The following is a 56,818-nucleotide window of genomic DNA, read 5'->3' on the forward strand; positions in this document are numbered from 1 at the left end:
CGATAGGTTTCCTTCAGATCGCCTTGGCTCATGCTCAGGAGATTTTCTTCGGCGAATACCCCTGTGCTTAGCTTGCCTACATTGCCTTCAGGCGGATTGGCACCGCCCATAACCGAAATGAGCATTTCCGGGAACGTGCGATTAACGGAATTGTTGCTTTTGAACCCGGGCGTATTAATATTCGCGATATTGTTCGTGATCGTGTCATGTCGCCGTTGCTGAGCCAGCATCCCCGATGCAGCCGTGTATAAACCTCTTAACATGAAGCCATCCTCCTAGTACGCAATTATCAACCTAGTTTACGGGTCATTTTGTCGAGATGGTCAAGCATGATTCCGGTTCCTTTAACGACGCAATGCATCGGATCCTCGGCTATGAGGACCGGCACCTTGATTTCGTCGGCCAAGAGCGCGTCCAGTCCGTCGAGAAGCGCCCCGCCCCCGGTAAGAATGACGCCGCGGTCGATAATATCCGCGGACAATTCCGGAGGCGTGCGCTCTAATACGGATTTCGCGGAAGCTACGATGGACATGACGGGCTCCCATAACGCCTCGCGCACTTCGTCGGAATGAATCGTCACCGTGAGCGGAAGTCCGGTTACCATATCGCGGCCCCGAATATCCATTTCCTCTCTGCGCCCGTTAAGGTAAACGGTTCCGATTTTGATCTTGATGTCCTCGCTCGTGCGTTCGCCGATTAGAAGTTTATATTTGTTCTTTATGTATCTCATGATCGCGGCGTCGAACTTGTCCCCTGCGATTTTAAGAGAAGAGGCGGTTACGACGTCGCCCATGGATAGAACGGCAACATCCGTCGTACCTCCGCCTATATCGACAACCATGTTTCCGCTCGGCTGGAAAATGTCCATGCCCGCTCCGATCGCCGCCGCCTTCGCTTCTTCCTCCAGGAAGACTTCCTTGGCGCCGCTTCTCTCGGCCGCTTCGCGGATTGCTTTTTGTTCCACTGATGTAATGTTCGTAGGTGCACAGATCAGAATACGCGGGCGGCTATACCAATTCCGGCCTCCGACACGTTGGATGAATGCTTTCAGCATCATATCCGTCACTTCAAAGTCGGCAATAACGCCGTCCCTCAGGGGACGAATCGCGATAATATTGCCAGGTGTACGCCCCACCATCCGATGGGCTTCCTCACCAACCGCCAGCACCTTGCGAGTGTCGCTTTCGATAGCGACAACGGAGGGCTCGTCGAGTACGACTCCCTTGCCTTTTACGTGAATAGATACGTTGGCCGTACCCAGATCGATTCCGATGTCTTTGCTAAACATGCGCCTATTATCCCTCACCAAATATGAAGTGTCTGATATTGTAATAGTATAATATTCGCTGCTTATACGGCAAATCCTTCTTTTCTTGTCGACATTAACGGTAAAAATTATGCTTTACCCGCTGTCATAACCTCCCGCTTTTTGATTGTCGTCTTCTTGTATTTGATTTTGGTCGCTTCTCCTCCCCTTAGGTGCCGGATCGACTTATGATACTCGAGTATGTGCTTTACCTGATCCGCCAAGTCCGGATTGATCTCCGGCAGCCGTTCAGTTAGGTCTTTATGCACCGTGCTTTTGGAGACGCCGAATTCTTTGGCAATCGTACGCACCGTATTGCGCGTCTCCACTATGCTTCGGCCAATCTTAATCGTACGTTCCTTGATGTAATCGTGCACGCTCCCGCCTCCCTGCTGAAATAGATTGGTACAGTATATGAGGGGCGCGGTCACTTATTCTATGTAGCCAAGCCTGACAGGCTAGGAAAGTCCCTTTTTTGACTCCGTGACTAGGTCCAAAAGGCTTCGGAGTGCATCTTAAGCCCTAAGAAAAAAGACGGAAGGGGATTCCCCCTCCGTCTTGTGGACGTTTCGATTTGGTTTAATTATCGGCTTTCCCGATGATTACAACGTTCGTATGCCGCTGCAATTCAAGCGAATACGGAATTTTTACGACCGTTCCGTCAGGTTCGGATAAAACCTGTACAAGCGGTCGCTGGATCGGACGACTCTCCGTCTCCATCACCGCCGCCGTTTGACCGCTGCTGAGCTTGACCAGCGTTGAAACCGGGTAAATGATGACGTGATTCAGGAAAGCTTTGATCAGTCCCCAATCAAAATCGTAATTTCCCGATGCCAATAAATACTCGATCGCTTCCGCCGGACGGTAAGCGTTCCGATGATGGCGGGGAGACCCCAAAGCGTTATACACATCGGCGATTCCTACGATTTGCGCGAACTCCGGAATGTTATCGTTCGTCATTCCGAGAGGGTAGCCGGATCCTCTGTAGCGCTCGTGGTGCAGCAAAGCGCATTGCGCCGATACGAGGGGAATTTCCTTGATCCCCTTCAGCACGCGATACCCTTCGTTCGTATGTTGCCTGAGAAGGGTAAGCTCCGACTCGTTCAACTCGCGGTTGACTTTGGTAAGATCCAGCGGCAGCCGGGTCATGCCGATATCGCAGAACAGAGCCCCTAGCGCTAGTTCATAGAGCTTGGAGCTGTCGAAATTTTGCGCGGTTCCTATAACGCTGGAGCACAAGGTCACGTTCAGCGCATGTTCGAATAAAATACGATCCGTCTGCATCATGACGCTAAGCTCATCCGCCAATGCCGGTTGAGAGGTAATCTCCATAAGCATGTCCCGGAATTGCTGGCGGAAGTTCCCTGCCGGGAACGGCAGCACGATCTGTTCGAGCATCAAGCTTCTGTCCACGAACTCCGTGACCAGCTTGATCGCATCCTTGCGTCCGTTCTCGTTGTCTTTCATCTGATCTATATCCGGTCGAATCCAAGAATCGGAAGCGGAACGCTTCGACTTGGAAGATGAATCCGTTCCGAACTCCGGGGAGTCGCTTAAATGAACGAATTTAATCCTGAGCGTTTTGAGCCTATTAATATACTTCTCCGTTAGTACCGTGCCCGCTTCTAGCATAACCACGCCGTTGTTGCCTTGCACCGATTTTTCTAGCACATCCCCGACCTCTAATTCCGACACCGCAACAATCCTCATGGCTATCTACCTTTCCATCGGAATCTGATGAGCAATACCAGTTGTTGGTAAGAATTATGACACATGGGTCGTTCCGTTGTCGAGATTTGTCTAGCAAAAAATAGAAATAGGGCGACTATATCGCACTATATGCGATATAGTCGCCCCGCATCCTCTAACTCTTTTACTTCGCCGCTTTGATCAGACTATTCGGATTCACCGAAAGACCGTTGTTGCGAACCTCGAAGTGTACGTGCGCGCCTTCGGCAGACTCCAGTTCGCTTTGTCCCGCAGATGCGATGACATCGCCTTGCTCCACTTCGTCGCCGACTTGAACTTTCAGATCCGTCAAGCTTTGGTAGACGGTGACCAAACCGTCCGGGTGCTCGATTTGCACTTCGTAACCGTTAGTCGGAGATTGACTTGCGACTGTCACTTTACCGCTTAATGCTGCCAATACTTCGAACGGCTGTGCATCCTTGCGCGCTAAGTCGGTAGCCATGTGGGGCGAGAACGTGTTGTTGTACTCGACCGTAGCCGCTTCGCGCTCTTCCACGGACGCCGTCGCATCATAGAACGGCACGATCGTGTCCATGTCTTCGATCTTGTCTACCGGCCAACGAAGGGTTTCTCCGTTGGAGATTACCGCGGTTGCTTCCGGGCTGGATTGCCCGTTGGCATTCGCTTCGTTCTCGACACCTGTCAGACTGGGAACGGAATTCTGCGGATCTTTAGGATCCGTTCCCGAGTTCAGCCAGAGAATCGTAACGATGATTGCTGCCGCGGCCATGTAAGCTGCAGGGAATACCCAGCGCTTGGAAAGGAACTTTTTCCATCCGGTAGGCCTGACAGCGGGAGACGAACCCGCAACTGACTTGTGAGACTCTTCGATTTTTCTTGGAGTTTTGTTGTTTCCTTCATTCATGATTATCATCACCTCAGTAAGCCATTGTTACCAGGTGACGGGGTTTTATACCTGTTTGCTTTGAAAGATTGCAATTTTTATAGTGACAACCTACTTACGAACCATAATTCAGCCCATTCGCAAGCTTCGAAACTTCCTCGACGGCAGCTCCCGAATAATAGTATTCGACAATCTCGCGAGCCGTTTTACCCGCCTTCGCCATACCTTGCGCCCCCCATTGGCTCATGCCGACTCCGTGGCCGCTCCCGTAAGTCGTTAAAATAATCTTATCGTTATCGATTATCCAATCGAAGGCGGCGGAGCGTAACCCAAGCCGGTGGCGCACTTCCTCTCCGGTCCATTTCCTCTCTCCCGCCAGCATTTCCTTAACCCTTTTCCCCGCCGTCCATTCCAGTATGCGCAGAGCCTTACTATCTTTCCGGCTAACATTAGCCGTAATCGACCCTGCATCCAATTTACGATAGAAATCGGCCAACTCCATCTCTATCGTTTCACGCGCTCTGGGCGACCCCTCTTTGTCCCAGGGACTTGCTACGGAACGTAGATAGGGAAGCTTATTAGCGAACACCTCTTCGGAATTTTCCGTATAGCCGTTACTAGTGGAAAAAAACAGCGCTTCGATCGGTTCGCCGCGATAGACGATAATTTCCCCCGCGGTCCTCGCAACCGCGCTTTTTACTTTACCCCAGCCTTCCGCGTCATCCTTCCGAAGCCGTTTCATCTCGGCGAGCGAACGATACACCTGATGGGTTTGCGTGTTCGTCACGTCCGCTTCGGACGTGTTCATGCCGGTCCGGTCTTTTAACAAGAGCCTCCGCACAATATAAGTACGGGCAGCAAGCGCCTGGGCTTCCAGCGCAGCCGGTTCAAAGTTTATAGGCATCTCCGCCGCCACTACCCCTTGTACGTAGGTTTCTAACGGAACCGCCTCGACGCTATTTGATTCCGACAACAACACTCGTACCTCCGGCTGTTTCTCCCATTCCTCTTTTTCCCCAACACTCTTAGGCTCGTTTTTGGTAACTAACCTATCTGCAACCTTCTTTTGAACGAAGGTCGACTTCTCGCTCCCTATCTCGATTGAACTAGAGTTTCCGCCCCCATGCAAAGCAACCCATATCATGGTGGACGCGATCAGTCCGCTAACGAAAGCAAACCATAGATGAAGGCTTGCCCGTTGCCTCTTGCCTACTCTCGAACTCACGTGTCCACCTCGTCTATTGAATTTCGGCGGCAGTTCATTCGCGTCGCGGACAAAGCTGGACAACCGATGCTTTCAAAATATGCGAGATTCGGATTAGGTAGAACTATCTTCGCTAGACTCTTTCCGTTCGGTTCCCGCCTATGCGCTCATACGTTGTCTTTCGTTCCTTTTTCACGCTATCCCCTTCGATCAGGAATCCGTTTTCCCGATCGCTTCTCACCCCGTACCATTCAATCTTCTATCCCCTTTGACGCTATCCCTCTCGCTCAGGAGCTCCGAAAATCTACTCCGCGGATCTTTGCGTTATCCCGATAAATCAGGAAAATAATAGAATTTTTATCTTTAAATCAGAACGCATGTTTGGTAAAATGAAATGAGAACAAGTGTTCCAGGAAGCCGGCGAGGGGAGGCGCGGAAATGAGTTCGAGACTTGACGCAGCCGCATTCGATGCATTTTGTAGGCAATACGATAACGAATCAGATTGCATTAGTGCCTTATTTAAAGCCAAATGGCCGAATGGATTTCGCTGTCCTGGCTGCCAGAGCCCTCACGCCTATTTAATTTCGACGCGCAGGCTCCCCCTCTATGAATGCTATTCTTGCAAAAAACAGACCTCTTTAATAACAGGAACAGTCATGGAAGGTAGCCGCACGCCATTGCGCTTATGGTTCCAAGCTATTCATCTCCATGCCCGAGCCAAGAGCGTAAACGCACTTCAACTCTCGCATCTCCTTAAAGTTACTTACAAAACCGCCTGGCTGATCTGCCATAAAATTCGCTTTGCCATGCGCCAAGCGGATTCTGCGATTTTACTGAAGGGGATTGTACGGGTTACCGACGCTATATGTTATAAGAGATTGACGAGTACATTCGAACTACACAAGCAAGAGCAGCCTATACTCATTGGCGCATCCGACGCTGAAGACGGAAACATAGGTTACTTGAAAATAGAACATCAATCCAAGTCATCGCTTCGCGACAAGTACGATCGTCCCGATCCCCAACCATTCATTTCTAAGCATGTTGACCCTAGATCTCTGGAAAATGTCATCATCACCCGACGATACGGCAGAACGATGAACAAAACTTTAGTATGGGAAAGCCTCTACCTTTCCTCATGGTTGGGAAAATTGTTTCGCGGCATTGGTCCGAAGCATTTGCAAGCGTATATCCATCAATATTGTTACTACTCTAACAACCTTCTGGAGGGCAGATTCACCAAACTCCTCTTGGATTGCTCCGTCTCTCATGCGATAACTTATCCGGCGCTAATCGGTCGTTCCGCCACTCTCCGATCTTTAAAACGCACGCGGTTCGTTCGAAAATCACAAGAAGCGATGTGATCGCGGTCTGGTTACTGAGCCATGGGGATAGCGTGAAATAGAGAGGGAAGGAAGTGGTATACGAGGTCAAAAAAATAGGGGGGGCCGAGATTTTAAAAATAAAAAAATCCCCGGCCTAATAGGCGAGGGGATCGATTATAAGCATTATTAGCTAAGTATAAGAACATGCCAATCAGCGAGATTAGTTGCTACTTATGTGTGTATGTGTCTAGCTCATATGCTTCATTAGTCGGCTGTCTGTTGTTAACGAATACGACGATTATGCAAGCGTCGGCTGAATGTTGCGGATAACGACTTCAGACGTTACCGCAGCACGCTGCTCTATCTGCTGCATAAGTTTCTCCGGCTGCAAAGAGGCTTGCTCGGATTCCTGAATAATGTCTTCCGGCGATGGAGCACGATAAATATCCGCCCCCAGTTCAGCCAGTTTATTGACGATGTTCATGTAGCCGCGTTCAATGTGATGAATCCCGCTTACTTCCGTGCTTCCGTCCGCGACAAGCGCAGCGCAAATCAGTGCCGCACCCGCTCTTAGATCGGTTGCACACACATTTGCTCCGGATAGCTTGGTGCCGCCCGTAACAATTGCCGTACGTCCATCGACTTTAATTTCAGCGCCCATCTTAATCAGCTCATCGACGTGCATGAACCGATTCTCGAATACGGTTTCCGTTACGATGCTCGTGCCATCGGCAACCAGCAGAAGCGTCATCATCTGAGCTTGCATGTCGGTAGGGAAACCTGGATATGGCAATGTTTTGACATCGACGGCACGAAGCGGATTCGTGGCTTTAACCCGAATGCCATTCTCATCGCAAACGACGACGGCGCCCATCTCCTCAAGCTTGGCAACGATTGGACCTAGATGGTCGCGAATCGCGCCTTCAACATAAACGTCGCCGCCCGTAATCGCTGCAGCGATCATATACGTTCCCGCTTCAACACGATCGGGAATAACATGATGTTCTGCCGCATGAAGCCTTTCGACGCCTTCAATACGAATGACACCCGTTCCAGCTCCGCGGACCTTGGCCCCCATTGCATTAAGGAAGTTGGCTAAATCAACGATTTCCGGCTCTTTAGCCGCATTTTCAATAATTGTCGTTCCAATTGCAGTCGTGGCAGCCATCATAATATTCTCCGTAGCCCCAACGCTTGCAATGTCCAAATAAATTCTCGCCCCGCGTAATTTGCCATCCACGCTGGCTTCAATGGAGCCTTGACCGAAACCGATCTCCGCACCCATTGCTTCAAACCCTTTCAAATGCTGGTCAATGGGACGCGTACCGATCGCGCAACCGCCCGGAAGAGAAATTCTTACTTTTCCAAGACGAGCCAATAGCGGCCCCATAACCAAGAACGACGCTCGCATTTTTCTAACCAATTCATAAGGTGCTTCAAACGAAGTTAACGATTCAGCATGTAGCCGGACAGTTCCGTCTTCTTGCTGCGCGTAAACCCCCAAAGCCGCGAGCACTTGAAGAATGTTCTTAACATCGTCCAGGGCGGGAACGTCATGAATGACGCTGGACCCTTCTTCCGCTAATAAAGCAGCGGCAAGGATCGGAAGGACGGAATTTTTAGCGCCGTGCACGCGGACTGTTCCTGTTAAGGTACGTCCGCCGCGGACGATGATTTTGCTCATGGGTGGTTCCCTCCGCGCGTTATAGATTCATTCCGAAGCCTTAATGGCCAGAAGCCCGACCCCGAAAAACCCAAATTTTATCATACCACTAGCCCTACCAATGACACAAGCGGCATTTTCTGGGGTAAAACTGTTCATTTCGACCGAATTCGACCAACTATCGACCGATATTCAACCGAATACGATGGTTTAAATATTATTACCCAATCTTGATTTTCCGTCCCATCGATTTGTAAAATTCGATCATCCCGAACGGAAAAGCCACTTCAACGTCCCTACCCACGACCAATAGTCGAGAACAAAACGCGCGACTAAATGGCCAAGTCCTACCGCTAGCAGCAGTTGCAGTACTCTGGCCCGGGGACTTCGAGGCTGGCGCAAGATTTTATCGAAATTTATTTCTTGCAAAACGATCCAAGCGACAACCACGCAACCTAAAGTAACGAAGATCGAGAAGAGACCATTCCATCCTGCTAAAGCGAATAACCCTGCTTCGTTATCCATTTGACGAACCTCCCTCCCACGACCGGCTTCGCTGTGCTTCAGGCATATTCGGATCTAATCGTTAGCAAGACGTAATTGAAGTCCATAATATTGATTGCGGTTATACTTGTCTGCCGTAACTTTGACATAATAAGTTCCAGGCAGCAGTTCCTTCTCGCCAAGCAATGATTTCTGTCCTTCGCCATTGCTCCATTTCTCTAGGCTTTGCAGCTTTTTATTCCGTAATTCAACGCGAATTGCCATTGTATCAGGGATATTGCCGATCGACAGTTTTACTTTCTGCTTTTTAGTAAGAGTAAAACGATACCAATCTTGATCTTTAGTCGTATGGATCAACCCATTGTAAACTTTATCGGGCGAGAGCGGTGTGGAAGTTAGAGGATTTTCATTCGGTTCATACAAATCCTCTTTCTCGGTAATATATTCCAATGATGCGGTATACGTCCCGATTACTGCCATCGGGTTCGAAGAAACCGCATTGGAAATTCGTATGTAATAGGTTCCGGCCTTCGCATCGCTCATTGTCCATTGCTCGTTGCCGCCGTCTCCACGTTCATCGACGATGATTTCCGTTCCGCGCGACGACTGGATTTTGATTTGAGGATCAATCCGTGTCGTGTCTGGCGTAATCGATAACTTAATCATCCCCGGCTTGGGCAGTTTCACGACAAACCAATCTACATCTCCGCGGGTATGAAAAGTTCCCGTCCATTTCTGGCTTCGCGAAGGGAGAGTGCTCGCTGCTGCCGCGCTATTGTTAGGCTCTCTGGCATCAGGATTCATGCTGAACGCGGATTCCAGCCTATAACCGTTCGTAGACTGAAAAGCAGACGCCGAACTGCTTACTTGAAGCCAATAACGTCCTTTATTCAACGTCCAACTCATCGTTTCATCCGCAACGGCGCGTCGAGGCTCGACAGTCCCTTGTTCATCATAAAGAGACAAGCGAACCCCATCTCCCTCAACGTCGTATAAGCCGCTATAAGGCGCTTCAAACGTATACCAATCGGTATCCGAGCCGTTTTTCCAGTTTCCGGTCACTTCTTTCCCTAGCGGGAACTCGCTTGCCTGTGCCTTCGTATTGTTAGGCTCCCGCCAATCGATCGTCGAATCCGCCTGAAGAGCTCTTATGGCGGAGACAAGTCCATACCCCATGCTAGGATTCCAAATTTCGGTGCCGCTATGTTGCGCTGTTCTTCTCAATGTCTCGCGCAAACGAAGCGGTGTCCACTCCGGATGAACCGCTTTTAGCATGGCCGCCGTTGCCGCAACCTGCGGAGCACCCATCGAAGTCCCTTCCATCTCGATGCCGCCGCCGTTGATCGTTAAGGTTTGCACCCTCCACATCGCGCTAACGTCATTCTCAGGACCGGAAGTCGACTGGTCGGTCGGTTCTGTCCCTTCCGACCCCGCAACCGCCAGAACGGTGGAATAAGCCGCAGGATACTGCACGGCTGCTTTGGCACCGAATACCGCCGCGTCGTTTCCGCTTGCAGCGACGAGTAGAACTCCCTTTTCTTCAGCATAAGCTACCGCTTCCCGCAAACCCGGCGCATCTCTTCTAAGCCCAAGTGAGAGCACGATTATGTCCGCTCCTTGGTCCACCGCATATCGGATTCCCTCGGTCAGCTTCTCCTCGTTGCCCGAGCCGAACTGATCCAGTGCTTTAATCGGCAATAGACTCCCTTTCCACCTGCCGAGCCCGGGCGACAATTCGCCGGCTTTAGCAACCGCCGCAATGATTCCGGCTACCGCCGTACCGTGACCGTTATCGTCCTGAGCCGTTTTCCGCCCATTAACCAAGTTCTTACCCTCTAGGAGATAAGGCTTTAGGTCAGGATGATTAAAATCGACCCCCGTATCCACGATAGCTATAGTCGACGTAACATCTCTGCTTAAATAAGCCCATGCTTCCGGAATCCCGATCGCCTTCAAGAAAGCGGGAGTAGGAGGGGCCGCCAGAGGAACCACAAGCTTAGACGGGGACGGTTGTATAGCCTGGGCAATAACCGGAGATTTCTTCTCAATGGCGACAACAGAAATTCGTATCACCGACCGGTTATCTGTCGATAGTAACATCACGGAACAACAAACAAGAGTTGTAGACGCCAGCGCAATAAAAAACCGCAAGTTGAATTTACGTGAAATTGAACTTAATCCCGAACGGTTACGCAGCTTAACCAACACCTTTGTTCCTTTCGTGTAAAACGGTTTCGTCGTTGTCTATTATTCATTTCGATTTTCGACAGCGATTCCCTTCTTTCCCTTTGAAAATCGGGTCTAAGGTCGCAATTTGTCGCAATAAAAGGGCAATCTCCAAGCCTCGCGACTTGAAGACTGCCCTTTTTATCCTTATTCTGTTAACCTCGCAGTATGAGTAAATCCGTTGGAATGGAAAACACTTCGCCTATCCATTCCAGAATAGGTACGGGTAAAAATCCTAGAACCAACGTCACTATCACACATATCCATATCGTAATGACGGCTGGGAACGACAAGGTCAATCCGTTATCCACCGTACCGCTTCTCATGTACATTTGACGAATGAACGAAAAATATACAGCGTAAGAAACGACAGTAGTCACTAGTAAAATGGCGCCAAGCCAGTACGTATGCGTCTGTGCAGTTCCGAACAGGATGAACAGCTTACCCATAAAACCGCCCGTAACCGGAAGACCGGCCAACGAACAGAGCAGGATCGTCATCGCGGCAGCCGTCCATGGCGCACGGTGGTACAGACCCGCGAACCCCGATATCGTCTCATTGCCGGTATCTCTGGCCACGATCGTCAGCACGGAGAACGCGCCGATGTTCATGAAAGCGTAAGCTACGAAGAAATAAATAAACTCGGAAAATAAGGAAGCGTGCATCTCCGTTAAACTAATGGCTAAAGGGACAAGCAAAATCCCCGCATTCGCTACTCCCGAGAGAGCAAGCAACCGTTTCACGTTTTTTTGTCTCAATGCCCCTACCGTACCGACGATCATCGCCGCAGCGGCTAGAACGGATAAACCCAAGAAAACATCCTTCTTAAGCAAGGTGTCTGCCGCCGGAGCCATAAAAGCCGTATTCATGAAAATGCGGTATAACATGGCGAATGCCGCACCCTTGGCGACAACCGCCAAGAATGCCGTTACCGGCGTCGGAGCGCCTTGGTATACGTCTGCCGCCCAAGCATGAAACGGCGCCAGCGCTAATTTGACGGCGAAGCCAGCGATCATCAGGAAGAAACTGATGTACAGCAAAGCTTCGAAGTTTTCGACCGCCGAGCCTAGACCCTGCATGATTACAGCAAAGTTCGTTCCGCCCGTAAGGCCGTAAAGGAATGACATCCCGTATAAAATAAACGCGGAAGCTACACCGCCAGTCACGACATACTTAAACGCGGCTTCGCTGGACAGCCTGCTTCTCTTACGAGTCGCTACGAGCACATAAGTCGTGATGCTTAAAAGCTCCAATCCTACGAACAACGTAATCAGATCACCGGACGAGGACATGACCATCGCGCCTAGAGCCGCCGGGAGTATAAGATAATAAAGTTCTCCTTTGACGGGGACATCCTCATCCCGAACCGTACCGAGCGACGAGAAAACGATGAATGCCGAAGCGCCCAAAAACACTAGCTTCAACAAGTTGCCGAAATCGTCTATCCGGTAGCTGCCGTTCAGCAGGGAATAGTATCCCGGAGCGCTGTCCGACGGATCGACGCCCTTTCCCAATGAGAGCATTAGGACTACTACGAATCCAGCGGATACGACGATTCCCGCAAGCGTCAGCCAACCAATGACATCCCGACTGACCCTCTTAGGAAGCACGAGATCGAGGATGACGAGCAAGATAGCAAAACCCGACAACACGAGCTCGGGGGCTAAGTACCACGTATCGCTCCACGACAAAGTCTGCAAAGCTTCCATGTTATCCCCCCACCCTCGTCTGAATTTGTTCCAGTAGTCCCGTAAATCCGTGTTGCATGAGGTCCGTTAATATGGATGGGTAGACGCCTAGCAAGACAATAAGCGCCGCGAGCGTAATCATCGGCAACGCTTCAATGAACCGCGCATCCTTCATGCCTGCGAATCGTTCGGGCATCGGACCGTACGTGATGCTAAGAATGCTGCGCAGCACGTAGATAGCCGCGAACAATATCCCCAGCACGCCAATGGCGGTTATGATTTTCATCGATCCGAACAATCCGAGGAACGATAAAAATTCGCCCACGAAGCCGGATAGTCCGGGCAATCCCAACGAAGCCAGACCGGCGATCAGCAATATTCCCGACATGAACGGAACGGCTTTGGCCAGTCCGCCCAAATCGCTCAGTTGCGTAGAATTCGTCCGTTCGTAAATACTGCCTACGATGAGGAACAGCAACGCGGAGATGAGTCCGTGCGACACCGATTGATAGATCGCGCCTTGCAAGCCGACTTCCTCAAGAGATGCGATCCCCAGCAGCACGATGCCCATGTGGCTTATGCTTGAATACGCGAGTACCAGCTTGAACTCTTTCTGCACGCATGCCAGTACTGCGCCGTACAAAATATTGATGACCCCGAGAACGGCCAACGTCGTCGTCCACGACTGCAACTGCTCGGGAAATAAGAATACCGCGAAGCGGATCAATCCGTATACGCCCATCTTCAGCAAGATGCCGGAGTGGATCATTACGATCGCCGGAGGCGCCTCCGTATGCACCTTTAACATCCATGTGTGGAACGGGAAGATCGGAACCTTGATGCCGATCGCGATCAGCAGCAGCACGAATGCTCCCCATCTCGCGCCGTCGGTCAGGAATATTCCGAAATATCTCGAATTTTCCACATCCATGTTCGCTACGGCATTCGGATCGGCGACGTTGGCAAGCAGTACGTCATAATTTCCGCTATACAGGAAATTCGTCTCTCCGGTTACGCTAAATCCTAACGTAACGATCAGAATGAGAAAGGATAGCAGCATCGCCGCAGATCCAAGCCCATTATAGATGAGAAACCGCGTAGCCGCCTTCTCTCGCCCGTAATAACCCCAGATCCCGATTAGGAAGAACATCGGAATAAGCGTCACTTCAAAGAAAATAAAGAACAAAATTAAATCGCGCGCCAGGAACACGCCATAAATTCCGGTAAGCAAGAGAAGAAACAATACATAATAGGTTTTCCATCGTTTGCGAATATGTACCGAAGCGAGAACGGACATCGTAGACACGACACCCGTCAGCAGCAGCAACGGCATCGATATTCCGTCGACCGCCATATGGTAGTCGAAAGCCACTTTTAACGAAGCTACTCCGCCCTGCAACGTCATATTCAGAACTTCGTTGTTCAGCGGGATGGACAACCAGGTCGAATGTTCCGTGTACGCTCCGCCACCCATGGCTGGCTCATAAGCGGCGAACAACCATAGAGTCAATGCTAGAGGAATTAACGTAAAAATAATTGCCGTGGTTCTAAGCCAATTGCTTCTGGCGCTCGGAAGCATCAGAACGATCAGCGCGCCGACTAACGGCGCAAATGCGATAAACGAAAGTACCGGCAAGTCATCCAGCATTACCAGAACCTCCTTCCGGCGATCGCGACAATCAGAATAACGATTCCGATGACTGCCGTAAGGGCATAGGCTTGAACTTGGCCGCTCTGCAGCCTAGTATTTAACCGGCCTAGAGCGGACACGGAATACCCCGACAAGCGGACGATTCCGTCCACCACGTATTCATCGAACAGCTCTAGCGCTTTACCGATCCCTTGCAAAGGCTTGACGAACAACCATTGATAGAGCTCATCGATATAATACTTGCGTTCGAGCACGGTAACCAGCCAAGGGACTTGCGAAGTCACCGCATCGCGCCGGATTGTTCCTTTGACGTAAGTCAGCCATCCGATATAGAGCCCTAACAACCCTACGGCCGCGGACACGACCATGACCAAACCGCTGACATGGTGCTCTGCTTCATCGCCCATTAACCAATGGCCGAACCAACCGTTGAACGGCGTCTCGACAAAACCGGCTACCGTAGCCAGGACGGCGAGCACGATGAGCGGAATCGTCATAACCGATGGGGATTCCTTGGCATGTTGGCCTTCCCGCGGTTTGCCGACGAACACTAAGAAAAATAATCTTGCCATGTATAACGCCGTAAAGAACGCAGCTATGACGGCTACGACGAACAAGATCGGCTGTTTATCCAGCGCCACGGTCAAGATCGCGTCTTTGGACCAGAATCCCGAAAACGGCGGTATCCCGGACAGGGCAAGCGCGCCGATACCGAACGTCCAGGCCGTTACCTTCATTTTGCTTCCAAGACCGCCCATTTCGCGTATGTCTTGTGTATGCACGCTGTGGATGACGCTGCCAGCTCCCAGGAACAGCAACGCTTTGAAGAAAGCATGCGTGAACAGATGGAACATCGCTCCCGTTACGGAGCCGACCCCAAGGGCCAACATCATGTAGCCTAGTTGGCTGACGGTCGAATAAGCTAGAATTCGCTTGATATCGTTCTGAGCGAGACCGATCGTCGCGGCGAAAATCGCCGTAAACGCGCCGATAATGGCGACCGTCGTCATCGCAACCTGCGAAGCATCGAAAATATCGAACGTCCGGGCGACGAGGAACACGCCGGCCGCAACCATCGTTGCCGCATGAATCAATGCGCTAATTGGCGTCGGGCCTTCCATGGCATCCGGTAACCAGACATGCAACGGGAATTGGCCCGACTTCCCAACCGCTCCGAGGAAAATGAGCAAAGCGATGAGCGTCGTAATTCCCGTGGAGATGGCGCCTCCGCCTTGCGAGTCGAATACGTTGTGGATAGTCGTGAAATCCAGCGCATGGCCCGGCATGTACCAGAACAGCAGGAGCAGCGCGATCAGCAAGCCCAAATCCCCGATCCGGGTGACGATGAACGCTTTCTTCGCCGCTGCCTTCGCCTCCGGCTTCTGATACCAGAAGCCGACGAGCAAGAACGAGCAGACGCCGACAAGCTCCCAGAAAATATAAAAGGTGAGCAAATTGTCTGCCAACACTAATGCAAGCATGGAGCTTGTAAACAAAGCAACGTAAGCGTAGAAGGTAGAGATTCTCTCGTCTTTCTTCATGTATCCTTGAGAATACAGATTCACGAGAAAACCGACCAACGTTACGACGACCAGCATTAACGTCGAGAGATTCGTTACCTCGAAGCCCGCGTTAAGCTTTAATGTTCCGATTTCAATCCAAGTAAATTGATTGCTGTAATCTTCGGCATTCCCGGAAAGGCGCTCGGTCGCGATACAGATCGACAGAACTAGAGAAGCGAAGGTGGCGACCGTCCCGATCCATGCTCCGGATTTTTTCAACCCTTTGCCCATCGCCGTCAGAATCGCGAATGCGGCGAACGGAAACACCGGGACGAGCCAGGCGTATTGTGCAAAGAAGGTGCTCATGAAAGTTACCTCCTCAACTCGTCGAATTCGTCCACGTTCACCGTTGCGCGGCTGCGGTAGAACACGATCAATACCGCAATGCCTACCGCAGCTTCGGCAGCTGCGACCGTAATGGTAAACAAGGAGAAGATATGACCCGCTAACGATGGGTTGACCCCGTACTTGGAAAAGGCGATCAGGTTGAGGTTAACCGCATTGAGCATCAGTTCGATCGACAAGAGTACGATAATGGCGTTTCTTTTCGTAAGCACGCCGTATAACCCAATACAAAACAATACGGCGGCAAGCGTTAAGTAGGAGGACAGCATGCTCATTGCGAGCTCTCCTCCTCTCTCTTGGCAAGCGCGATCGCGCCGATGAAAGCAACGGTTAGCAGCACGGATACAAGTTCAAACGGGATCGCGTATTGCGTGAATAGCAACTTCCCGATTTCGCGAGTATTGTCCTCTACGAAAGGAGCCGAATCCGTAGGGAAGTCGGCGTTGCGTATACCGTAAAAGATAATTCCGAACAGGCAAAGGCAACCGATCGCGGCCAGCGTCTCTAACAGCGGCCGTCCCGGTTCCTTGCCTTCTCCGTCGTGCTTGGTCATCATAATTCCGAAGATCATAAGAATGGTTATGGCTCCGACGTACAATAACACTTGCACGAAGGCAATAAATTCGGCTTCAAGAAGGACGTACAATCCCGCTATGGATACGAACGTAAAAGCAATCGAGAGCGCCGTATGAACGACCTTCGTGAAGTTGATCGCCAATACCGCTCCGACGATCGCGCATACCGACAATAAGAAGAAAGCGACGAATTCGCCCGTAAACTCGATATCGAAGTTAAACACCGTTTATTTGGCGCCTCCTTTCGGAGACCCGATATTGTTGTTGTCCTCGCGAATGTTCCGATTGTTCTCGTACAGCCATTGTTTATCTTTGTATAAATCATCGCGGCTGTATGCGGCGAGCTCGAAATTGTTCGTCATGACGATCGCTTCCGTCGGACAAACCTCCGTGCACAGATCGCATAGAATGCAAATTTCGAAGTTCACGTCGAAAGTGTCGATGACCTTGCCCTTTTTCTCCGGATCCGGATTGGCTTTGCCCGTCAGCGTAATACAGTCCGTCGGACAGATGCGCGCGCATTGATTGCATACGATACATTTATCCGGCTCGAAGTACTGGATACCGCGAAACCGGTCCGGCATCTGGATCGGAACGTCAGGATACGCTAACGTCACCTTCTTGGTACCCATCGTTTTCAGTGTAACGCCGAGACCTTTGAGCATTCCCTTCATGACTTCAGCCTCCTTATCCTAACAATTCTATTCCGAGCGCCGTTAAGAAAATATTGAGTATCGCGAGCGGGAGCAGCACCTTCCACGCCATTCCCATCAACTGATCGACCCGAAGCCTCGGGAAAGTCGCGCGAATCCAGAACAAGGAGAACACGATTACCGCAAACTTAAGGAAAAACCATAGGATCCCCGGCACGAAATCGAGCTGCGGGATCGGCGGATTCCATCCTCCAAGGAACAGAATCGTCGTTAAGCTGGCAATCGCGTATACGTAGATGTACTCCGTCAGCATGAAGAAAGCGAATCGGAATCCGCTATATTCGACGTGATAACCCGCGACCAATTCCGATTCCGCTTCCGGCAAATCGAACGGCGTCCGGTTCAACTCCGATACCGCCGCGATCAGGAATATCCCGAACCCGAGTATTTGCGGCAGGAAGTTCCACTCCCAGAAGTAACCGCTTTGGGCAATGACGATATCCCTCAGGTTCAAGCTTCCGGTCATCATCACGACGCCGACTACGGACATGACCAGCGGCACTTCGTAGCTAATCATCTGAGCAGCGGAACGCATGCCGCCTAGCAGCGAGTATTTGTTGTTGGAAGCCCATCCCGCCACGACGATAGCAATCGTCGTAATCCCGGAGAGCGCGATGTAATATAAGAAACCAACGTTCAAATCCGCGAATTGCAAATCCATTGTATAAGGGATGAATGCCAATACGGCGAAAGAAGGCACAAAAGCTAGCGCTGGCGCAAGGATGAACAACCCTTTGTCGGCTTTCTTAGGAATCGTGTCTTCCTTGAGCAGCAGCTTGGATACGTCCGCGACGGTTTGCAGCAAACCTAACGGTCCCGTACGGTTCGGACCTTTACGATATTGCATCCACCCGATGAATTTGCGTTCGAAATAAATAGCGTATGTAACGAAAATTATGACGACGGCCAACACCCCGATTGCAGCTGCAACGAATATCCCGGCAATACCCCAACTTAACGGTTCATCCCAGAAACGCTGCATTAGCAGTCAACCTCCCCGAGCACGATATCGATGCCCCCGAGAATCGTAACCAAATTCGTCATGCTTTCCCCGACGAGCAGCTTGGGCAAAATCTGAAGGTTAACAAAGGACGGTCGACGGAATTTCAGACGATAGGGTTCGGCTTTGCCGTTGGATACGATGTGGCAACCGATCTCTCCGCGCGGCGATTCTATCCGCACGTATATTTCTCCGGCCGGCGGCCGAATGACGCGCGGGACCTTGCCCATCGTCTCGCCTTCTCCCGGAAATTGTTCGAGCGCTTGCTCAAGTATGCGCAAGCTTTGGGTAATTTCCGCCATCCTGATTTCATACCGGTCGAAGCAATCCCCGTTTTTGCCAACAGGCACGTCGAATTCGAAACGGTCGTATAGGCTGTAGGGCTCTGCTTTGCGCAGATCCCATTGGACGCCCGTGCAGCGCAGGTTCGCTCCGGACAAGCCGTATTCGATCGCCGTTTGGGCATCGTACTTGCCGATGCCTTTAATCCGGTACAGAAAGATTTCATTGCCGCTTACCAAGTTATGATATTCGTCCAGGCGGTTGTACATATCTTTGACCAATGTTTTGACCTTGTCGATCCAGCCCTCCGGCGCATCCCACTTCACTCCGCCGACGCGCATGTAGTTGTACGTGAGCCTCGCGCCGCAAAGCTCGTTGAACAGGCCGAGTATTCGCTCGCGATCGCTAAAAGCGTACAAGAACGGGCTTAGCGCGCCGATATCGAGCAAGTAAGTTCCCCACCATACCAAATGGCTCGCAATCCGTTGCATTTCCATGACAATAAGGCGCATGAATTCCGCTCTCTCCGGAATTTCCAGCCCCATCATTTTCTCCACCGCGTGGCAGAGAACATAGTTATTCGTCATGGCGGACACGTAGTCCATTCGATCGGTATAAGGAACGATTTGCGTAAAATTCAAATTTTCCGCGAGCTTCTCCGTGCCTCTGTGCAGATAACCCATTACGGGCGTCGCTTCCGTTATTACTTCTCCGTCTAATTTGACGATGATCCGAAACACGCCGTGCGTGCTCGGATGCTGCGGACCAACGTTGAGCAGCAGTTCTTCTGTACGAATCACGCGTGCTTACACCTCCGGGTCAAGCGGAACGTAGTCTTTGCGGAGCGGATGTCCGACCCAATCATCGGGCATCATGATGCGTCTCAGGTCTGGATGGCCTGGAAAATCTATGCCTAACAGATCGTAGATTTCCCTCTCGTTCCAGTTGGCGGTTTCCCAGATCGGAGTCACGGACTGTACCGTCGGATTGTCCCGGTCCGTGCGTACCTTAACGCAGTAGCCTTCGCGATTATTCAGGTTGAGCGGATAGTAGACGACCTCCATATAGGTCTCGTAATCTACTCCGGAAACATTACGCAAATAATTGCAGTTCAAGACTTCGTGATTACGAAATAATGGCGCGGCTTTCGACCAATGCTCATTCTTTAGCACTAATGTAGGAAGATGATCATTGGCTTCGTTAATATAGGACTCGTCAACGGCATCGTCCGCTACTAACTCTCTTAGTAACGCGACAACCCGATCGAGACGCGGCTGGTTAGGCGACGGTTGTTTAACCGGCTGCTCCTCTTCCGCTCCGGCCCCTCGCCATCAGCCGAGGATTTCGCCGCGGCGCGACCTTCGGTGCCGGCTTGCGCGGCTTTGGCTGCCGCTTGCGCCGCCGCGGCCTTCGCCGCTTCGCGGGCTTCTAAAGCGGCTTTACGCCGGGCTGCCTTCTCTTCGTCCGTCTCTTTGCGGCGTTCAGGGGGCGCAGCCGCTGCTTCCTCCGAAGCCGGTTTAGCGTCCGCTGCAGGCTCCGTCGATGCCGGGGTTTCTTTCGGTTCTTGTTTATTATCCTCGCTCATCGGCTAGTCACCTGCTTTCCGGTTTTCGCCTCGTATCTGATTTTCTCTTGCAGCTTGTTAATGCCATAGATAAGCGCTGCGGGATTGGGAGGGCAGCCCGGTATATATACGTCTACCGGCACGATCTGATCGACGCCCTTAATAACGGAATAAGATTTGACGTACGGGCCTCCCGCGGTCGCGCAGGATCCCATCGCGATAACCCACTTCGGTTCCGGCATTTGATCGTATAACCGCTTCAACAAAGGCCCCATCTTCTTGGTCACGGTTCCCGAGACGATCATGACGTCCGCCTGCCGCGGCGACGTTCGGAACAAAACTCCGAAACGGTCCAGATCGTAGTGCGCCCCGCCTGCCGCCATCATCTCGATCGCGCAGCAAGCCAAGCCGAAGGTAAGCGGCCACAATGAATTGCTTCGGGCCCAACCTTTCAGTTGTTCGACGGTGCCAAAGAATACGTTGCGTTCTACTTCTTTCCGGTCCTCCGGCGATACGTTCGCTAAATCGAATTCCATTTCAGCACCTTCTTCCTCCAAGCGTACACTAACCCCACTAGCAACAGACCGGCAAAGATGATCATCTCGACCAAAGCAAATAGACCAAGCTGTTTGTAAGCTACGGCCCAAGGGTAAAGAAACACGGTTTCCACGTCAAAAATAACGAACATCAATGCGTACAAGTAGTACCTTACGTTAAAGCGGATCTGGCTGTCCCCTACCGGTTCGTTCCCGCTCTCGTAAGTGGTTTGCTTCTCGTCCGTCGGTTTTTTGGGCCGCAGCACGGATCCTAGCCACAATACGAAAATCGGAAATGCGATACCTAGGATTAGGAAGACGGTAACAATGACGTATGAATTGATGTATTTCTCCACTTCAACGCCTCCGCAAACAGGTAAATTTACCCCATAAGTATAACAAATGCTCCCATTCAAGTCCACGAAAATAGCGTTTTCATTGGAAGCTCATTAGTTTTGCTTATAAGTACTAAAAAGTCGCGGACACGCATAAGAACCGCCGCGTATATTCCCCGCGACGGTTCTTCCAACCGCTAATCCTTGCGCTACTCTATCCAAGCGTCGATTTCAGCATCCACACTTGCTTCTGCAACTCTTCCACCTGTCCGACAACCAAATCGGACGTCGCCGGGTCTTTGGCTTCTTCCGCCAGCTCCGCCGCTTTTTCCAACCCTTGAATAAGCTCCTGCAGATCGGCGATCGTCGCGGACAACATGTCGTTCTCTGTTTTCGACTTATCCGCTTCTTTGATCGTGGCCAGGGACAAAAATTCCTTCATCGTGGACACCGGCTTGCCTTCGATAGCAAGTATCCTTTCCGCCAGCTCGTCCAGCTTGAGAGCCGCCAGTTCGTACAACTCCTCGAACTTGGCATGCAACACCGGGAAATGGGGTCCTTTTACGTACCAATGAAAGTGATGCAGCTTAATGTAAAGTACCGACCAATTCGACACTTGGATATTCAGTTCGTCGTTCAATTTACTCATGCAAATCCCTCCTGTACGAATCGACTTCTCCTTTACTGATTACCCTTCCGAGCTTTATAAGAAACAAAAAAAATCGCCTTCTATCGGATCATAAGATCCGGTAGAAGGCGATCGTTGCAATATTTACTACTCTCCGCCAGCGGTTTCAATCCGGCTGATGGCACGCGCAAGCGCGAGTTCCGCGCGTTGTGCGTTAATATCGGCTTGCTTCTGCGCAAGACGGCGTTCCGCGCGTTCCTTAGCCAAACGGGCACGGGACACATCGATGTCCGTTCCCAGCTCGGCAGCTTCCGCGAGGATAACCACTTTGTCTTTGCGCACTTCCATGAATCCGCCGTGAACAGCAATAAACTCGTTCGTATTGCCGATCTTGGCTTTAACCGGAGCAACCTTCAATGGAGTCACCAAAGGAATGTGATGCGGCAGGATACCCAGCTCACCGCCCACTCCTTTGACGACGACCATGTTCACGTCTTTCTCGTAAACCTTTCGCTCCGGAGTTACGATCTCTAACCGTAAGGTACTCATATCGTTCCCTCCAAACCGGCGGCTGTATTAAACCGCAGCAGCGAGTTTCTTCGCTTTCTCGATCGCTTCCTCGATAATGCCGACATTATGGAAAGCCGGTTCCGGAAGATCGTCATGTTTACCTTCGAGGATCTCCTTAAAGCTACGGATCGTTTCTTTAATCGGAGCATATACGCCCGGAATTCCGTTGAACGCCTCGGCTACGTGAAGCGGCTGAGACAGGAACAATTGCAGGCGACGCGCGCGGTGAACGACTTGTTTGTCTTCCTCCGACAGCTCATCCATACCTAGAATCGCGATGATATCTTGAAGTTCTTTATATTTTTGAAGAACTTTTTTCACGCCTTGAGCAACAGTATAATGCTCATCGCCTACTACTTCCGGAGCCAAAATCCGGGAAGAGGAAGCTAGAGGATCAACCGCCGGGAAAATCCCCATCGCAGCGATATTCCGGTCCAAGTTCGTCGTCGCGTCAAGATGCGCGAACGCCGTAGCAGGAGCTGGATCCGTGTAGTCATCCGCAGGAACGTAGATCGCTTGGATCGACGTTACGGAACCTTTTTTCGTAGAAGTGATACGCTCTTGAAGCTGACCCATCTCGGTAGCCAACGTAGGTTGGTAACCTACCGCGGAAGGCATCCGTCCGAGCAATGCGGAAACCTCGGAGCCCGCTTGCGTGAAGCGGAAGATGTTGTCGACGAACAGAAGAACGTCTTTACCTTCTTGATCGCGGAAGTATTCCGCCATCGTAAGGCCCGTCAAGGCAACGCGCATACGCGCGCCCGGAGGCTCGTTCATTTGACCGAATACCATCGCCAGCTTGGCGATAACGCCGGATTCCGTCATCTCATGGTACAAGTCGTTCCCTTCACGAGTACGCTCGCCTACGCCGGCGAATACGGAAATACCGCCATGCTCGGAAGCGATGTTGTGAATAAGCTCTTGCATCAGTACCGTTTTACCTACGCCGGCACCGCCGAACAGACCGATTTTACCGCCCTTGGTGTAAGGAGCCAGCAAGTCAACGACTTTGATTCCCGTCTCCAGCATTTCCGTCTGGGTTGTCAGTTCTTCGAAAGTTGGAGCCGCACGGTGAATCGGGTTCACGTGAGTACGGTCTACTTCGCCTTTACCGTCGATCGAATCGCCCAATACGTTAAACACGCGGCCTAGAGTCGCAGGTCCAACCGGGATCGTGATCGGGATACCAAGGTCAACCGCTTCCGTGCCTCTAACGAGACCGTCAGTGGAGGACATTGCTACCGCGCGTACCAGGTTATCGCCAAGATGCTGCGCGACTTCTACCGTAAGGTCGATATCGCGTGCGCCGGCGTTTTCCGCTTTTGCTACAATTTTGATCGCATTGAGTATGTCAGGCAGATGGCCATGGTCGAATTCGATATCGACAACCGGTCCCAGTACCTGAACAACGCGCCCTTTGCTCATGGTTTTACCTCCTATTGTACGATCGACGAGTAGCGCCTATGGCGTCTACGGTTGATCGTTACGATACAATTAAACTCTCTCCCCGTCGGGGCTTGAGATCAACCGTCACTAATTTTATTGCTGTGCATTCGCTCCGCCGACGATTTCCGCGATTTCTTGGGTGATTGCCGCTTGCCGCGCACGGTTGTACGTGAGCGTCAAATCCGCGATCATCTTCGTCGCGTTTTTCGTCGCATTGCCCATTGCCGTCATCCGTGCTCCGAATTCGCTCGCTTTACCCTCGAGTAACGCGCTGAACACAAGCGTTTCCGCGTATTTCGGCAACAGCACGTTGAGCACCTCTTCGGCAGAAGGCTCATATTCGTAATCCGCTTTGTCGCTTCCGGCTTGGATCTCGCCCAGAGGAAGTACCCGCTTGAGCGTTGGCTCTTGCGATATCGCGTTATTGAATTTGTTATATGCCAAGTAAAGCTCGTCGTACTTACCGGATTCGAAGCCCTGTACCGCTTGAGCCGCGATATCTTTGATATCCGAGAACTTAGGAGAGTCGGATAACCCCGTCACTTCACCCACAAGAGGAATGTCGCGGCGTGCGAAGAAGTCGCGTCCTTTGCGTCCGATAACGAAAACGGCGTACTCATCCTGCGATTGGTGATTTTCTTTGATCGTCAGCAGCACTTTACGGAGGATATTTGCGTTATAACCCCCGGCAAGACCGCGATCCGAAGTAATGACCAAATACGCCGTTCTTTTGATCGGACGGGTGAGCAGCATTGGATGCTTGCTGCTTCCAGCCGCGGAAGCGATGCTGGATACGACCTCTTTCAGCTTATCCGTATAAGGGCGAGCGGCGACAGCCGCTTCCTGGGCTCTTCTAAGCTTAGAAGCCGCGACCATTTCCATCGCCTTCGTGATTTGTTTCGTACTTTGCTTGCTTCGAATCGAGCGCTTAATTTCGCGCATCCCTTTAGCCAATCGTTTCACCACCTTATTGCCAGGCTTGCCCGAGGCAAACCCGGCTCAAGCTTATGTTACGTTCAAAGCCAAGTATTCGGGCTTAAGCCGTTACGGCAAAGCCCTTCTTGAACGCCGCGATCGCATCTACCAGAGCTTTATCCGTTTCAGGAGTCAGATCTTTCGTTTCGCGGATCGAGCTGAAGATTTCAGGACGGTTTGCATCAACGTAAGCCAAGAACTCCGCTTCGAAACGGCGAACGTCCTGAACAGGAATCGTATCGACGTGTCCTTTGGTTACGATGTACAAGGAAACTACTTGGCGTTCAACAGCAAGCGGCTGGTTAACGCCTTGTTTAAGAATTTCAAGCGTACGGATACCGCGATCCAAACGCGATTTCGTTACTTTATCGAGATCAGAGCCGAATTGCGCGAACGCAGCCAACTCGCGATATTGAGCAAGGTCGGTTTTCAGAGTACCCGCAACCTTCTTCATCGCTTTGATCTGAGCGGAGCTACCTACACGGGATACGGAAATACCGACGTTAACCGCCGGACGTTGTCCAGAGTAGAACAGATCCGATTCCAGGAAGATTTGACCATCGGTAATCGAGATAACGTTGGTCGGGATATATGCGGAGACGTCACCCGCTTGAGTTTCGATGAATGGCAACGCGGTCATGGAACCTGCGCCTTTTTCGTCGCTCAGCTTCGCGGAGCGCTCAAGTAGACGGGAGTGTAGATAGAATACGTCACCAGGATATGCTTCGCGGCCCGGAGGACGACGGAGCAACAAGGAAAGCTCACGGTATGCGGCAGCTTGTTTGGTCAGATCATCGTAGATGATCAGAACGTGCTTGCCGTTGTACATGAAGTGCTCGCCCATCGAGCAGCCCGTATAAGGCGCAAGATACAAGAGAGGAGCTGGTTCGGATGCGCTAGCCGTTACGACGATCGTGTATTCGAGAGCGCCGTGTTTACGTAGTGTCTCGACAACGCCACGCACGGTCGATTGCTTTTGTCCGATTGCAACGTAGATACAAATAACTCCGTTGCCTTTTTGGTTAACGATCGTATCGATCGCGATCGTCGTTTTACCGGTTTGGCGGTCGCCGATGATCAATTCCCGTTGGCCGCGGCTACCGGAATCATGGCATCGATTGCTTTAATACCGGTTTGCATCGGCTCATGAACCGATTTACGATCCATAACGCCCGGTGCCGGAGATTCAACAGGACGAGTTTCCGTCGTGTTGATCGGACCATTGCCGTCTACTGGTTGTCCGAGCGCGTTAACTACGCGTCCGAGCAACTGTTCGCCGACCGGAACTTCCATGATGCGGCCGGTTCTTTTCACTTGGTCTCCTTCACGGATTCCTTTGAAAGGTCCCATGATGACGACGCCGACATTGTCTTCTTCGAGGTTGAGGGCCATGCCCACTACGCCGTTGGAGAATTCGAGCAATTCCCCTGCCATACATTTTTCCAAGCCATGTACGAGTGCAATTCCGTCACCAACCTGGATGACGGTGCCTACGTCAACGACTTGAATATCGGATTGATATTGCTCAATCTGTTGCTTAATCAGCGTGCTGATTTCTTCGGGCTTAATACTCAATTCGTTCACCCCTGTCTCCATTGCTTACTAATGGTATTGTTAAAATTAAATCGCTGCCGAGTGCAGCGCCTTATCCAATCGTTCCAACTTGCCTTTGAGGCTTCCGTCGTACAGCGTATCGCCGATACGGACAGTCAGTCCTCCAAGCAATTCAGGGTTAACGGTGTTCGTTACCCGAATCGTTTTGCCGATCAAAGCTCCGAATTTCTCTGCCAACTTCGTTTTCTCTTCCTCGCTAAGCGGTCTAGAAGAGGTAACATAGGCATCCGCGCGGCCAAGAACGTCGCCCGCGACTTGCTTGTAAGCAGCCAACACGGCTGCCAACTCGCCCTCGCGTCCGCGCTCGATCAGGAGGCTGACGAGATTAAGGATAATCGGCGAAGCTTCCGCTCCGAAAGCTTGAACAAGCGTTTGTCTTTTTGCTTCAAGCGTGATGTTAGGAGCCGTAAGGAACGCGCGAACTTCGGCGTTGCTCTCCACGACTGTAACGATCAGGCCCAATTGCGCTTCGGTCTCGGCTACGAGCCCTTTTTGCTGCGCCAATTGAAACAACGCTTTAGCATACCGTTTGGCCACTACCGTACCGCGGCTCATGACTTATTCCCTACGTCTTGCAGGTATTGATCAACGAGTTGCTTCTGGGATTGCTCGTCAACTTGTTTCTCAATGATTTTGGAAGCGATCAGGACGGACAGTCCGCTGACCTGAGCTTTCAATGCTGCAACCGCTTTGTTCTTCTCGGCTTCGATCTCGCGTACCGCTTCTTCTTTGATACGGTTAGATTCATTGCGCGCAGCCTGAACGATTTCGTCCGCTTGTCTGGAACCCGTCGTTCTAGCTTGCTCGATAATATCGTGAGCTTCTTTGCGAGCTTGTTGTAGCGCTTGTTTTTGCTCTTCGATCAACCGCTCCGCTTCGGTGCGGTTAGTCTGAGCGTTCTCCATTTGTTCTTGAACGAGCTGACGGCGCTTCTCCATAACCCCGAACAATGGTTTGAACGCGAAGCGTGACAAGAGCCAGAACAAGATGGCGAAGGATACTAATTGGATAAAAAAGTTGGACCAAGTAATTGTCACCGATCTACACTCCTTTCACACGGCTTAATTCAAGCTTCGTGCATTAACTGCAAAAGGAAGGCGTGGAGGCAAATCCGACTCCGCGCCTTACGTTTCCTTAAAGTTGATTCTTACGCAGACCACATGAATGCAAGTACGAGGGAGATGATAGGCATAGCCTCAACGAGACTACCCCGATAAATGCAGTCGCTGTAAGCGTACCGCGAAGTTCTGGTTGACGGGAAATTCCTTCTACCGTTTTGCTGAAGATCAAACCGTTACCGATACCTGCGCCGAGTGCACCAAGACCAAATACAAGACCTGCTCCAATCAATCCATAAAGTTCCATTGTGTAAATCCTCCTCAAAATAATTGGGTTTGTTTTATTTAGTGATCTTCTTCATGAACGATGGACTGCGAGATGTAAACCATAGTCAGCATCGTGAATACAAACGCTTGAATCGCACCTACGAAAATACTGAATCCTTGCCACACGAGCATCGCCGGAATACCGATCCAGCCCATTCCAAGAATAACTCCGATCATAACCTCGCCGGCAAAAATATTACCGAAGAGACGCAAACCGAGCGTTAAAGGTTTGGATACGATCTCGATCAAGTGAATCGGCAAGAACACGAGATTCGGATTGTGCGTGTAGTGCTTCAGGTAGTGTTTCGTGTTGTGGCGCAAACCTTGTACGTGGGATAGTACGATGACGATCAACGCCAGCGCCATTGTCATGGCCGCGTCGGCTGTCGGCGACTTCCACCAAGCCCAAGCCAAGTGCTCGTGTTCGCCCTCTACGATTAACTCCTTCCCGAACACGGTCGGGATATGGTTGCCATGCGCTTCCGTGATGATGCTGAACGGAAGGCCTAGCATGTTGGAGACGAAGATGTACAGAATAAGCGTCAAGCCAAGCGCGAGATACGGCTTGCCTTTCTTCCAATCCATGTTCTGTCCGATAATCCCTTGAACGAACTCAACGACCCATTCCATGAAGTTCTGCAGCTTGCCGGGATTCTCGACCGACAAGTTACGCACGGCTAATCGAGCAAGAATGAACACGACAAGACACGAAATTACGACCATCATAATTGCGGCTAAGTCGAACTTTATTCCGCCGATCTCAATAAGAGGTACTAAATGTTCCATTTTGTCATTTTTCACCCCTTTCGTCAGTGGACTGTCCGTCCTGAAGACGGCGAATGGCGAACAAACCCAGTAACAGTGTCACCAACGGTAAGGCTAATATTCCTGCCGCCGTCGCCGGGAGATTAAAACCCATCACCCTGACGGAAACAATGGCAGCAGCCACCCCGATGGCTGCGCGGGATACGAATCCGAATCCCATTCTGCTTTTGTAGCCGGCGGCAGCTTGATGGCCGATGCGCGTCGCTTTCCAAGCCAAGTGATAAGAGCTTAGCAAACCGCCGATCACACCGAGCATGAATCCGCCGAAGATTGGCTTGTAATCCGGCCAGATTGCCCAACCGATACAACCAATAGACAAAAAAAAGAAAGCAATGCGCGTAGTACGTCTCAGTAAAGCAGGCAAATCGTCCATCACGGTCTTCCAGCCCCCGTATATTTCCGGATCAGCGCCACGGCCGACCCAATACCGGCTACCAGTCCGATCACCACTCCGGTCAAATACCCATAGCTAGTGCCATTCCGGTCATCATACAACGTTCCCAGCCACCAGCCGAGACCGATGCATACCGCAAGCTCCACTCCCAAACCCGTTACAAGGCCAGCGGCCTTCCAAGGATTCTCGTCTTGAGGCAAATCAGGTTTACGTGGAGTTTCCGTCATGGATTTGTCGCTCCTTTGACGCTGCATGGGCAGTAAAAAAAGGAATAAGTAAGCCCTTTCTTCCCATGTTCCCGTTATATTGTATCGTTCGACGATAACCTTTGTCAATTGATCGAAAATCAAACATTATGTGAACAACGCAGTCACGAATCCTTATTTATCAAGTGTTCCCGGACTTTCAAACCATACAGTTCCGCTGTATGCTGTACGTTCAACCGTTATGGTTTGAACATGCCCCCAAAACCACTGGCAACCTGTACCATTTCTTCCATTACTTACGCCGGCATTTTTACCGCGCGAACGGTTCCGGCCGAGCCGCGCGGCCGAAATGATGGAGGATCGCCGCGGCGATTCGTTTCGAAGCTTGTCCGTCGCCGTACGGATTGGCCGCTTGGCTCATCCGGGCATACAGATCTTGGTCGCCGAGCAATGCCCGCGCACGGTCGTAAACGTCGTCTTCCTCCGTGCCGACAAGCTCTAACGTTCCCGCTTCGATCCCTTCCGGACGCTCCGTCGTATCGCGAAGCACGAGAACCGGGACGCCGTAGGAAGGCGCTTCTTCCTGCAAACCGCCGGAATCGGTCAGAATCAAATGAGTATGAGGATAGAAATTATGCAACTCGACCACGTCAAGCGGATCAATGAGCTTAATGCGCGGGTGGTTGCCGAGTATTTCCTGAGCCGGCTCCCTTACGGCCGGACTAGGATGAACGGGATAGACGATCGCGATATCCTCGAACTCGTCGGCGATCCGTTTCACCGCCCGGAAAATCTGACGGTGGGGTTCGCCTTGAGACTCGCGGCGGTGAGCCGTCATGAGAACCAATCGCTTGCCCTCCGCCCAATCCAGTACAGGATGGGTGAAGTCCGGCTTCACCGTATATTGGAACACATCCGTGACCGTATTGCCGGTAATGTAGATTTGCTCCTCGCTTTTGTTCTCCTTGCGAAGATTGCCCGCCGACCAGTCGGTCGGCGCGAAATGCAGATCCGCGATTACTCCCGTCAATTGGCGGTTCATCTCCTCGGGATAAGGAGACAGCTTGTTCCACGTCCGCAAGCCGGCTTCCACGTGCCCGACTTTGATTTGTTGCATAAAGGAAGCATAGCTTGCGAGGAACGTCGTCAACGTATCCCCGTGAACGAGCACGAGATCCGGCTTCGCTTCTTTTAATACCGGCTCCAGCCCTTGAAGGACGCGAATGGAGATGTCGTTCAACGTTTGGCTAGCCTGCATGATGTCCAGATCGTAATCCGGCTTGATGTCGAATACCTCCAGCACTTGATCAAGCATCTGACGATGCTGGGCGGTTACGCATACGATCGGCTGGATCTGATCGGGGTACTTTTGCAATTCCAATATTAACGGCGCCATCTTGATCGCCTCGGGTCGCACCCCGAATATGGTCATGACTTTGATTTTATCGCTCACTTCGGTCTTCTCTCCTTATAGAGGCAGTTCAAAAAGTCATCTGAAACCCGACTTTTTGAACCTTATCTCATTTCGTTCCGTAAAGTCGGTCGCCGGCATCGCCGAGGCCCGGAACGATATAGCCATGGTCGTTTAACTTTTCATCTAAAGCAGCCAAGTAAATATCGATATCGGGATGTTGCTCCTGAACCGCTTTAACGCCTTCCGGCGCTGCAATCAGACACATTAGTTTCGTCGGTTTGCAACCTTTGTTCTTCAACATGGAGATCGCCGCGTTCGCCGATCCGCCCGTCGCGAGCATCGGATCGATGACGATCAATTCCCTCTCGGCGACGTCGGAAGGCAAGCTGCAGTAATATTCGACAGGCTGCAGCGTCTCGTGGTCGCGGTATAATCCGATATGTCCGACCTTGGCCGAAGGAATGATTTTCAATACGCCGTCCACCATGCCGAGCCCCGCGCGCAAGATCGGTATCAATCCCATCATTCTGCCCGCGATCACTTTTCCTTCCGCCACTTGGACCGGCGTCTCTACTTTGACCGTAGAAAGCGGAACATCCCTCGTTATTTCGTAAGCCATAAGCATAGCCACTTCATCGACTAGCTCGCGGAATTGCTTCGTATTTGTCATTTTGTCGCGAATGAACGTGACTTTGTGCTGGATCAACGGATGATCGCATATGACGAGACGTCCCATTAGTTTCTACCCTTTCTTCTACGAGCCGACAAGGCGCAAGTTGCGGGTTGCCGGCCGCTATCCTATGTAGCTTGCCCGTACATTATATCATTGTCTCCGAACAGGTGCATAACATCCGTTGAAGGTCCTCGATTTTCGTCGAAAGCGAGCTAGTTCCGTTTCGCCAAGTAGGCACCCATTGCTGGGCTAACGCATAGCATGTAACAGATATCCTTAGGAGGAATGCCTATGCAAGCCCGTACCGTCGATAACCCTAACCAGATCTATAAAGCAGACAGCCAATGGTCCGAACAAGTTCGCAAAACGCGCCAGAAACTAGCCGGCGCGTGCGGTCAATGCATGAACCGCCCGGTCCGCGTCCAAACGCTGGACGGCCATACGTACGAAGGAGTCGTGGTCGGCTCGGACCACTCTTATTTGCATCTCATGACCGGGGACGCGCGCTTTTTCGGCCCCTACGCTTCCAATGCGATTCTAACGTTGGTATTGTATGAGCTGCTTGTCATCACGCTATTGATCTAGCTCGGCGTCTATTCGACGATCATAACCAAACAAACCGGAAACCCAGTTAAGGGGTTCCGGTTTGTTCGGTTTCTATCTTAGTACTCCAACGTTGGGTACAAAGGGTATTGAGCGGTCAATTCGGCAACCAATCCGCGAGCTTTGTCGAGAGTCGCTTCGTCTTTCGGGTTTTTCAACGTCAGAGCGATCACTTTGGCGATCGTCTTCATCGCTTCAGGTCCCATGCCGCGAGTCGTTACGGCAGGAGTACCTACGCGGATTCCGCTTGTTACGAACGGGCTTGTAGGGTCGAATGGAATCGCGTTCTTGTTAACGGTAATAGCTACGGAATCCAACACGTGCTCCGCTTCTTTACCCGTAATGTTCAAGTTGCGCGTGTCGATCAGCATCAGATGGTTGTCCGTGCCGCCGGATACAAGGTTCAATCCTTCGGCAACTAGAGCTTCGGCCAGCGCTTTGGCATTCACGACGACATTGCGGGCATATTCCTTGAACGAAGGCTGAAGAGCTTCTCCAAGCGCTACCGCTTTAGCCGCGATAATATGCATCAGCGGACCGCCTTGCGTTCCGGGGAACACCGCTTTGTCTATTGCCGCAGCCCATGGTTGACGGCACAGGATCATACCGCCGCGAGGACCGCGAAGCGTTTTGTGCGTAGTCGTCGTTACGAAGTGGGCATGCGGTACCGGGCTTGGATGTTCTCCTCCGGCCACAAGACCCGCGATGTGAGCCATGTCGACCATGAAGAGCGCGCCAACGTCGTTAGCGATTTTAGCCATTTTTTCGAAATCGATCGTGCGCGGGTAAGCGGAAGCGCCCGCAACGATCAAGCGAGGACGATGTTTGAACGCCGCTTTGCGAACTTCGTCGTAATCGATCGTGAACGTTTGATCGTCTACGCCGTATGCCACGAAGTTGTACAGCAAGCCGGACGCGTTCGCCGGATTGCCGTGCGTGAGATGTCCGCCGTGCGCAAGGTTCATGCCCAGAACGGTATCGCCCGGTTTCAATACGGCCAAGTAAACGGCCAAGTTCGCTTGCGCGCCGGAGTGAGGTTGAACGTTGGCATGCTCGGCTCCGAACAATTCCTTAGCGCGGTCGCGCGCGATTTGTTCAGGGATATCCACGTACTCGCATCCGCCGTAGTAACGTTTGCCCGGATAGCCTTCGGCGTATTTGTTGGTCAGTACGGTACCCATCGTTTCCAGAACCGCTTCGCTAACGATATTCTCTGAAGCGATCAACTCGATATTATCGCGTTGGCGTTTCAATTCCAAGTTAAGGGATTTGACGATTTCCGGATCTTGCTTACGTAAATTTTCTAACATAGTCGTGAATCCTCCCGATTGTATATGATGGTTGGTTCTTTAATCACAGGACTTCGGTGGAACTTCAAGCAAATCGGCGGCCGAACGCTCTTCTACCGCCGAGTATACGGCACGCGCGCTCCGATCAATTTCGGACGGGTCATCGCCATATTTACTCTGGCTTGCCCGATCGAACGAATCGTCGGTCTTAAAGGGACGGCTACGGGACGAAGGTGCATCCCGATCATCGTCTCTCCGATGTCGATTCCGGCATGTACTTGCACGGCTTCGACCAAGACCGGTTCCTTCAACTGACGATAAGCGTATGAGGCCATTGAACCCCCCGCTTTCGGAACGGGAACCGCGGACACTTCGGTCCAGCCTTGCGCTTCCGCGACCGCTCTTTCGACGACCAGCGAGCGATTCAGATGCTCGCAGCATTGCCAGACGACATGGAACCCGAGCGGCTCCCGAACTCTTCGGACGCCCTCGTAAATCTGTTCCGCCACCGTCTCCGCTCCCGACGTGCCGATCCGGCGACCTTGCACTTCGCTCGTGCTTACGCCCAGAACGATCAGATGGCCGGCGCGAATTCCGCCGGTAACAACGAGTTCATTCAGCAACAACTCGACTTGATCGGCTATGGATTGCGAATCCTGAGCCATGACAAGACCTCCTTACGGCTAGCTCGCATGCTCTTCCTAAACGAGTACAACGCTCTAGGACAATACAGGTATTTATTATACCTGAATCGGTCAAGCTCAAACAGTTCAGCTTACTCGCGGCAGGCGGAGTACGCCGGTTTATCGCCTCCCATGAACGAATAAAGACAAAAAAGAGCAGACGTGCTTACGCACGTTGCTCTTTGCCCAGGCGACCGGCCGTCATTCCGATGCTCCACCGTGGTATGCTCCACTTGTCGTCGCCAGTTACATCGGAACCTTGAAGTTGTAGCTTAATCATACCTAAGGAAACGACAAAAATCAATTATCTTCTTTCGCTCGCGAATTTGGAAATATCAGCTATCCCTATCCAGCTTTTCGACCAGCGCCATAAGGGTATCCTCTATCTCGTCGGCGCACTGCTCGTACAAGGATAGCGGGCCTCCGAACGGATCGGCGATATCGAAGTCGGGAATTCTGCGCTGCAGTTCGATCAATCGCTCTCGCTCCTCGGCAGTCAAGTTTTGGCCTAGCGCCTGTCTGACTTGCCACTCCGTATACAGCCTTTCCGCTTCCGCCACGTCATCCATCACGGGATCTCCGCGCAAGGCATATTCTTTAAGCGTATAGGTTTTGGACAAGGCTTCGGGAAACCTTTCCAGGATGGCCCGTTTGTGCCCCGCCGTCATCGTCAGAATTAAATTCGCCCAGAGCACCTCATCCGCGGACAATACGCTGGACGATCCGGGAAGCGCCAAATTCCGTTTGCGCAGCGTTGCCGCCGCATGGGGGGAAATGGGCATTCCTTCGGCGGTAGCCACTCCCGCCGAACGAATCTCTATCGGCTTCCCGTTCCGTGCGGCTAGATCCTTAAGTATCGCTTCGGCCATCGGGCTTCGGCAAGTATTCCCTGTACAAACGATCAAAACCCGGTTCATTTTCTCCCCCCCATAAAACCTAACTTTTTGAACTCGCATATAGGAACATTAACACTTTCACCTATATTAGAAATAATAGACCAAACGCGAATAAAATAACACCGCCAAGCGCCTCTCCGTATTCTCCTAATGATCGGCTTGCCCGTCGTCCCAGCATTAATCCCATCACGCTCATCAATCCCCCGAAGAAACCGAACATTAGAACGGTCAGCCAAACATGGGCGGAGAACATGCCCAGGGATACCCCGACGGAAAAAGAATCTATGCTCACGCTGAAAGAAAATACGAGCATCCCCCAAACGGTGCGATGGTCGAACGAATCGACCGATTCCCCTCGGAGCGAACTATACACCATGTGACCGCCCAACAGCAGAAGCAGAGCCCCCGCTACGGAAGTCGCGATTCCGCCCAGCAGTCCGCTTACGTACTGTCCCGTCACCATCCCGCCAAGAGGCATTAGCACGTGAAATATGGCAATAATCGTGCTTAATTTCAAAATATCGTAAAGCCGAACCCCTTTCAAGCCGATCCCGACTCCCAAAGAGAATGCATCCATGCCCAAGGCGACCGCCATGACGAGTATGGTTAACAGTTGCCCGGTTGATGCGGACACGTCGAACATTGCCAATCCCCCTTGCGATCCCTTGTCCTCTTCCCAACATATGCGGACAAGATAGGGAACATGCAAAAGGGGGAAACTTTAGGGTTAACCGTTATGAGACGGTTAATTCGCGTCCGCCGGCCGCTTTGCGCATCCGATTCATCAGCGCGGCTCCGATGCCTTCTTCCGGATAGCCTTCGGCCACGATGAAATCAATGCTTCTCTCATCGCATTCGCGCAAGAGGGCGTACAAGGAATGCGCCGCCCGTTCAGGGTTGCGATACGGTCCGCAGTCCAGCACCGTTTCCGCCCGATAAACCGAAGCATGCTCCGTGCAGCTAATAACCGCTACTCTGAGCCCCTTCCGAACGGCTTCGTCGATTTTCTCCTGCACGGCGGGGACTATTTTATCTAATGGACCGGCGATAAGCAGCATTTCTCCTTTAGGGGCGTAATGCGTATATTTGACCCCCGGAGAACGCGGAGCTCGCTCGGTATGATTCACCGATTCGGCTTCCGCTTGGGAGTTCGAATCCTTAGGCGAGAGGACGTCCGCCGTCGACCCGACCGCCGATTGCAACTGCTCTCTGGTCACTCCTCCCGGACGTAGAATATGAACTTTCCCTTCCACAACCCGAACAACCGTCGATTCCAATCCAACCCCGGTTGCGCCGCCGTCGAGCACCCCGTCAATCCGCCCGTTCAGATCCTCCATGACATGGCGCGCTTGCGTCGGACTAGGCCGACCTGAACGATTCGCGCTCGGCGCCGCGAGGGGACAACCCGATCGCTGGATTAGCGACCTAGCAAGCTCATGCGCGGGAACCCTCACGGCTACCGTGTCCAGGCCTGCCGTAACTAAAGGCGATACGGCGCCGGCTCTCAAGGGAAGCACCAACGTTAACGGCCCCGGCCAGAAAGTTGCCATTAGAACCCGTTCCACTTCGTTGACTCGCTCCGCCAAGCTATAGACTTCCTCGCCGTGCGCGAGATGCACGATGAGCGGGTTGTCCGAAGGCCGCCCTTTGGCGGAGAATATCCGTTCAACCGCCGCCGTGCTTCGAGCGTCCCCGCCAAGCCCGTACACCGTCTCCGTCGGGAATGCAACAACGCCGCCAGCGGCGAGTGCCGCGGCGGCTTCCGTAACCCCCGTCTGCGTTTGCTGCGCAGCCCAATATTTCGTCGTAACCGTCATGTCCTGTTCCATCCTCGCATTCCTCTATGCGTGCAGGCAGCACGTCTGCCTCGTTTCCGTTATTATAGCACACCCTTAAGAGAACAAAGCGGCGATGAACGCGAACAACTTCTGAAGAACTTCCCATAAAAAAAACTTCGCCTTCGGTTCTTCCTCCGGGGAACCGTTGATCGCTTTGCCGGCGGAGGCTAGCGTCGAGACTTCTCCGGAAGAAGCTTGATCATCCTTAGCCGTAGCGGCCGTTAAGCAAAGCGGCGGAAACAGGACGCACCACCAGTTGTTCCCGCCTCCTTCGCCGAGTGTAATACGTAACGCTTCGTAGTCGCCCGCCGCATACTCGTTCCCGTCGAAAACTTTTTCCGGGAACGGAACTTTCGCAAGCTCGACTTCGGCGCCGTAAGATACCCCGGCTTCGACCAACATCGCATCTACGCGCTTCTGAATTTGCGGCACGCGCTTCCGGATCAGACGATGCGCTTCATCGTAAGTCGAGGGCATGCCGCCCCACGATTCGATATAGACGGCGACCTTGTCCCGCACTTTGTTTTTGAGAGCTTGATCCGATTGATTATTGGAGTTGGCGATAATGCGAATACGAATGGCGTCTTCGGGAATCAACTTGTCCGAATCGCCCGTATTAGCGGAAGCAATCCGCCCGATAAGCGTGGATATTCCTATGATAAATACGAAAGCCGCTAGAATGATTTTGCTTGCCCAATAGTAAAAAGATGACAGGGAATGATGGCTATTACGCATAGATTCTCGCTCCTTGAGGCACCCGTCGGTGCAGCGCTATGCGTTCCGGAACGTCTTAGCCATCATTATGTCCGGATTTCTATTCTATAAACCTATCAAACCAAACTCTTCAAAGATTCAAGAGCGAGAGGGGAGGATACGATGCCATGGTCGTATTTCCGCAGAACGTCGGTATCCTTCAGTAGATTTCCCGTGAGGATGCAGACCGCCGACTCCTCCCGCCCTATTTTCCGCTCCGCCATAAGCTTGCGCAATCCCGCGACCGTCGCCGCCGATGCCGGTTCGCATCCGATTCCGCTTCGATCGACGAGCGCTTTCGCTTCCATGATTTCCTCGTCCGTTACGGAACAGGTGATCCCGTCGCAGCTCTTCAGAAACTCTCGGGCCTTTCTCCAGCTTGGAGGATGACCGATATTCATCGCGGACGCGATCGTTGAGGGCTGCATTACCGGAACAAGCTCTTGCTCCCCGCTCGACATTAACTTGTGAAAAGGACTTGCCCCTTCCGCTTGAACTAACGCTACTCGAGGAAGCTTCTCGATGAATCCAAGCTCCAGAAGATCTCGCAAGCCTTTACCTAATGCGGTAACGTTACTAAGCGCCCCTCCGGGTATGACGATCCAATCGGGCAATTCCCATCTCAAGTTTTGCGCCATTTCATATACGATGCTCTTCTGCCCCTCGATCCGCAATGGATTAATCGAATTGCAAATATATAAACCTAGTTCTTTGCCATGTTGCTTGTAAAATCGGATCCCGTCATCGTAAGTTCCGTCGAATTGAACGACCTTTGCCCCGTAGGCCAGCGTTTGCAGCACTTTGTTGAGCGAAATTTGATCGCTCGGAACTAGCACGACCGATTCGCAACCCGCCCATGCCGCGTACATCGCTAACGAGGAGGAAGTGTTGCCCGTCGACGTGCAGGTGAAACGGTTATACCCGAGCATTCTCCCATGGGAAACCGCGACCGCCATCCCGTTGTCTTTGAACGAGCCGCTCGGATTCTCGCTTTGCGCTTTCAGCCACAGTTTACGGATCCCAAGCGATTGGCGGATCAACTCGGACTCGTAAAGTCCGGTGTTCCCTTCGTACTTCGTTACGATAGCCTCCTCCGGCAGCTCCGGATAGATCAGCTCCTTATAGCGCCAAACCCCGCTCGCATAGGGACTCATCCGTTCCGCGAGCCTCTGGCGAAACGCTTGCTTCAACTCTTCCGCATCCACATTAGCGAAGTCATGAACCACCTCTAACAACCCGCCGCATTGGCATTGATAATCGAAAGCGGATTCGACTTGCGCTTTGCCGCAGTCGTAACATACGATTTTCATCTTCCATCCCGTCCCTTCCGTAAATTCGTTGCTTATCATTTCGATGTAAGCTTAGAATAGGGGAGAACGTTTAATAGATCTAATATATTAAGATTTGATTATCATAAGCATTATTTATCAATCGAGAGAAGGCGGAAGCCATGTTAAACCTGCATGCATTACGTTTATTCCACCGCGTCGCGGAGCTAGGCAGCGTAACGAAGGCTGCAGAGCAGTTGAACATTAGCCAACCGGCCGTCACTTCGCAGATCAAGAAATTGGAACGCGATCTTGGGTTGCAGCTGGTGACCGCTCATGGCAGAGGAGTTGTACTGACGGATGTTGGAACCAAGCTGGCCGAAGAAGCGGTAAGGCTATTTGCGCTGGAACGAAGTATCGAGAGAACTCTAGAAGATTATAAGCAAGGGCGTACGGGGAAGCTCCAAATCGCGGCGACCTATCTTCCGGCCAACTACCTGCTGCCACGCTGGATCGCAAGCTACAAACGCAAATATCCGGGCGTTGATGTTCAATTCACCACGACCAGCTCGATAAACGCGATCCAACTGCTGCTGCGCTACGAAGCCGATATCGCTCTGATCGGGGGAAGCCAGCAGCCCCGCCACGATCTGGCGAGCACGTTATGGCGGGAAGACGAAATGTGGTTTGTCGCGCATAAGGATCACCGGTTGGCGTCCAGAGAAACCGTGCTGGCCGAAGTGGTGAAGGAGTCGTTCGTCTATCGGGAACAAGGCAGTTATTCGAGGGAACAACTGCTTGCCGTATGCCGACTCCATCAATTGGAATCGCCTGCTATCGGATTGCAAATGAACGGTTTTAGCGAACTCATTCGCGTCGTAACGAACGGGTATGGCATCGCCTTTTTATCCGCTTTGGAAGCTCGGGATGAAGTTGAACGAGGGACATTATGCAGAATTTACGTCAGTGACGTTAAACTGACAAACCCGGTTTGTCTCTACCAACGCAAAGAACCGTTGCAACCTTGCGCCCGACGTTTCCTTGAACTGCAAGATATGGAGATAGACGTCTAATTCCGCCTTGTGCTAACATACAATTAAGATCCGGAAGCACCGGTCAATCCTATTATTGATACGGGCGAGGAGGCCAGAACGTGGAACAAACGATCCTGCACCGAATTCTGGATGTTGTGAACGGACTGCAGACCGGCATGACGGAAATGAAACAGGACATTCGCGGGCTTAAAGAAGATGTAGGAAGTTTAAAACTCAGCATGAACAGGCTGGAAATCAAAGTCGACCAGATCGATGCCCGGACCGAACGGTTAGAACAACGAATGGACATGACATTCGATACCGTCGGAACGATCAAGGAAGAGGTCACTGAAATCAAAGGCGAAGTTGCGGGAATCAAGGAAGAAGTCGCCGGTTCGAAGCAAAAACAAGAACGACACGAAATTCTCTTAGGCGAAATCGCCATGTCTCTTCTGGAACAAACCGCAAGGAGTCGGCTTCCCAAGCCAATCTAACTCATATAATAAGAAGACCGCAAAGCTCCGGTTTGGAGGCTGCGGTCTTCGTTTTATTTGACGGCTATTACATGACGGTCAATCCCCGCGTAGTCTTTGACGTAACGGATCTCGTCCCAGTCCGACACGGAGCGAAGCAGCTCCGCTACGTCCGCGGCTTGTCCGGCACCGACTTCCCATGCGACAAGTCGCGGCAAACGCTTCAGTTCCGATAGCTGGCCAGCCATAAGCCGGTAAGGATTCAACCCATCCTCCCCGCCGTCCAGAGCAAGATGCGGCTCATGCTCCCGGACCTCTCGTTGCAGACCCGGAATATCCGAGGACGGGATATACGGCGGATTGGAAACGAGCACATCCACTTCAGCGTATCCGTTATCGCCAATGAATGGAGATAACAAGTCCCCTAGAACAAAGTCGATGCGTGATCCAACGCCATGCTTCTCGGCATTGCGCCTTGCCATTCCTAGCGCATCTCCCGATAGGTCGGACGCGATCATCCGCCACTTCGGACGCTCCGCGGCCAAAGTCACCGCAAGGATGCCGCTCCCCGTTCCAACGTCTAATGCCACGGGAGCTTCCGATAGCTGCGGCGCCCATAACCGATCGGCTATCTCAAGCACGGCTTCAGCCAACAATTCCGTCTCCGGGCGCGGGATAAGCACCGCCTCCGACACATCGAAGGCTCTGCCGTAAAAGTATTGCTCCCCGATTACATATTGAACGGGCACTCCCGTTGCTCTACGAGCCAACAGTTCTCCCCAAGCCTCCCTCTTCCCATCGGGAAAAGGGTCGCGCCAATCCCTTAACAACGTCGCCTTGCCGATCCCCAGCAAATAAAGAAGAAGAAGCTCCGCATCAGCGTCCGCTTCTTCGACTCCCGCTTGCCGTAATTGTTCCGCGCCCTGCCGCCAAGCATCGCTTAACGTCACAGGCTCGGGCTTGCGTTCCAACGCCACGCCAAGCGCCTCCTTGCTTACTTCATCTGTTCGCGTTCAAGAATTTCCGCTTGCTCGGCAAGCGTCAACGCCTGAACGATCTCTTCCATATCGCCGTTCAGAACGTATTCCAGGCGGTGTAGGGTCAAGCCTATCCGATGGTCCGTTACCCGGCTTTGCGGGAAGTTATAAGTGCGAATCCGTTCGCTCCGGTCTCCCGTTCCGATCTTCTCGCGACGCTCGCCGGAATATTTAGCTTCTTCCTCTTGGCGTTTAACATCCATGATGCGCGTACGCAATACTTGCAGCGCCTTGTCTTTGTTGTCGTTTTGCGATTTGCCGTCTTGGCACGTCGCTACGATTCCCGTAGGCACATGAGTAACGCGAACGGCCGATTTCGTCGTATTAACGGACTGTCCGCCGGCTCCGCTAGAACAGAACGTATCCACGCGGATATCTTTATCATGAATGACGATGTCCAGCTCTTCCGCTTCGGGCATGACGACGACCGTAGAAGTCGAAGTATGGATCCGTCCGCCGGACTCTGTCTCCGGAACCCGTTGAACGCGGTGGGCACCGCTTTCGTACTTCATTTTGCGATAAGCGTCCGAACCGCTAACCGTGAAAATAACTTCTTTGAACCCGCCCAAATCGCTCACGCTGGATTCGAGCATTTCCGTGCGCCAGCCCTGGCTATCCGCGAATTTGGCATACATGCGATATAGCTCCGCAGCGAAGAGATTCGCTTCTTCCCCGCCGGCGGCTCCGCGGATCTCCACGATAATGTCTTTGCCGTCGTTCGGATCTTTAGGCAACAGTAGAAAACGTACTCTCTCTTCGAGCTCGATACGGCGGCTATCGAGCTCTTCGATCTCCATTTTCACCATCTCGCGCATTTCGTCGTCCAGTTTTTCTTCCTGCATGGCTTTGGCATCCTGCAATTGCGTTAACACTTGCTTGTATTCTTCATAAGCGCGGTATGCTTCCTCAAGTCCGGACTGCTCTTTGGCATAAGTCCGTAACCGAGCCGAGTCGCTTACCACGTCGGGATCGCTTAATAATTCGTTAAGCTTCTCATATCGATCCGCAAGGATTTGCAGACGGTCTAACACTGTTCCTCATCCTCCGTTGCTTGTAATTGTGAACATTATACCACACTCGAGTCGTTCCGTGCGGGACTGGAATAAACAACAAAGAGACGAGCCCCTCCATGCGGGAATCGTCTCTTGCCGTACTGCCTAATTATTGATTAAATCCCTTACTTCCGGATGAAAAAACCGAGGAACGCTTTCGACTCCGGGTCCAATACGAGCTTCAGCGGCCCTAGCAACGCATCTTGATCCGTGTTATACGTTACCTCGACCAATTTGCCGTTCGCCGCCTGGATTTCTTCCAGCTTCTTCGCTTGCCCTTCCGGAGTACCCAATAATCGGATATCTTTGGATTCGATCACCGAGACCTGCGCCTCGTCCTTCTTCGTCGTCAGATGCGACTTATCGCTTTCCGGCACGCTCTTCCAGGCGATCTCGCGGTACTCTTGGATTTCCGCGGGCGCAAGCTTCTCCGGAGCGTTCAACACGACAAGGTAATGCAGAGGACTCTGAGGCGGAAGGCTCTTAGTCATAATCGGGCCATAATAGGCACGAACTTTGTCCCCCGCTTTCAGGTCGCCGAACGCGACCGATTCGCCTTGGGCCGTCAACACGCTAGTTTCCTTGCCGCAGTCAGCTTAAGAGTCGGAACCGCAGCGCCGTCTTTCGTCTCTCCGAAAGTAACCTGCCAACCGTCGTCCGTCTTCTCGACCGTCTGAATGACATCTTCCTTCACGAGCGTTTCGCTTCCTACGATGATACTATGCGCGTGCGATTGCCCCGGATAACTCATGGCCACGACCGGACCGAACTCGGCGGTGATGCGCGTGCCCGCTTTCAGATCCGCGGCAGCCGCAGGTTTGCCGCTCTCATCCGTCAACACCGTATCCTTATCCGCGTAGAGAATCATCCACCTGTCGTCGCCTTTCCCGAGCAGCTCGATCCGATAGCTCCCATCGTCCGTTTGTTTCACGTCGACGACGACGCCCAACATCCGCATATACTCCACGGCCTGCTCATCCTTCGAATTGATTTCGATTTCTTTGCCTTTCGAGTTCCAGCTCAAGTTATAGCCTAACGCACCCGCGAGGTCGCGAGCCGGCAAATAAGCCTTCCCATCGATGTAGACCGGATGCAGAGCCGTGTCCGCTCCGTCCACGGATACGACGACCTCTTTATTCAACACTCCCGCTACTTTGCTGACTAACCCGTTTGCGCCTACGACGGCGCTCGTTCCAAGCAGCCCCACTGCGGTGGCTAGGACCAATAATTTTTTCCTTTGCATGTGAATTACCCCTTTCCGAATTGTGCCTGTTCTAGGCTGGGAAATATTGATGCTTGCGCAGTCAGTGTCACAGACGACATGAATCTCGGAAAGGTTTCACCAGAGGCTCGCCGCGCGAAAAAAAGAAGCAACCGAGCAGGAACCCCCTGCTAAGTTGCTTCTTCGATTGCCTTTTATACGTTGAAAAGGAAATGCATAACGTCGCCGTCCGCAACTACGTACTCTTTGCCTTCCAGACGCGTAAGCCCTTTTTCTTTGGCCGCCTTCATCGAACCGCTGGTCGTCAAATCCTCGTAAGATACAACCTCCGCGCGAATGAAACCCCGTTCGAAGTCCGTATGAATGACTGCCGCCGCTTGCGGAGCTTTCGTTCCTTTGCGAATCGTCCAGGCGCGAACCTCTTGCACGCCTGCCGTAAAATAGGTATACAAGCCAAGCAGCTTATAAGAAGCGCGAATAAGACGATCCAGACCCGACTCGGTCAAACCCAGCTCTTCGAAAAATAACGCTTTGTCTTCGCCCTCAAGCTCGGCGATCTCCGACTCTACCTTCGCGCTGATATATACGACTTCGGAACCTTCCGCCGCCGCGAATTCGCGGACCTTCTGGACGTAAGGATTGCCGTCCGCGTTTGCCGCTTCGCTCTCGCTTACGTTCGCTGCGTAAAGCACCGGTTTCATCGTAAGAAGGTGCAAATCGCGGATAAGCAGCTTTTCTTCGTTCGTCAATTCCACGCTTCTAGCCGGTTTCTCGGCGGTTAACGCCTCGTGCATGCGTTGCAGAACCTCAAGCTCTTCGGCCACTTTCTTGTCGCCGCCCTTAAGGCCTTTGCGCGTGCGCTCCATTCGTTTCTCGATCGAATCGATGTCCGTAAGGATCAATTCCAGATTGATCACTTCGATGTCGTTGATCGGATCGATTTTGCCCGATACATGGGTAATATTCTCATCCTGGAAGCAACGAACGACGTGAACGATCGCATCGACTTCGCGGATGTTAGCGAGAAATTTATTGCCGAGTCCTTCTCCGCGGCTTGCGCCCTTAACCAGTCCGGCAATGTCCACGAATTCGAACGCGGTAGGAACGATTCTGTTCGGATTCACGATATCCGCTAGCTTCTGAAGACGCTCATCCGGCACTTCGACGACGCCGACGTTCGGATCGATGGTGCAGAACGGATAGTTAGCCATCTCCGCTCCCGCTTGAGTTATTGCATTAAACAAGGTCGACTTGCCCACGTTGGGCAGTCCGACGATTCCGCACGATAATGCCATGATCCAACACACACTCCTGACTTCTTGCGATCGCGGCCTCAAGCCTCTTAAGCCCGATCGTCAAGCTGTTCAATTCTCACGCCATTATAACGGATGTACAGGGGAACGTCCACAGCTAGTCGCCGAAACGCTCTTTTTAGCGCTATCCCCTTCGTTCAGGAAAAGTCGTGCCCGATTCCTGAGCGGAAGGGATAACGTAAAATGGACTTGCGCCTGGGAATGGGACCGCAAGCCGCTAGCGTTCTCCCAGCCAGCGGCCCGCCCATATTTATTCTAGCCCAAGCTCCTTGCCCAGCTCATCCGGATCCAATGCCTCTTGGGCTTCTTTAGGCACCGTAATCGCCGCGGAAACATTATGTTCGCTATACGTACCGGCCAATGTCTGGTTAACGGTCGTTTTTTGCCCGGGCTCCAACTCGATGTTAAAATCCGATTCGATCCGATAGGTCAACGGCCAATGCCGATCGGCATCGAGCGTCAAGATCACTTTAAGTTTCTGTACTTCAAGACTATTCACGATATCCTTCTGTTCGCCCGTAATGCCCAATGTGCTTTCCAGTAAACCAGCCATAAATACGGACGCCTCCGGGCCCGTTCCTTCGTAGCGCACGGTCACTACGTTTCCCTTTCGCGCGGCTTGCAAGGAACTGCCCAGCTTCCGAATGCTTTCGATTGCCCGATCCGGATTCACCTGGTAATCGGAAAGCGTGGCTATGTTCTCCGCGGCAACGTCCTTGGACAGCTTGCTCCATTCTTCGTATTCGGGGATATACATATAATAAGCTTCCGGCACGACGATGGACCGTAAAGTCGAAGCTTCTCCGTCAATATTGCTTTTGATCGTCTGATCCAGCTTCAACGGATTTCTTTCCGCACGGCCTTGCATATCGATTTCCACTTGGGCAGGTTCCCCCGCATTTCCCTCGCCGATCTTCTGGCTCATCCGCAGCTCGAAGCCGTATTTGTTCATTTTTTGCGCGGCGGCGGTCTTCGCTTTCGTTAGCCATTCTGTTGCCTCGTCTTCCGAAGTCGCGGCTTCCGAGCTTGCCGGCGGCGATGAGGCGGTGTCGTTCCGCGAGCATGCCGGGACAACGAACAGGCAAACCATTAAGCAAAACGTCAACCAACCTCGCATGTACGAGAGACCGCGTCCTTGACCATTTTCCCCTGTATTCATAATGACAGAACCTCCTTGCGGATAACGTTAAAGGGGATTGCGCACAATGACGACGAAGAGAGGAGGGACATCCCCATGGAGAACAAATCGCACAAAGGCAATTACAAAGGCACAACCAAAATGAAAGCGGAAAATCAGGACATGGCGTTCGTCAACGATACGCTGGAAAACACCAAATCCATCGCTCCCGTGCCTTCCGCCAAGAAGGAAACCGATTAATCGCTCCGAATCGCCCTTTAAAATCCAAGCAGCCCGGATTCGCAAGCAGCCATCCCATCGAGGGCGGCCTGCCATTCCGGGCTGCGGCTTCCGTTCAACCGTCCTCCCCATTAACATACCCATTACTTCAGGCTAGAACCCGTTAAACCTTCACCCATGCGTCGGTATCGTAGCCTCTTTTTTCCCAATACCCGACGTGCTCCCGCTCGATTAACTCGATTCCGTCCAGCCATTTGACCGATTTGTAGGCATACATCTTCGGTACGATCAGACGGACGGGCCCGCCGTAATCCCGGTGGATCGGCTTCCCGTCGTGCAGCAGCGCCACGATGACGTCATCCATGTTCGCTTGCTCCAACGTTAACGTGTCCGTGTACTCCCCGTCTCCGGAATAAAATTTAACGAACTTGGCGGCGCTTTGAACGCCCGCTTGTTTCAACAGGGAGGACAGCGGTATCCCTTCCCAAGTATTCTGATAGACCGACCACCCGGTCACGCAATGGAAATCGCTAACCTGAACGATTCGCGCCAACTCAAGAAATTGCGTCCAGTTCCATTTCAGCGGCTTATCCACGAGTCCATGAACGGAGAAGCTCCAGGTTCGGGCATCGAACGTAGGCAGAGGAGTTACCGTATATACGCGAAAATAACCTCGGGCCCCGCCGCCGACTACGTTAACGGAATCCGGTAGCGGCTTCGGGTTGGGAAGCATCAAATTCTCGGAAGCGGACACCTCCTTCATTCCGTCAGATTCGCCGCCGGATAGACTGCCTCCTGGCGAGGTCGTTAACCAACGGAAAAACGAGGGGGCGATCGCAACCGCCAACGCCGCTCCGAGCGACCCCTTCAAAAACTGGCGACGATTCATCCATGGCGTAGGCTCCGCAGGCTCGGAAAGGGCGATCGAACGCCGTTGCGGTTGCTTCATCCATCTTAGCCGAACAACGGAATGATAGAGAATATAGGGGACTCCGAACCAGGTAAGCAGATCATGGACGGCCAGCGCTCCGTTCGCCCATTCCGGAGGAAACCTGCGAATTTGCCACAACACGATACCGGAGAGCAGCCAACCGATTAAGAGCGCCATCACGAAGATAAGATTTCCCTTCTGCTTCGGCCGCTGTTTGATTTGTTTAATGTGGCGTTTCATAAGGGGGAAATAGAGCGCGATCACGACTCCGGAAAGAACGCCGAGAATAATATGCAGTTGTTTGACGGGGTTGCGAAAATATCCATCCAACCAACCTCGTACGACATCCCAGGCGAGCAACAGCCCGGTAATCGCTAAAACAAGGACGATCAATCCGTTCCAACGGTGCAATTCCGCTAGCTGCTTGCCGAATCCGGGCTTCCGACCGCTCAAGTCTATCCCCTCGATTCATAGGATGAATTTCGATCGATATCGTTAACCCGATTATAACATAGCGGCATCCGGCTATTCTCCTGCGGTTACGGGAGAATAAAAGTCAAATCTCAGCATTTTCCACCGTAACATCTTCGCGACTTTTGCGTCTAACCTATTACATCACTGCAAGGAGGAATCCACATGCGTAGAATGACCCCGCTATTAAGTGCGGCTATTCTCGCTCTCCTATTGTCTGGCTGCGGATCCGCTTCCAATAGTAACGGAGCAACCGATGCTCCTAAAGCTTTTCCATCCGCCGGATCATCCCTCGGGATTGAAGCTACAGTCAATACGGGCAGCGAAACACCCGCGCCAACCGAACTCATCCCGTCCGAAACCGGACCTTCCGATTCCTCCAACGTCCCGGATGCCCGATTAGAAGAGGCAGCCCGAGAAGTTGTAGAATATTTGCGGGAAAGAGATTTAACCTCTCTTACGCCCTTGATCGATTCGGAGCTGGGGTTGCGGTTCTCTCCGTATTCCCACATCAATGCCGAAACGGATCTTGTCTTCCAAGCGGACGCTCTTCCCGACTTCAAAGACGCGAAGAAGATGGTCTGGGGAACGGCTGACGGCAGCGGCGAGCCGATCGAACTCTCATTCCGGGATTATTACGAAAAATTCGTATACAACAAAGATTTCGGCAACGCGCCCAACATCAGCTTTAACAAAATCCTCGGAACCGGCAATTCCGCGTTCAACGGAAAAGAGGTCTATCCCGACGCCTCGTACGTGGAGTTTCATTATCCCGGCTTCGACAAGACCTTGGACGGAATGGATTGGCAGAGCTTGGTTCTCGTATTCGTTCCTAAGAACGACGAGTGGAAGCTGGCCGCGATCGTGCACGGACAATGGACGATTTAATGGGTTATAAAAATAAGGTTGAGCTAGGAACCGTTCTCCTAGGCTCAACCTTATTTTGTTGCGTTGCTGCTAAATTACGCGGGCAATACTTGATCTTGTTCGCGCGAACTCGCATATTCCTTGCGGTATGCGATCACGAAGTAGACTAGAGTCAATGCCATGAACAACCCGGCGAAGCCTAGCAAGATCCATGCATTATCCCACATGAAGGAGTAATCTCCGCTGGAGATGACAGCCTTAAGGCCGGATACGGAATAAGTCATAGGCAGCCATAGGCCGGCTTGCTGCAACCAGCTTGGAATCAATTCCATCGGGAACGTTCCCGCGGAGCTGGTTAGCTGGAAGATCAAAATCACGATAGCGACGAATCTGCCCGGATGCTGAAGCACCGTAACCAGGAACTGAATAAGCGCCATGAACGTGATGCTCGTAACGATCGTAAATAAGAAGAACAATGGCAAACTCCTAACTTCCATTCCCAGTCCGTATAGCAATACGAGGTCGGCAATAACGGCTTGCACCGTCCCGATGGTCACCATCGTAAGGAGCTTCCCGACGAACCAGCTCCAACCGCTGGCCGGTTTAACGGCAGGTTCCCTCACCGTGTAGACAATCGTAAGCAGCAGCGCTCCGACGAACAGTCCCAAGGAGATAAAATAAGGAGCAAAACCCGTTCCGTAATTCGGCACTTCATTCTGCTTCACGACATCCAGATCTACCGGGCTGGCGAACATGTCGACGACCGCGTCCCCGGAGTTCAGACCGGAAGTTTTTTGAGCCGCATCGCTTAACTTGCCGGACAGCTCGCCCGTTCCGTCGGTCAGCTTCACGAGTCCCTGCTTCAATTCCGTTGCGCCTTCATCCAACTTGCCGGAGCCGTCCACAAGCACGCCAACGCCTTCCGACAAGCTACCCAGACCTTGTTTCAATTCCGTTGCGCCCGCATGCAATTGCTTAGCGCCCGCCGCCGCTTTGGCTCCGCCTGCGCTGGCCTTCTCCAGTTGATCTCCGAACTGTACCCATCCATCGGCAAGCTGCTCCATACCGCCGCTTAGCTTAGTCGCTCCCGCCAATAGCTGATCTTGGCCTTTCTTGGCTTCCCCGACTCCGCCGGCAACCTGTTTACTAGCCGCGAGCAACTGTTGGATCGCGGCGTCGTCTTTCAGCTCGGGATGAGCCTGCACGTATTGTTCAAGCCCCTCCGCCACGCCTTTGGCGCCTGCTTCCAGCTTCATTGCCCCGTTAGCCGACTGCGATAGTCCAGCCGCTAATTGCGATGCCCCTTGCTTAGCTTGCATAGCGCCTTGCTCAAGCTTTCCGCCCGCATCCGATAGCTGCGACAGCCCGGTCGCAAGCGAACCGCTGCCCTGCTCCAAATCGGCAATTCCGTTCTCCAGCTTAGAGCTGCCGGCTAGAAGCTTATCCACGCCGCCTTGCATCGACAGCGTGCCGGATGCCAGCTTGTTCAAATTCTCTTTGATAAGATCCACGCCATCCTTGGCTTTATCCGTACCCGAGGCAATCTCGGTTGCGCCGTCGCTCGCTTGGCTTAGACCGTCGGCAAGCGTTTGGACCTGATCGAATACGGTATGGGTATACGCCTTGGTCACTTCTTTGCTTAATTCGGATTTCATCTTCTCGACCGCCGTATTTCCGATTTGAGCCGCCAGGAAGTTATAGCTCTCGTTCGGCATGAACACGATCCGAGCCGGCGTCGGCTGCTCTGAAGTGAGCGTCGTCGTCTTCTCCGAGAAATCCTCCGGAATTTCGATAGCCATATAATACGTATTGTCTTTCAGCCCGGCCTGAGCTTCCTCCTTGCTCACGAAGCTATAGTTGAAGTTTTTGCTTTCTTGTAACTTCCCGATGAAATCGTCCCCGATATGCATCGACTCGCCTTCGTAGACCGTACCTTGATCCGAATTGACGACGGCAACCGGCAAATCGTCCATTTTCCCGTAAGGATCCCAGAACGCTCCGAGAAACATGCCGCAGTACATGACCGGTACCGTCAATATCGCAACCACTTGAATAAGCGCCTTTTTATTGCGGCCGATGCCCGCCATTTCTTTTACGAATTGCTTGATTCCCTTCATCTTCAACACCCCATGGTCAATATGACTATTTTGTTCATTTGGTCATTTTGCTGTAAAAAAAAGCAGACTGTCCGATGTTAAGCCCCACTTACTCCTTGGCCAGTCCACGCATTAAGTACAATTGAAACAGCTCCGCGATCTTCTCCTTTTCCAACGGAGCGTGGGAATGCTGCCATTCCGAAGCCAACGCCAAGTATAATTTCAGCATCACGAATGCCGTTACTTCAGGATCGCAAGGCTTGAGTTCACTCTTATCGATCGCGGCTTGGATCTTCACCTGGATGTAAGACAGAATCGCGCCTTCCAGCCTATTTAGCCCCTCGAGCGCTTTAGGCGTCCCCATATCCCGCACTTCATGCGCCATCTTCATCGCAAGCTGATGCTTCTCGCGGAAGTCGAGGATTCGGAATAAAATCCTGTTCAGATTATCGAAGAAGGAACGATCCGCGTTATACTCGCCCTCAGCCACCTGCTTCATCTCTTGAATGAGGCGGTTCATGATTTCATCGAACAGTTCTTCTTTGTTGGAGAAAAAAGTATAGATCGTACCTTTGCCTACATTCGCCAGTTTGGCAACCTGGTCCATCGTCGTCGCTTTGTATCCGAACAGAGCAAACGATTGGGATGCCGCGTCTACGATAAGTTTTCTCCGATCAACGCTCATCTTCTCATCTCCTTCCCGGAAACTGACCTTCTGACTAAAATCCGTTTCTGGTCAATCGGTCATTTCGTACTTTATCACTTTCCGTTTCGATTTGCAACAGCTCACACAAAAAAAATTAAAAAGAACACCGTCAACCTTCACTTTAGAAGGCTTACGGTGCTCTTAACATTCTCTTACAGGTGGTTCTGAATTTTCGCTTTCAAGGAATCTTTGCTTTGCAAGCCGACAAGTTTGTCGACCGGTTGGCCATCCTTGAACAGGATCAACGTCGGAATGCTCATGACTCCGAATTGGCTGGCAAGCTCGGGCTCTTCGTCAACGTTTACTTTCGCGATCGTCGCCGTGCCTTTCAATTCCTCGGAAAGCTCTTCCACGATCGGAAGCTGCATTTTGCAAGGTCCGCACCATGGTGCCCAGAAATCAAGCAAGGAAACTCCTTGCGCCACGTTCTCAGTGAAGTTGTCTTTAGTAATCGCAACTGCCATAACAACATCTCTCCTATCTTAAGTGGAATAATGGATTAAACCTATGATGATCGGGCACGTCTATGCCCGCTCCACCCATGCCTTACGCGGCTCCTTACGACCTGGCCTTAGCCGTTAGCCTGGATAGCATCGATCCGATCGTAATCGACTCGAAATACGTCTCCAAATGCTGATCCGCTCCGCAGAACACGGCATTCATGACTTCCGCCATATTCGAGCCTACCAAGCAGTCCGACTGTGGATCTCCGCTGCACCAGCTTGGCGCCAACGAACCCGAAGCCAGCGCGCGATAGACGTCGGCCAAAGTCACATCGCCCGGTTCTCTAGATAACCGGTAACCGCCTCCGGAACCTTCCCTCGTATCCACGAACCCGTGCTTGCGCAGGCAACTCATCACCTTGCGGACACGAACCGGATTAGTGCATACGTTGGATGCGATCTCCTCGCTAGAAGCCATCCCATCGGGACGATGCGCCAGAAGCACAAGGCTGTGGACAGCTATGACGAATTCACTGTTCATGAGCTTAGCCTCCCTGATGATTACTGTAATAATATCAATTACAGTTACGGTTGTCAAGGGGCATCGCTTCATGTATGTTTTCATATTCTCCGCGTATTTATGCCTGCAAAAACAGTATCGTAAGATCGGGTTTTCCTAGAAATTAATGTGGTCCGGATCCGCGCCGAAGCGATGATTCTCGTTGAGCGCGTCGATTCGAACGATATCCTCGGGCTCCAGCTCGAAGTCGTATAATTGGGAGTTCTCGATAATCCGCGTCTCCCGGACGGACTTCGGAATCGCGACCAACCCAAGCTGCAGATGCCACCTGAGAACGATTTGCGCGGGAGTTTTGCCGTATTTGGCCGCCAGCTCGACGATCAAAGGCAAGCGGAGTTCCCCCTTCATGAGCGGGCTCCACGATTCTAACTGGATGCCTTCCTTGCGGCAAAAAGCGAACAGCTTCTTCTGCGATAGAAGCGGATGCAATTCCACTTGGTTAACCATCGGCTTAATCCGGCACGCTCCCATCAAATCCTCGAGATGATGGATATGGAAGTTGCTGACCCCGATCGCCCGGACGAGCCCTTGCTCGTACAGTTCCTCCAACGCCCGGTATGTTTCTATGTATTTGCCCGCGACTGGCCAATGGACCAAATACAGATCGACGTAATCCAAGCCCAATCGGTCGAGACTGCTCCGAAACGCATTAAGCGTACTATCGTATCCTTGCTCGCTATTCCAAACCTTAGTCGTTACGAAAATTTGTTCGCGCGGAGTGCCGGAAGCGCGAATCGCGCGGCCTACGCTGTGCTCGTTCTTGTATATCGAAGCCGTATCGATGCTTCTGTAGCCCGCTTTCAAGGCGGCAAGCACCGCATTCTCGGCTTCCTGTCCGTCTTCCGCTCGCCAGACTCCAAGACCAAGGCGCGGCATCTCCACTCCGTTCAACAGTTCGGCGGTCGAATCCATTCTCAAAGACACGAATATAGCCTCCTCTTCAGCTCATCTTCAATCTATTTTCACATTTTACCATTATCGTGAAAATGCCGCACATTGAATGCGGCCGCGGAGTCTGCCATACTAGGAGAACGGATGTTTAACGAACACGCAGAGGTGATTCCGATGAAAATCGATGTCTATTCCGATATGGTGTGCCCTTGGTGCCGAATCGGCAAAAAAACATGAGCGACGCAATTGAAACTTGGCTCGACCAAACCGGTCAAACGGTGGAAGTAAGCTATCACGCTTATCAGTTGGATCCGACGTTGCCGCCCGAAGGCATGCCCTTCAACAGCGCGATGGAGAAAAAGATGGGAGGAGCCGAACGGCTCAGACCGATGCTGCAGCGGGTTACCGATGCGGGCGCCGCGGTCGGCGTGACCTTCAACTTCGACAAGGTCGAACGGATGCCGAATACCGTGCTGGCCCATCGGATCACGGCATTGCTTCCCGAGGAAGACGAAGTTTACTGGTTGGATGCCGTCATGAAGGCTTATTTCGAGGATGGAAGGGATATCGCCAAGCTTGAAGTTCTGCTGGAGATCGCCTCGGAACTGGGACTCGACGCCGAAGAAGCCAAACGCCTGCTGGATGACGGCGAGGGTCTCGCCGCGGTCGAGCAGGATATGGAGTCCGCCAAAGCTATCGGCATTACCGGCGTTCCGTTCTTCATCATCAACAATAAATACGCGCTATCCGGCGCATACCCGTCCACTCAATTTCTCGAGGCGTTCAAGAAGATCTCACAGGAAAACTAATCAACGGACAAATCGACAATAGTCTTTAGGCGAATCAAGATTAGGAAGCCGCGCTTCTTGATTATGGAATCGCCTAGAGACTATTGCGCGTTAAACTACCTTTCTCGTTCCCGGGATGAGCGTCGGGAAGGCGCCTGATTCCAGCGATTGCGAAACCAAACCAGCAGCGTATATGAAAGTCCGATCCCCAGAACGGGATCTACAGCCGAATAAAATGCGGACTGCCATGTCAACCCTCCCTCGAATGCTGAAGTGTCCCCATCTACTGCCCCGCCTAATATAAAGCCGATCGGAATGCTAACGATCAGGATTATCGCAACGACTCTCCAACTATACCACCCTCCGTCTCCTCATCCATCCCGCTGCGACGACAGCATCGTTCCCGTAGCGGTGCGCAGCGTCTGCAGAAACACGTCCATCGTGCGGGTTCTCAAATCGCCGTGACGCATGAGAACGTGAAAGCCGCGTCTGAACGGAAGCCCTTCGATATCTAGTAATTTCAAGGAGCCGAGCCCGAGTTCTTTGCGAAGCGCCCAGCGCGATTGCAGAGTAACGCCGAGCCCGGCTTCTACCGTTTCCTTGATCGATTGCGTGCTGCTCATTTCCATTAAGCGGGACGGATGCAGTCCTAGCTCCGAGAACATTTTATCGGCTGCGGCTCTTGTCCCCGAGCCCTGCTCCCTCACGAGCCATGTTTGTCCCTCCAGTTCCGCCATGGAAACCGGAGATCGATCGGCAAGAGTATGCCGCGCTCCGGATGCGACGAACATCTCGTCTTCGGCAAGCTTCTCTACGGCGAGCCCCGTACCGATCTCTTCGCCTTCCACGATGCCTACATCCAACTCGCGGTTGCGGACCTTCTCCGCGATATCGGATGTATTCCCGATCATGACCGTCGGACGGATATCCGGATATTCCGTATTCAATGACGCCAAAGTTAGCGGAAGGACGTATTCCCCGAACGTATAGCTTGCTCCAATGGAAAGAGGGCCGCCCGTATAATGCATCAATTCGTCGACCATTTCCTCCATTCTGCGGTATAAGCCCCCGATTTCCTTCGCATGGTGAAGCACGATCTCTCCCGCTTTCGTCAGGGCTACCGATTTATTGTTACGTTCCAGCAGCCTTACCTTAAGGCGCTCCTCCAGAACTTTGATATGTTGGCTAACGGCCGGCTGGGTCATATGAAGTCGTTCCGCGGCCCGGGAAAAGTTGCGCGTATCCGCGACTTCGGAAAACACGACAAGCGATTGATCCATTCGATCCCATCCGTTCATTAGTTTTTGCTTACTATAAATATAATTATAATTAATTTTTCTTATTATTCAATCCGCATTATGATGAGGTTATCAAATGAACGGCGGATATCGCGGCCGGCTCCCGTTCGACAATGGAGGAATCAGACATCATGTTTGCCAAAATAACCTCGCAGTCAACCGCCGGTCTGCCATTCGCATCGCCTAGGCTTTACGGCATCCTTTTCACGCTTGCGTTCGCCTTGGCCGGTTGGGGCGTATCCTTGCTGCCCGGTCTCGACCGGCTCGGCCCGCTTGCCTGCACCTTGTTGCTCGCGGCTGCCTATCGCCACCGTTTCGGTTACCCTTATGCGTTCGGCGCAGGCATTCGTTTCTCGTCCGGCACTTTACTACGTCTTGCCATCGTCCTATTCGGATTGAAACTAAATATCGCCGAGCTATGGCAACAAGGACTCCCGTTGCTAACCCGAGGCGGCAGTACGGTTGTTTTCTCCCTGATCGCGGTGCTGGCAATCGGCCACTGGCTTCGGGCGGACCGCCAATTAACCCTGCTGCTAGCAATCGGAACCGCGATCTGCGGCGCCGCGGCCATCGCCGCCGTATCCCCGTTGCTAAAGTCCAAAGAGGAGGATACCGCCGTCAGCGCCGGGCTGATCGCCTTGATCGGAACTGCGTTCGCTGCGGTCTATACGCTTGTTCAACCTTGGCTGCCGTTAAGCGCCGATGCTTACGGAATATGGGCGGGACTTACCTTGCACGAGATCGCCCACGTCGCCATGGCCGCCGCTCCCGCCGGAGACACGGCTCTTGCCGATGGATTGCTCGCCAAGTTATGTCGGGTAGCCTTACTGGTTCCCGTATGCCTCGGAATTGCAGGTTACTCCATGTTCAAGGATCGATCTAACGCGAATACGACCGAGACAACACCCCGGACGACAACCGGAACCCTGCGTTTCCGTTTCCATGGTTCTTATTAGGCTTTATCGCTATGAGCATAATCGGAACCTACTTCCTTCCGATTATCGTGCCCGCTCCCGACAACTTATTGCATGACCTATCGTTAGCCACTACATTGCTGCTCGGGATGGCCATGGCGGGTCTCGGCCTTAACGTGGATCTGCGCGACTTCCGCTCCCGCGCCCTGCGTCCGTTCATCGCCATGCTGATCGCCTCGTCGCTGCTAGCGGGACTGACATTTGTATCGCTATAAAAGTACCGCGAAGCGCAATCAAAAAAGCTGTCCCGACTCGCAAGTTGGGACAGCCTTCTATCACCGTAGCTACTTAAACACTCTTCTTCTCCGCGATCGCACGGGCGATCCATACGCCCGCCGCGCCGGCTTGCGCCAACCCGCGGGTGACTCCCGCTCCGTCCCCGCCGCAGTATAGGCCGGAAATTTCCGTTTCCAACGTCTCGCTCAGCTTAGGGCGGGCCGAATAGAACTTGGCCTCTACGCCGTAGAACAAAGTATGCTCCGAAGCGATGCCCGGCGTGACCCTATCAAGCGCTTCTACCATCTCGATCAAGCTCTTCATCGTGTTGTAAGGAAGCACCAACCCCAGATCGCCCGGAACCGCTTCATGCAAAGTCGGCTCGATAAACCCTTCCTTGATCCTGCTCGTCGTAGAGCGGCGTCCTCTTAGGATATCCCCGAACTTCTGGACGATCACGCCGCCGCTAGAGAGATCGTTGGCCCGTTTGCAGATTTCGCGGGCGTACTCGTTCGGCTTATCGAATGGATCCGTGA

The 56,818-nt window shown here is 52.3% G+C and carries 62 protein-coding genes, 2 pseudogenes and 1 riboswitch (2 of these 65 cut by a window edge); of the genes and pseudogenes, 9 read left to right on the plus strand and 55 right to left on the minus strand.

Going from position 1 to position 56,818, the window contains the following annotated elements:
- The 6 genes from FPL14_RS11515 to spoIID all read right to left on the minus strand — a co-directional run.
- On the minus strand, positions 1-263 hold the start of the coding sequence (locus FPL14_RS11515; protein ID WP_182303073.1) for a flagellar hook-basal body protein. Its footprint begins 604 nt before the window's first position; the window shows 263 of its 867 coding nt (coding positions 1-263); the start codon lies at positions 261-263; its stop codon lies off the left edge, out of view.
- Between the two features lie 26 nt (positions 264-289).
- On the minus strand, positions 290-1,288 hold the full coding sequence (gene mreB, locus FPL14_RS11520) for a rod shape-determining protein MreB (protein WP_324617898.1): 999 nt from the start codon (positions 1,286-1,288) through the stop codon (positions 290-292).
- A 107-nt stretch (positions 1,289-1,395) separates the two neighbouring features.
- A complete protein-coding gene (gene spoIIID / locus FPL14_RS11525; protein WP_169281548.1) occupies positions 1,396-1,683 on the minus strand; it encodes a sporulation transcriptional regulator SpoIIID in 288 nt (95 codons plus the stop codon).
- A 202-nt stretch (positions 1,684-1,885) separates the two neighbouring features.
- Positions 1,886-3,001: an HD-GYP domain-containing protein gene (locus FPL14_RS11530; protein ID WP_182303075.1), complete on the minus strand. Its 1,116-nt coding sequence runs from the start codon at positions 2,999-3,001 to the stop codon at positions 1,886-1,888.
- Between the two features lie 178 nt (positions 3,002-3,179).
- Entirely contained in the window at positions 3,180-3,920 is a 741-nt protein-coding gene (locus FPL14_RS11535) for a M23 family metallopeptidase (protein ID WP_182303076.1), read from the minus strand.
- Between the two features lie 94 nt (positions 3,921-4,014).
- Positions 4,015-5,124, minus strand: coding sequence for a stage II sporulation protein D (gene spoIID, locus FPL14_RS11540; protein ID WP_182303077.1), 1,110 nt, complete (start codon positions 5,122-5,124; stop codon positions 4,015-4,017).
- Positions 5,125-5,541: 417 nt separating this feature from the next.
- Between spoIID and FPL14_RS11545 the strand changes: the two genes are divergently transcribed.
- Entirely contained in the window at positions 5,542-6,468 is a 927-nt protein-coding gene (locus FPL14_RS11545; RefSeq protein ID WP_182303078.1) for a transposase, read from the plus strand.
- A 259-nt stretch (positions 6,469-6,727) separates the two neighbouring features.
- Here the strand turns inward: FPL14_RS11545 and murA are convergent, their stop codons facing one another.
- The 28 genes and pseudogenes from murA to upp all read right to left on the minus strand — a co-directional run bounded on the left by murA (position 6,728) and on the right by upp (position 31,266).
- Positions 6,728-8,113, minus strand: coding sequence for a UDP-N-acetylglucosamine 1-carboxyvinyltransferase (murA, locus tag FPL14_RS11550; RefSeq protein ID WP_182303079.1), 1,386 nt, complete (start codon positions 8,111-8,113; stop codon positions 6,728-6,730).
- A 243-nt stretch (positions 8,114-8,356) separates the two neighbouring features.
- A complete protein-coding gene (locus FPL14_RS11555) occupies positions 8,357-8,617 on the minus strand; it encodes a DUF1146 domain-containing protein (RefSeq protein ID WP_182303080.1) in 261 nt (86 codons plus the stop codon).
- Positions 8,618-8,671: 54 nt separating this feature from the next.
- Positions 8,672-10,669: a S8 family serine peptidase gene (locus FPL14_RS11560; RefSeq protein WP_182303081.1), complete on the minus strand. Its 1,998-nt coding sequence runs from the start codon at positions 10,667-10,669 to the stop codon at positions 8,672-8,674.
- 308 nt (positions 10,670-10,977) lie between these two features.
- Positions 10,978-12,531 carry an NADH-quinone oxidoreductase subunit N gene (locus FPL14_RS11565; protein ID WP_182303082.1) on the minus strand — a complete coding sequence of 518 codons (1,554 nt, stop codon included), beginning with the start codon at positions 12,529-12,531 and terminating at the stop codon, positions 10,978-10,980.
- 1 nt (position 12,532) lies between these two features.
- Positions 12,533-14,158, minus strand: coding sequence for a complex I subunit 4 family protein (locus FPL14_RS11570; RefSeq protein ID WP_182303083.1), 1,626 nt, complete (start codon positions 14,156-14,158; stop codon positions 12,533-12,535).
- Positions 14,158-16,029, minus strand: a complete 1,872-nt coding sequence (gene nuoL / locus FPL14_RS11575; RefSeq protein WP_182303084.1) for an NADH-quinone oxidoreductase subunit L — start codon at positions 16,027-16,029, stop codon at positions 14,158-14,160. Before nuoL ends, FPL14_RS11570 begins: the two co-directional genes overlap by 1 nt.
- A gap of 5 nt (positions 16,030-16,034) precedes the next feature.
- Positions 16,035-16,337: an NADH-quinone oxidoreductase subunit NuoK gene (nuoK, locus tag FPL14_RS11580; protein ID WP_407644670.1), complete on the minus strand. Its 303-nt coding sequence runs from the start codon at positions 16,335-16,337 to the stop codon at positions 16,035-16,037.
- Between the two features lie 2 nt (positions 16,338-16,339).
- Positions 16,340-16,867, minus strand: a complete 528-nt coding sequence (locus tag FPL14_RS11585; RefSeq protein WP_182303086.1) for an NADH-quinone oxidoreductase subunit J — start codon at positions 16,865-16,867, stop codon at positions 16,340-16,342.
- Between the two features lie 3 nt (positions 16,868-16,870).
- A complete protein-coding gene (gene nuoI, locus FPL14_RS11590; RefSeq protein WP_182303087.1) occupies positions 16,871-17,317 on the minus strand; it encodes an NADH-quinone oxidoreductase subunit NuoI in 447 nt (148 codons plus the stop codon).
- Positions 17,318-17,330: 13 nt separating this feature from the next.
- On the minus strand, positions 17,331-18,338 hold the full coding sequence (gene nuoH / locus FPL14_RS11595; protein ID WP_182303088.1) for an NADH-quinone oxidoreductase subunit NuoH: 1,008 nt from the start codon (positions 18,336-18,338) through the stop codon (positions 17,331-17,333).
- Positions 18,338-19,438, minus strand: coding sequence for an NADH-quinone oxidoreductase subunit D (locus FPL14_RS11600; protein WP_182303089.1), 1,101 nt, complete (start codon positions 19,436-19,438; stop codon positions 18,338-18,340). The genes nuoH and FPL14_RS11600 overlap by 1 nt, the downstream gene beginning before the upstream one ends.
- Before the next feature lie 6 nt (positions 19,439-19,444).
- A complete protein-coding gene (locus FPL14_RS11605; RefSeq protein ID WP_324617899.1) occupies positions 19,445-19,810 on the minus strand; it encodes an NADH-quinone oxidoreductase subunit C in 366 nt (121 codons plus the stop codon).
- Positions 19,811-19,881: 71 nt separating this feature from the next.
- A complete protein-coding gene (locus FPL14_RS11610) occupies positions 19,882-20,223 on the minus strand; it encodes a hypothetical protein (protein WP_182303090.1) in 342 nt (113 codons plus the stop codon).
- Positions 20,220-20,738 (minus strand): NuoB/complex I 20 kDa subunit family protein, encoded by a 519-nt coding sequence (locus tag FPL14_RS11615; RefSeq protein ID WP_182303091.1) that lies wholly within the window; start codon positions 20,736-20,738, stop codon positions 20,220-20,222. The genes FPL14_RS11610 and FPL14_RS11615 overlap by 4 nt, the downstream gene beginning before the upstream one ends.
- On the minus strand, positions 20,723-21,094 hold the full coding sequence (locus tag FPL14_RS11620) for an NADH-quinone oxidoreductase subunit A (RefSeq protein WP_182303092.1): 372 nt from the start codon (positions 21,092-21,094) through the stop codon (positions 20,723-20,725). Before FPL14_RS11620 ends, FPL14_RS11615 begins: the two co-directional genes overlap by 16 nt.
- 193 nt (positions 21,095-21,287) lie before the next feature.
- Positions 21,288-21,722, minus strand: coding sequence for a Dps family protein (locus FPL14_RS11625; protein ID WP_182303093.1), 435 nt, complete (start codon positions 21,720-21,722; stop codon positions 21,288-21,290).
- A gap of 126 nt (positions 21,723-21,848) precedes the next feature.
- On the minus strand, positions 21,849-22,250 hold the full coding sequence (locus FPL14_RS11630) for a F0F1 ATP synthase subunit epsilon (RefSeq protein WP_182303094.1): 402 nt from the start codon (positions 22,248-22,250) through the stop codon (positions 21,849-21,851).
- A 27-nt stretch (positions 22,251-22,277) separates the two neighbouring features.
- Entirely contained in the window at positions 22,278-23,696 is a 1,419-nt protein-coding gene (atpD, locus tag FPL14_RS11635; protein ID WP_182303095.1) for a F0F1 ATP synthase subunit beta, read from the minus strand.
- Positions 23,697-23,810: 114 nt separating this feature from the next.
- Positions 23,811-24,671, minus strand: coding sequence for an ATP synthase F1 subunit gamma (gene atpG, locus FPL14_RS11640; protein ID WP_324617900.1), 861 nt, complete (start codon positions 24,669-24,671; stop codon positions 23,811-23,813).
- Between the two features lie 82 nt (positions 24,672-24,753).
- Positions 24,754-26,267, minus strand: a pseudogene (gene atpA, locus FPL14_RS11645) (F0F1 ATP synthase subunit alpha).
- Between the two features lie 45 nt (positions 26,268-26,312).
- Complete coding sequence (locus FPL14_RS11650) at positions 26,313-26,861, minus strand: F0F1 ATP synthase subunit delta (RefSeq protein ID WP_182303096.1); 549 nt, start codon at positions 26,859-26,861, stop codon at positions 26,313-26,315.
- A complete protein-coding gene (atpF, locus tag FPL14_RS11655) occupies positions 26,858-27,343 on the minus strand; it encodes a F0F1 ATP synthase subunit B (protein ID WP_182303097.1) in 486 nt (161 codons plus the stop codon). Before atpF ends, FPL14_RS11650 begins: the two co-directional genes overlap by 4 nt.
- 110 nt (positions 27,344-27,453) lie before the next feature.
- Positions 27,454-27,671, minus strand: a pseudogene (gene atpE, locus FPL14_RS11660) (F0F1 ATP synthase subunit C).
- Positions 27,672-27,709: 38 nt separating this feature from the next.
- A complete protein-coding gene (atpB, locus tag FPL14_RS11665; RefSeq protein WP_182303098.1) occupies positions 27,710-28,477 on the minus strand; it encodes a F0F1 ATP synthase subunit A in 768 nt (255 codons plus the stop codon).
- 4 nt (positions 28,478-28,481) lie between these two features.
- Complete coding sequence (locus tag FPL14_RS11670) at positions 28,482-28,889, minus strand: ATP synthase subunit I (RefSeq protein ID WP_229263972.1); 408 nt, start codon at positions 28,887-28,889, stop codon at positions 28,482-28,484.
- Positions 28,889-29,137: an AtpZ/AtpI family protein gene (locus FPL14_RS11675; RefSeq protein ID WP_182303100.1), complete on the minus strand. Its 249-nt coding sequence runs from the start codon at positions 29,135-29,137 to the stop codon at positions 28,889-28,891. The genes FPL14_RS11670 and FPL14_RS11675 overlap by 1 nt, the downstream gene beginning before the upstream one ends.
- A gap of 289 nt (positions 29,138-29,426) precedes the next feature.
- Positions 29,427-30,548 carry a non-hydrolyzing UDP-N-acetylglucosamine 2-epimerase gene (wecB, locus tag FPL14_RS11680; RefSeq protein WP_182303957.1) on the minus strand — a complete coding sequence of 374 codons (1,122 nt, stop codon included), beginning with the start codon at positions 30,546-30,548 and terminating at the stop codon, positions 29,427-29,429.
- An 88-nt stretch (positions 30,549-30,636) separates the two neighbouring features.
- Positions 30,637-31,266, minus strand: coding sequence for a uracil phosphoribosyltransferase (upp, locus tag FPL14_RS11685; protein ID WP_182303101.1), 630 nt, complete (start codon positions 31,264-31,266; stop codon positions 30,637-30,639).
- A 228-nt stretch (positions 31,267-31,494) separates the two neighbouring features.
- Here upp and FPL14_RS11690 point away from each other — a divergent pair, with 228 nt between their 5' ends.
- Complete coding sequence (locus tag FPL14_RS11690) at positions 31,495-31,788, plus strand: LSm family protein (protein WP_182303102.1); 294 nt, start codon at positions 31,495-31,497, stop codon at positions 31,786-31,788.
- A gap of 77 nt (positions 31,789-31,865) precedes the next feature.
- Here the strand turns inward: FPL14_RS11690 and FPL14_RS11695 are convergent, their stop codons facing one another.
- The 7 genes from FPL14_RS11695 to thrC form a co-directional block, all read right to left on the minus strand.
- Positions 31,866-33,116 carry a serine hydroxymethyltransferase gene (locus tag FPL14_RS11695; RefSeq protein ID WP_182303103.1) on the minus strand — a complete coding sequence of 417 codons (1,251 nt, stop codon included), beginning with the start codon at positions 33,114-33,116 and terminating at the stop codon, positions 31,866-31,868.
- 92 nt (positions 33,117-33,208) lie between these two features.
- Positions 33,209-33,760, minus strand: coding sequence for a TIGR01440 family protein (locus FPL14_RS11700; protein WP_182303104.1), 552 nt, complete (start codon positions 33,758-33,760; stop codon positions 33,209-33,211).
- Positions 33,761-33,955: 195 nt separating this feature from the next.
- A riboswitch (ZMP/ZTP riboswitch) is annotated at positions 33,956-34,038 on the minus strand.
- A 75-nt stretch (positions 34,039-34,113) separates the two neighbouring features.
- Positions 34,114-34,695, minus strand: coding sequence for a low molecular weight protein arginine phosphatase (locus FPL14_RS11705; protein WP_182303105.1), 582 nt, complete (start codon positions 34,693-34,695; stop codon positions 34,114-34,116).
- Between the two features lie 61 nt (positions 34,696-34,756).
- A complete protein-coding gene (locus tag FPL14_RS11710; RefSeq protein ID WP_182303106.1) occupies positions 34,757-35,317 on the minus strand; it encodes a manganese efflux pump MntP in 561 nt (186 codons plus the stop codon).
- A 91-nt stretch (positions 35,318-35,408) separates the two neighbouring features.
- Positions 35,409-36,503 carry an L-threonylcarbamoyladenylate synthase gene (locus FPL14_RS11715; RefSeq protein ID WP_229263879.1) on the minus strand — a complete coding sequence of 365 codons (1,095 nt, stop codon included), beginning with the start codon at positions 36,501-36,503 and terminating at the stop codon, positions 35,409-35,411.
- A gap of 63 nt (positions 36,504-36,566) precedes the next feature.
- Positions 36,567-37,247 carry a stage II sporulation protein R gene (locus tag FPL14_RS11720; protein ID WP_182303107.1) on the minus strand — a complete coding sequence of 227 codons (681 nt, stop codon included), beginning with the start codon at positions 37,245-37,247 and terminating at the stop codon, positions 36,567-36,569.
- Positions 37,248-37,342: 95 nt separating this feature from the next.
- Positions 37,343-38,575 (minus strand): threonine synthase, encoded by a 1,233-nt coding sequence (gene thrC, locus FPL14_RS11725; protein WP_182303108.1) that lies wholly within the window; start codon positions 38,573-38,575, stop codon positions 37,343-37,345.
- Between the two features lie 140 nt (positions 38,576-38,715).
- Here thrC and FPL14_RS11730 point away from each other — a divergent pair, with 140 nt between their 5' ends.
- Both FPL14_RS11730 and FPL14_RS11735 read left to right on the plus strand, forming a co-directional pair.
- Positions 38,716-39,606, plus strand: a complete 891-nt coding sequence (locus FPL14_RS11730) for a LysR family transcriptional regulator (protein WP_182303109.1) — start codon at positions 38,716-38,718, stop codon at positions 39,604-39,606.
- An 80-nt stretch (positions 39,607-39,686) separates the two neighbouring features.
- Positions 39,687-40,061: a hypothetical protein gene (locus FPL14_RS11735; protein ID WP_182303110.1), complete on the plus strand. Its 375-nt coding sequence runs from the start codon at positions 39,687-39,689 to the stop codon at positions 40,059-40,061.
- 53 nt (positions 40,062-40,114) lie between these two features.
- On the opposite strand, the gene prmC is transcribed toward FPL14_RS11735, so the two are convergent.
- From prmC to FPL14_RS11765, 6 genes are all read right to left on the minus strand, one after another.
- Positions 40,115-41,017: a peptide chain release factor N(5)-glutamine methyltransferase gene (gene prmC / locus FPL14_RS11740; protein WP_229263880.1), complete on the minus strand. Its 903-nt coding sequence runs from the start codon at positions 41,015-41,017 to the stop codon at positions 40,115-40,117.
- Positions 41,018-41,034: 17 nt separating this feature from the next.
- The gene (gene prfA / locus FPL14_RS11745) at positions 41,035-42,108 is read right to left on the minus strand and encodes a peptide chain release factor 1 (RefSeq protein ID WP_182303111.1); all 1,074 of its coding nucleotides are present in this window, start codon (positions 42,106-42,108) and stop codon (positions 41,035-41,037) included.
- Between the two features lie 146 nt (positions 42,109-42,254).
- Positions 42,255-42,701, minus strand: coding sequence for a hypothetical protein (locus FPL14_RS11750; RefSeq protein ID WP_182303112.1), 447 nt, complete (start codon positions 42,699-42,701; stop codon positions 42,255-42,257).
- Entirely contained in the window at positions 42,695-43,372 is a 678-nt protein-coding gene (locus tag FPL14_RS11755; protein ID WP_182303113.1) for a stalk domain-containing protein, read from the minus strand. Before FPL14_RS11755 ends, FPL14_RS11750 begins: the two co-directional genes overlap by 7 nt.
- A 173-nt stretch (positions 43,373-43,545) precedes the next feature.
- Positions 43,546-44,646: a redox-regulated ATPase YchF gene (ychF, locus tag FPL14_RS11760; RefSeq protein ID WP_182303114.1), complete on the minus strand. Its 1,101-nt coding sequence runs from the start codon at positions 44,644-44,646 to the stop codon at positions 43,546-43,548.
- A 268-nt stretch (positions 44,647-44,914) separates the two neighbouring features.
- Positions 44,915-45,823 carry a DUF6612 family protein gene (locus tag FPL14_RS11765; protein WP_182303115.1) on the minus strand — a complete coding sequence of 303 codons (909 nt, stop codon included), beginning with the start codon at positions 45,821-45,823 and terminating at the stop codon, positions 44,915-44,917.
- 75 nt (positions 45,824-45,898) lie between these two features.
- Here FPL14_RS11765 and FPL14_RS11770 point away from each other — a divergent pair, with 75 nt between their 5' ends.
- Positions 45,899-46,042 carry a hypothetical protein gene (locus tag FPL14_RS11770; RefSeq protein ID WP_182303116.1) on the plus strand — a complete coding sequence of 48 codons (144 nt, stop codon included), beginning with the start codon at positions 45,899-45,901 and terminating at the stop codon, positions 46,040-46,042.
- Between the two features lie 142 nt (positions 46,043-46,184).
- On the opposite strand, the gene FPL14_RS11775 is transcribed toward FPL14_RS11770, so the two are convergent.
- Complete coding sequence (locus tag FPL14_RS11775) at positions 46,185-47,405, minus strand: molybdopterin-dependent oxidoreductase (protein ID WP_229263881.1); 1,221 nt, start codon at positions 47,403-47,405, stop codon at positions 46,185-46,187.
- Between the two features lie 183 nt (positions 47,406-47,588).
- Between FPL14_RS11775 and FPL14_RS11780 the strand changes: the two genes are divergently transcribed.
- Complete coding sequence (locus FPL14_RS11780) at positions 47,589-48,311, plus strand: hypothetical protein (protein ID WP_182303117.1); 723 nt, start codon at positions 47,589-47,591, stop codon at positions 48,309-48,311.
- Positions 48,312-48,385: 74 nt separating this feature from the next.
- On the opposite strand, the gene FPL14_RS11785 is transcribed toward FPL14_RS11780, so the two are convergent.
- From FPL14_RS11785 to FPL14_RS11805, 5 genes are all read right to left on the minus strand, one after another.
- A complete protein-coding gene (locus FPL14_RS11785) occupies positions 48,386-50,407 on the minus strand; it encodes a YhgE/Pip domain-containing protein (protein ID WP_182303118.1) in 2,022 nt (673 codons plus the stop codon).
- A gap of 88 nt (positions 50,408-50,495) precedes the next feature.
- Complete coding sequence (locus tag FPL14_RS11790; RefSeq protein WP_182303119.1) at positions 50,496-51,071, minus strand: TetR/AcrR family transcriptional regulator; 576 nt, start codon at positions 51,069-51,071, stop codon at positions 50,496-50,498.
- A 173-nt stretch (positions 51,072-51,244) separates the two neighbouring features.
- Positions 51,245-51,556, minus strand: a complete 312-nt coding sequence (gene trxA / locus FPL14_RS11795) for a thioredoxin (protein ID WP_182303120.1) — start codon at positions 51,554-51,556, stop codon at positions 51,245-51,247.
- A 94-nt stretch (positions 51,557-51,650) separates the two neighbouring features.
- Complete coding sequence (locus FPL14_RS11800) at positions 51,651-52,076, minus strand: RrF2 family transcriptional regulator (protein WP_182303121.1); 426 nt, start codon at positions 52,074-52,076, stop codon at positions 51,651-51,653.
- A gap of 135 nt (positions 52,077-52,211) precedes the next feature.
- Positions 52,212-53,027, minus strand: a complete 816-nt coding sequence (locus FPL14_RS11805; protein WP_182303961.1) for an aldo/keto reductase — start codon at positions 53,025-53,027, stop codon at positions 52,212-52,214.
- A 212-nt stretch (positions 53,028-53,239) separates the two neighbouring features.
- On the opposite strand from FPL14_RS11805, the gene FPL14_RS11810 reads away from it, so the two are divergent.
- Positions 53,240-53,815 carry a DsbA family oxidoreductase gene (locus tag FPL14_RS11810; RefSeq protein WP_229263883.1) on the plus strand — a complete coding sequence of 192 codons (576 nt, stop codon included), beginning with the start codon at positions 53,240-53,242 and terminating at the stop codon, positions 53,813-53,815.
- A 350-nt stretch (positions 53,816-54,165) separates the two neighbouring features.
- On the opposite strand, the gene FPL14_RS11815 is transcribed toward FPL14_RS11810, so the two are convergent.
- Positions 54,166-55,074 (minus strand): LysR family transcriptional regulator, encoded by a 909-nt coding sequence (locus FPL14_RS11815; RefSeq protein WP_182303122.1) that lies wholly within the window; start codon positions 55,072-55,074, stop codon positions 54,166-54,168.
- Between the two features lie 149 nt (positions 55,075-55,223).
- On the opposite strand from FPL14_RS11815, the gene FPL14_RS11820 reads away from it, so the two are divergent.
- Together FPL14_RS11820 and FPL14_RS30305 are read left to right on the plus strand one after the other, a co-directional pair.
- Positions 55,224-56,048 carry a YeiH family protein gene (locus tag FPL14_RS11820; RefSeq protein ID WP_267875413.1) on the plus strand — a complete coding sequence of 275 codons (825 nt, stop codon included), beginning with the start codon at positions 55,224-55,226 and terminating at the stop codon, positions 56,046-56,048.
- Positions 56,049-56,059: 11 nt separating this feature from the next.
- On the plus strand, positions 56,060-56,281 hold the full coding sequence (locus FPL14_RS30305; protein ID WP_267875414.1) for a hypothetical protein: 222 nt from the start codon (positions 56,060-56,062) through the stop codon (positions 56,279-56,281).
- Between the two features lie 73 nt (positions 56,282-56,354).
- Here the strand turns inward: FPL14_RS30305 and FPL14_RS11825 are convergent, their stop codons facing one another.
- Positions 56,355-56,818, minus strand: the 3' portion of a protein-coding gene (locus FPL14_RS11825) for an NAD(P)/FAD-dependent oxidoreductase (RefSeq protein WP_182303123.1). Its footprint extends 976 nt past the window's final position; the window shows 464 of its 1,440 coding nt (coding positions 977-1,440); the start codon falls outside the window, past its right edge; its stop codon occupies positions 56,355-56,357.

The organism is Cohnella cholangitidis, assembly GCF_014107495.1.
GTDB classification, from domain to species: domain Bacteria; phylum Bacillota; class Bacilli; order Paenibacillales; family Paenibacillaceae; genus Cohnella; species Cohnella cholangitidis.

What these genes read in the sequence shown, in the direction of transcription:
- mreB (WP_324617898.1), bottom strand. Translation starts at nt 1,288, where the DNA reads ATGTTTAGCAAAGACATCGGAATCGATCTGGGTACGGCCAACGTATCT.
- FPL14_RS11535 (WP_182303076.1), bottom strand. Translation starts at nt 3,920, where the DNA reads ATGAATGAAGGAAACAACAAAACTCCAAGAAAAATCGAAGAGTCTCAC.
- FPL14_RS11545 (WP_182303078.1), top strand. Translation starts at nt 5,542, where the DNA reads ATGAGTTCGAGACTTGACGCAGCCGCATTCGATGCATTTTGTAGGCAA.
- murA (WP_182303079.1), bottom strand. Translation starts at nt 8,113, where the DNA reads ATGAGCAAAATCATCGTCCGCGGCGGACGTACCTTAACAGGAACAGTC.
- FPL14_RS11555 (WP_182303080.1), bottom strand. Translation starts at nt 8,617, where the DNA reads ATGGATAACGAAGCAGGGTTATTCGCTTTAGCAGGATGGAATGGTCTC.
- FPL14_RS11565 (WP_182303082.1), bottom strand. Translation starts at nt 12,531, where the DNA reads ATGGAAGCTTTGCAGACTTTGTCGTGGAGCGATACGTGGTACTTAGCC.
- FPL14_RS11570 (WP_182303083.1), bottom strand. Translation starts at nt 14,158, where the DNA reads ATGCTGGATGACTTGCCGGTACTTTCGTTTATCGCATTTGCGCCGTTA.
- nuoL (WP_182303084.1), bottom strand. Translation starts at nt 16,029, where the DNA reads ATGAGCACCTTCTTTGCACAATACGCCTGGCTCGTCCCGGTGTTTCCG.
- nuoK (WP_407644670.1), bottom strand. Translation starts at nt 16,337, where the DNA reads ATGCTGTCCTCCTACTTAACGCTTGCCGCCGTATTGTTTTGTATTGGG.
- nuoI (WP_182303087.1), bottom strand. Translation starts at nt 17,317, where the DNA reads ATGAAGGGAATGCTCAAAGGTCTCGGCGTTACACTGAAAACGATGGGT.
- nuoH (WP_182303088.1), bottom strand. Translation starts at nt 18,338, where the DNA reads ATGCAGCGTTTCTGGGATGAACCGTTAAGTTGGGGTATTGCCGGGATA.
- FPL14_RS11610 (WP_182303090.1), bottom strand. Translation starts at nt 20,223, where the DNA reads ATGAGCGAGGATAATAAACAAGAACCGAAAGAAACCCCGGCATCGACG.
- FPL14_RS11615 (WP_182303091.1), bottom strand. Translation starts at nt 20,738, where the DNA reads ATGGAATTCGATTTAGCGAACGTATCGCCGGAGGACCGGAAAGAAGTA.
- FPL14_RS11625 (WP_182303093.1), bottom strand. Translation starts at nt 21,722, where the DNA reads ATGAGTAAATTGAACGACGAACTGAATATCCAAGTGTCGAATTGGTCG.
- FPL14_RS11630 (WP_182303094.1), bottom strand. Translation starts at nt 22,250, where the DNA reads ATGAGTACCTTACGGTTAGAGATCGTAACTCCGGAGCGAAAGGTTTAC.
- atpD (WP_182303095.1), bottom strand. Translation starts at nt 23,696, where the DNA reads ATGAGCAAAGGGCGCGTTGTTCAGGTACTGGGACCGGTTGTCGATATC.
- FPL14_RS11650 (WP_182303096.1), bottom strand. Translation starts at nt 26,861, where the DNA reads ATGAGCCGCGGTACGGTAGTGGCCAAACGGTATGCTAAAGCGTTGTTT.
- atpB (WP_182303098.1), bottom strand. Translation starts at nt 28,477, where the DNA reads ATGGAACATTTAGTACCTCTTATTGAGATCGGCGGAATAAAGTTCGAC.
- FPL14_RS11670 (WP_229263972.1), bottom strand. Translation starts at nt 28,889, where the DNA reads ATGGACGATTTGCCTGCTTTACTGAGACGTACTACGCGCATTGCTTTC.
- FPL14_RS11675 (WP_182303100.1), bottom strand. Translation starts at nt 29,137, where the DNA reads ATGACGGAAACTCCACGTAAACCTGATTTGCCTCAAGACGAGAATCCT.
- wecB (WP_182303957.1), bottom strand. Translation starts at nt 30,548, where the DNA reads ATGACCATATTCGGGGTGCGACCCGAGGCGATCAAGATGGCGCCGTTA.
- upp (WP_182303101.1), bottom strand. Translation starts at nt 31,266, where the DNA reads ATGGGACGTCTCGTCATATGCGATCATCCGTTGATCCAGCACAAAGTC.
- FPL14_RS11690 (WP_182303102.1), top strand. Translation starts at nt 31,495, where the DNA reads ATGCAAGCCCGTACCGTCGATAACCCTAACCAGATCTATAAAGCAGAC.
- FPL14_RS11695 (WP_182303103.1), bottom strand. Translation starts at nt 33,116, where the DNA reads ATGTTAGAAAATTTACGTAAGCAAGATCCGGAAATCGTCAAATCCCTT.
- FPL14_RS11700 (WP_182303104.1), bottom strand. Translation starts at nt 33,760, where the DNA reads ATGGCTCAGGATTCGCAATCCATAGCCGATCAAGTCGAGTTGTTGCTG.
- FPL14_RS11705 (WP_182303105.1), bottom strand. Translation starts at nt 34,695, where the DNA reads ATGAACCGGGTTTTGATCGTTTGTACAGGGAATACTTGCCGAAGCCCG.
- FPL14_RS11710 (WP_182303106.1), bottom strand. Translation starts at nt 35,317, where the DNA reads ATGTTCGACGTGTCCGCATCAACCGGGCAACTGTTAACCATACTCGTC.
- FPL14_RS11715 (WP_229263879.1), bottom strand. Translation starts at nt 36,503, where the DNA reads ATGGAACAGGACATGACGGTTACGACGAAATATTGGGCTGCGCAGCAA.
- FPL14_RS11720 (WP_182303107.1), bottom strand. Translation starts at nt 37,247, where the DNA reads ATGCGTAATAGCCATCATTCCCTGTCATCTTTTTACTATTGGGCAAGC.
- thrC (WP_182303108.1), bottom strand. Translation starts at nt 38,575, where the DNA reads ATGAAAATCGTATGTTACGACTGCGGCAAAGCGCAAGTCGAATCCGCT.
- FPL14_RS11730 (WP_182303109.1), top strand. Translation starts at nt 38,716, where the DNA reads ATGTTAAACCTGCATGCATTACGTTTATTCCACCGCGTCGCGGAGCTA.
- FPL14_RS11755 (WP_182303113.1), bottom strand. Translation starts at nt 43,372, where the DNA reads ATGCAAAGGAAAAAATTATTGGTCCTAGCCACCGCAGTGGGGCTGCTT.
- ychF (WP_182303114.1), bottom strand. Translation starts at nt 44,646, where the DNA reads ATGGCATTATCGTGCGGAATCGTCGGACTGCCCAACGTGGGCAAGTCG.
- FPL14_RS11765 (WP_182303115.1), bottom strand. Translation starts at nt 45,823, where the DNA reads ATGAATACAGGGGAAAATGGTCAAGGACGCGGTCTCTCGTACATGCGA.
- FPL14_RS11770 (WP_182303116.1), top strand. Translation starts at nt 45,899, where the DNA reads ATGGAGAACAAATCGCACAAAGGCAATTACAAAGGCACAACCAAAATG.
- FPL14_RS11780 (WP_182303117.1), top strand. Translation starts at nt 47,589, where the DNA reads ATGCGTAGAATGACCCCGCTATTAAGTGCGGCTATTCTCGCTCTCCTA.
- FPL14_RS11785 (WP_182303118.1), bottom strand. Translation starts at nt 50,407, where the DNA reads ATGAAGGGAATCAAGCAATTCGTAAAAGAAATGGCGGGCATCGGCCGC.
- FPL14_RS11790 (WP_182303119.1), bottom strand. Translation starts at nt 51,071, where the DNA reads ATGAGCGTTGATCGGAGAAAACTTATCGTAGACGCGGCATCCCAATCG.
- trxA (WP_182303120.1), bottom strand. Translation starts at nt 51,556, where the DNA reads ATGGCAGTTGCGATTACTAAAGACAACTTCACTGAGAACGTGGCGCAA.
- FPL14_RS11800 (WP_182303121.1), bottom strand. Translation starts at nt 52,076, where the DNA reads ATGAACAGTGAATTCGTCATAGCTGTCCACAGCCTTGTGCTTCTGGCG.
- FPL14_RS11805 (WP_182303961.1), bottom strand. Translation starts at nt 53,027, where the DNA reads ATGGATTCGACCGCCGAACTGTTGAACGGAGTGGAGATGCCGCGCCTT.
- FPL14_RS11810 (WP_229263883.1), top strand. Translation starts at nt 53,240, where the DNA reads ATGAGCGACGCAATTGAAACTTGGCTCGACCAAACCGGTCAAACGGTG.
- FPL14_RS11815 (WP_182303122.1), bottom strand. Translation starts at nt 55,074, where the DNA reads ATGGATCAATCGCTTGTCGTGTTTTCCGAAGTCGCGGATACGCGCAAC.
- FPL14_RS11820 (WP_267875413.1), top strand. Translation starts at nt 55,224, where the DNA reads ATGTTTGCCAAAATAACCTCGCAGTCAACCGCCGGTCTGCCATTCGCA.
- FPL14_RS30305 (WP_267875414.1), top strand. Translation starts at nt 56,060, where the DNA reads ATGAGCATAATCGGAACCTACTTCCTTCCGATTATCGTGCCCGCTCCC.